The 56,283-nt window shown below is 41.3% G+C and carries 62 protein-coding genes, 3 tRNA genes, 1 pseudogene, 1 riboswitch and 1 other annotated feature (1 of these 68 only partly in view); of the genes and pseudogenes, 24 read left to right on the top strand and 42 right to left on the bottom strand.

Annotation, left to right across the window (positions count from 1 at the left end; all coding sequences use genetic code 11):
* Positions 1-448: the 3' portion of an MFS transporter gene (locus tag QSJ46_RS12915; RefSeq protein ID WP_352230650.1), read on the top strand. Its footprint begins 731 nt before the window's first position; only the last 448 of its 1,179 coding nucleotides appear in the window; the start codon falls outside the window, past its left edge; it ends in the stop codon at positions 446-448.
* Between the two features lie 10 nt (positions 449-458).
* Positions 459-1,301 (top strand): aldo/keto reductase, encoded by an 843-nt coding sequence (locus QSJ46_RS12910; RefSeq protein ID WP_269773237.1) that lies wholly within the window; start codon positions 459-461, stop codon positions 1,299-1,301.
* 45 nt (positions 1,302-1,346) lie between these two features.
* On the opposite strand, the gene QSJ46_RS12905 is transcribed toward QSJ46_RS12910, so the two are convergent.
* The 6 genes from QSJ46_RS12905 to QSJ46_RS12880 form a co-directional block, all read right to left on the bottom strand.
* Entirely contained in the window at positions 1,347-2,846 is a 1,500-nt protein-coding gene (locus QSJ46_RS12905) for an extracellular solute-binding protein (protein WP_039180784.1), read from the bottom strand.
* Positions 2,847-2,871: 25 nt separating this feature from the next.
* Positions 2,872-3,732: a carbohydrate ABC transporter permease gene (locus QSJ46_RS12900; RefSeq protein ID WP_106025828.1), complete on the bottom strand. Its 861-nt coding sequence runs from the start codon at positions 3,730-3,732 to the stop codon at positions 2,872-2,874.
* A 219-nt stretch (positions 3,733-3,951) separates the two neighbouring features.
* Entirely contained in the window at positions 3,952-4,704 is a 753-nt protein-coding gene (locus QSJ46_RS12895; protein WP_285604809.1) for an NAD-dependent epimerase/dehydratase family protein, read from the bottom strand.
* A gap of 47 nt (positions 4,705-4,751) precedes the next feature.
* The gene (locus QSJ46_RS12890) at positions 4,752-5,654 is read right to left on the bottom strand and encodes a dienelactone hydrolase family protein (RefSeq protein ID WP_224929179.1); all 903 of its coding nucleotides are present in this window, start codon (positions 5,652-5,654) and stop codon (positions 4,752-4,754) included.
* A gap of 130 nt (positions 5,655-5,784) precedes the next feature.
* Complete coding sequence (gene leuS, locus QSJ46_RS12885; protein ID WP_224929182.1) at positions 5,785-8,199, bottom strand: leucine--tRNA ligase; 2,415 nt, start codon at positions 8,197-8,199, stop codon at positions 5,785-5,787.
* A gap of 97 nt (positions 8,200-8,296) precedes the next feature.
* Positions 8,297-8,518, bottom strand: a binding site (T-box leader).
* Positions 8,519-8,621: 103 nt separating this feature from the next.
* The gene (locus tag QSJ46_RS12880; RefSeq protein ID WP_224929310.1) at positions 8,622-8,951 is read right to left on the bottom strand and encodes a DUF4257 domain-containing protein; all 330 of its coding nucleotides are present in this window, start codon (positions 8,949-8,951) and stop codon (positions 8,622-8,624) included.
* Between the two features lie 422 nt (positions 8,952-9,373).
* Here QSJ46_RS12880 and ytvA point away from each other — a divergent pair, with 422 nt between their 5' ends.
* Together ytvA and QSJ46_RS12870 are read left to right on the top strand one after the other, a co-directional pair.
* Positions 9,374-10,177, top strand: coding sequence for a YtvA family blue-light photoreceptor (gene ytvA / locus QSJ46_RS12875; RefSeq protein WP_285604808.1), 804 nt, complete (start codon positions 9,374-9,376; stop codon positions 10,175-10,177).
* 84 nt (positions 10,178-10,261) lie between these two features.
* Positions 10,262-10,960, top strand: a complete 699-nt coding sequence (locus QSJ46_RS12870) for a sunset domain-containing protein (protein WP_047203517.1) — start codon at positions 10,262-10,264, stop codon at positions 10,958-10,960.
* 65 nt (positions 10,961-11,025) lie between these two features.
* Here the strand turns inward: QSJ46_RS12870 and QSJ46_RS12865 are convergent, their stop codons facing one another.
* The 6 genes from QSJ46_RS12865 to QSJ46_RS12840 are packed head-to-tail and all read right to left on the bottom strand — an operon-like array spanning position 11,026 to position 15,495.
* On the bottom strand, positions 11,026-12,336 hold the full coding sequence (locus QSJ46_RS12865; RefSeq protein ID WP_047203518.1) for an ABC transporter permease: 1,311 nt from the start codon (positions 12,334-12,336) through the stop codon (positions 11,026-11,028).
* A complete protein-coding gene (locus QSJ46_RS12860) occupies positions 12,326-13,024 on the bottom strand; it encodes an ABC transporter ATP-binding protein (RefSeq protein WP_047203519.1) in 699 nt (232 codons plus the stop codon). Before QSJ46_RS12860 ends, QSJ46_RS12865 begins: the two co-directional genes overlap by 11 nt.
* A gap of 21 nt (positions 13,025-13,045) precedes the next feature.
* Positions 13,046-14,041, bottom strand: a complete 996-nt coding sequence (locus QSJ46_RS12855) for an ABC-2 transporter permease (protein WP_047203520.1) — start codon at positions 14,039-14,041, stop codon at positions 13,046-13,048.
* Positions 14,035-14,913, bottom strand: a complete 879-nt coding sequence (locus tag QSJ46_RS12850; RefSeq protein WP_047203521.1) for an ATP-binding cassette domain-containing protein — start codon at positions 14,911-14,913, stop codon at positions 14,035-14,037. Before QSJ46_RS12850 ends, QSJ46_RS12855 begins: the two co-directional genes overlap by 7 nt.
* Positions 14,906-15,298 (bottom strand): GntR family transcriptional regulator, encoded by a 393-nt coding sequence (locus QSJ46_RS12845; RefSeq protein ID WP_019743690.1) that lies wholly within the window; start codon positions 15,296-15,298, stop codon positions 14,906-14,908. Before QSJ46_RS12845 ends, QSJ46_RS12850 begins: the two co-directional genes overlap by 8 nt.
* A 17-nt stretch (positions 15,299-15,315) precedes the next feature.
* Positions 15,316-15,495, bottom strand: coding sequence for a hypothetical protein (locus QSJ46_RS12840; protein WP_039180825.1), 180 nt, complete (start codon positions 15,493-15,495; stop codon positions 15,316-15,318).
* A gap of 193 nt (positions 15,496-15,688) precedes the next feature.
* Here QSJ46_RS12840 and QSJ46_RS12835 point away from each other — a divergent pair.
* Positions 15,689-16,516, top strand: a pseudogene (locus tag QSJ46_RS12835) (IS1595 family transposase).
* Positions 16,517-16,550: 34 nt separating this feature from the next.
* On the opposite strand, the gene QSJ46_RS12830 reads toward QSJ46_RS12835, so the two are convergent.
* Both QSJ46_RS12830 and QSJ46_RS12825 read right to left on the bottom strand, forming a co-directional pair.
* On the bottom strand, positions 16,551-16,883 hold the full coding sequence (locus tag QSJ46_RS12830) for a hypothetical protein (RefSeq protein ID WP_285604807.1): 333 nt from the start codon (positions 16,881-16,883) through the stop codon (positions 16,551-16,553).
* Positions 16,884-17,037: 154 nt separating this feature from the next.
* A complete protein-coding gene (locus tag QSJ46_RS12825; RefSeq protein WP_039180834.1) occupies positions 17,038-17,313 on the bottom strand; it encodes a YtzC family protein in 276 nt (91 codons plus the stop codon).
* Between the two features lie 152 nt (positions 17,314-17,465).
* Here QSJ46_RS12825 and mnmL point away from each other — a divergent pair, with 152 nt between their 5' ends.
* Positions 17,466-18,431, top strand: coding sequence for a tRNA modification radical SAM protein MnmL/YtqA (gene mnmL / locus QSJ46_RS12820; protein WP_285604806.1), 966 nt, complete (start codon positions 17,466-17,468; stop codon positions 18,429-18,431).
* Positions 18,428-19,000 carry a tRNA 5-(aminomethyl)-2-thiouridylate-methyltransferase MnmM gene (gene mnmM, locus QSJ46_RS12815; protein WP_099663566.1) on the top strand — a complete coding sequence of 191 codons (573 nt, stop codon included), beginning with the start codon at positions 18,428-18,430 and terminating at the stop codon, positions 18,998-19,000. Before mnmL ends, mnmM begins: the two co-directional genes overlap by 4 nt.
* A gap of 118 nt (positions 19,001-19,118) precedes the next feature.
* Here mnmM and QSJ46_RS12810 read toward each other — a convergent pair whose 3' ends face one another.
* Together QSJ46_RS12810 and QSJ46_RS12805 are read right to left on the bottom strand one after the other, a co-directional pair.
* Entirely contained in the window at positions 19,119-20,198 is a 1,080-nt protein-coding gene (locus QSJ46_RS12810) for a tetraprenyl-beta-curcumene synthase family protein (RefSeq protein ID WP_039180839.1), read from the bottom strand.
* A gap of 30 nt (positions 20,199-20,228) precedes the next feature.
* The gene (locus QSJ46_RS12805) at positions 20,229-21,008 is read right to left on the bottom strand and encodes an alpha/beta hydrolase (RefSeq protein ID WP_024424906.1); all 780 of its coding nucleotides are present in this window, start codon (positions 21,006-21,008) and stop codon (positions 20,229-20,231) included.
* Positions 21,009-21,053: 45 nt separating this feature from the next.
* Between QSJ46_RS12805 and QSJ46_RS12800 the strand changes: the two genes are divergently transcribed.
* Positions 21,054-21,569 (top strand): gamma carbonic anhydrase, encoded by a 516-nt coding sequence (locus tag QSJ46_RS12800; protein ID WP_047203523.1) that lies wholly within the window; start codon positions 21,054-21,056, stop codon positions 21,567-21,569.
* Positions 21,570-21,711: 142 nt separating this feature from the next.
* Here QSJ46_RS12800 and asnB read toward each other — a convergent pair whose 3' ends face one another.
* Positions 21,712-23,610, bottom strand: a complete 1,899-nt coding sequence (gene asnB, locus QSJ46_RS12795) for an asparagine synthase (glutamine-hydrolyzing) (RefSeq protein ID WP_024426217.1) — start codon at positions 23,608-23,610, stop codon at positions 21,712-21,714.
* Positions 23,611-23,758: 148 nt separating this feature from the next.
* The gene (gene metK, locus QSJ46_RS12790) at positions 23,759-24,961 is read right to left on the bottom strand and encodes a methionine adenosyltransferase (RefSeq protein WP_039180847.1); all 1,203 of its coding nucleotides are present in this window, start codon (positions 24,959-24,961) and stop codon (positions 23,759-23,761) included.
* Positions 24,962-25,156: 195 nt separating this feature from the next.
* Positions 25,157-25,291: riboswitch (SAM riboswitch) on the bottom strand.
* Positions 25,292-25,517: 226 nt separating this feature from the next.
* Here metK and pckA point away from each other — a divergent pair.
* On the top strand, positions 25,518-27,104 hold the full coding sequence (gene pckA, locus QSJ46_RS12785; protein ID WP_047203525.1) for a phosphoenolpyruvate carboxykinase (ATP): 1,587 nt from the start codon (positions 25,518-25,520) through the stop codon (positions 27,102-27,104).
* 42 nt (positions 27,105-27,146) lie between these two features.
* On the opposite strand, the gene QSJ46_RS12780 is transcribed toward pckA, so the two are convergent.
* From QSJ46_RS12780 to QSJ46_RS12755, 6 genes are read right to left on the bottom strand one after another with little or no spacing between them, the layout of a single operon-like run.
* Entirely contained in the window at positions 27,147-27,389 is a 243-nt protein-coding gene (locus QSJ46_RS12780) for a DUF2584 domain-containing protein (RefSeq protein ID WP_025092385.1), read from the bottom strand.
* 39 nt (positions 27,390-27,428) lie between these two features.
* Positions 27,429-28,223: an alpha/beta hydrolase family protein gene (locus tag QSJ46_RS12775; RefSeq protein WP_107163193.1), complete on the bottom strand. Its 795-nt coding sequence runs from the start codon at positions 28,221-28,223 to the stop codon at positions 27,429-27,431.
* Positions 28,224-28,249: 26 nt separating this feature from the next.
* Positions 28,250-29,731 (bottom strand): phytoene desaturase family protein, encoded by a 1,482-nt coding sequence (locus tag QSJ46_RS12770; protein WP_285604805.1) that lies wholly within the window; start codon positions 29,729-29,731, stop codon positions 28,250-28,252.
* Complete coding sequence (locus QSJ46_RS12765) at positions 29,728-30,855, bottom strand: glycosyltransferase family 2 protein (RefSeq protein WP_285604804.1); 1,128 nt, start codon at positions 30,853-30,855, stop codon at positions 29,728-29,730. The genes QSJ46_RS12770 and QSJ46_RS12765 overlap by 4 nt, the downstream gene beginning before the upstream one ends.
* Positions 30,840-31,586, bottom strand: coding sequence for a lysophospholipid acyltransferase family protein (locus tag QSJ46_RS12760; protein ID WP_285604803.1), 747 nt, complete (start codon positions 31,584-31,586; stop codon positions 30,840-30,842). The genes QSJ46_RS12765 and QSJ46_RS12760 overlap by 16 nt, the downstream gene beginning before the upstream one ends.
* Positions 31,555-32,283, bottom strand: coding sequence for a carotenoid biosynthesis protein (locus QSJ46_RS12755; protein ID WP_047203530.1), 729 nt, complete (start codon positions 32,281-32,283; stop codon positions 31,555-31,557). The genes QSJ46_RS12760 and QSJ46_RS12755 overlap by 32 nt, the downstream gene beginning before the upstream one ends.
* Positions 32,284-32,457: 174 nt before the next feature.
* On the opposite strand from QSJ46_RS12755, the gene QSJ46_RS12750 reads away from it, so the two are divergent.
* Genes QSJ46_RS12750 through QSJ46_RS12740 form a run of 3 tightly spaced genes read left to right on the top strand, consistent with a single transcriptional unit; the run spans position 32,458 to position 35,026 of the window.
* Positions 32,458-33,459: an ABC transporter substrate-binding protein gene (locus QSJ46_RS12750; RefSeq protein ID WP_285604802.1), complete on the top strand. Its 1,002-nt coding sequence runs from the start codon at positions 32,458-32,460 to the stop codon at positions 33,457-33,459.
* Between the two features lie 15 nt (positions 33,460-33,474).
* Positions 33,475-34,245 (top strand): ABC transporter ATP-binding protein, encoded by a 771-nt coding sequence (locus QSJ46_RS12745; protein ID WP_285604801.1) that lies wholly within the window; start codon positions 33,475-33,477, stop codon positions 34,243-34,245.
* 34 nt (positions 34,246-34,279) lie between these two features.
* Positions 34,280-35,026, top strand: coding sequence for an ABC transporter permease (locus tag QSJ46_RS12740; RefSeq protein ID WP_369810477.1), 747 nt, complete (start codon positions 34,280-34,282; stop codon positions 35,024-35,026).
* Between the two features lie 32 nt (positions 35,027-35,058).
* On the opposite strand, the gene ytkD is transcribed toward QSJ46_RS12740, so the two are convergent.
* Positions 35,059-35,535, bottom strand: coding sequence for an RNA deprotection pyrophosphohydrolase (gene ytkD / locus QSJ46_RS12735; protein ID WP_039180876.1), 477 nt, complete (start codon positions 35,533-35,535; stop codon positions 35,059-35,061).
* Positions 35,536-35,783: 248 nt separating this feature from the next.
* Between ytkD and QSJ46_RS12730 the strand changes: the two genes are divergently transcribed.
* Positions 35,784-36,395: a TerD family protein gene (locus QSJ46_RS12730; protein WP_224929199.1), complete on the top strand. Its 612-nt coding sequence runs from the start codon at positions 35,784-35,786 to the stop codon at positions 36,393-36,395.
* 22 nt (positions 36,396-36,417) lie between these two features.
* Positions 36,418-37,203, top strand: a complete 786-nt coding sequence (locus tag QSJ46_RS12725; protein WP_039180879.1) for an AIM24 family protein — start codon at positions 36,418-36,420, stop codon at positions 37,201-37,203.
* Positions 37,204-37,231: 28 nt separating this feature from the next.
* On the opposite strand, the gene QSJ46_RS12720 is transcribed toward QSJ46_RS12725, so the two are convergent.
* From QSJ46_RS12720 to QSJ46_RS12705, 4 genes are all read right to left on the bottom strand, one after another.
* Positions 37,232-37,540, bottom strand: a complete 309-nt coding sequence (locus QSJ46_RS12720) for a hypothetical protein (protein WP_024425787.1) — start codon at positions 37,538-37,540, stop codon at positions 37,232-37,234.
* 44 nt (positions 37,541-37,584) lie between these two features.
* Positions 37,585-37,989 carry a phage holin family protein gene (locus QSJ46_RS12715; protein ID WP_039180882.1) on the bottom strand — a complete coding sequence of 135 codons (405 nt, stop codon included), beginning with the start codon at positions 37,987-37,989 and terminating at the stop codon, positions 37,585-37,587.
* A gap of 151 nt (positions 37,990-38,140) precedes the next feature.
* Complete coding sequence (locus tag QSJ46_RS12710) at positions 38,141-38,332, bottom strand: hypothetical protein (RefSeq protein ID WP_024424925.1); 192 nt, start codon at positions 38,330-38,332, stop codon at positions 38,141-38,143.
* A gap of 127 nt (positions 38,333-38,459) precedes the next feature.
* Positions 38,460-38,897 (bottom strand): Dps family protein, encoded by a 438-nt coding sequence (locus QSJ46_RS12705; protein ID WP_039180885.1) that lies wholly within the window; start codon positions 38,895-38,897, stop codon positions 38,460-38,462.
* A 131-nt stretch (positions 38,898-39,028) separates the two neighbouring features.
* Between QSJ46_RS12705 and ytzI the strand changes: the two genes are divergently transcribed.
* The gene (ytzI, locus tag QSJ46_RS12700; RefSeq protein WP_003217544.1) at positions 39,029-39,175 is read left to right on the top strand and encodes a YtzI protein; all 147 of its coding nucleotides are present in this window, start codon (positions 39,029-39,031) and stop codon (positions 39,173-39,175) included.
* Between the two features lie 8 nt (positions 39,176-39,183).
* On the opposite strand, the gene QSJ46_RS12695 is transcribed toward ytzI, so the two are convergent.
* Together QSJ46_RS12695 and QSJ46_RS12690 are read right to left on the bottom strand one after the other, a co-directional pair.
* The gene (locus tag QSJ46_RS12695; RefSeq protein WP_039180888.1) at positions 39,184-39,621 is read right to left on the bottom strand and encodes a FixH family protein; all 438 of its coding nucleotides are present in this window, start codon (positions 39,619-39,621) and stop codon (positions 39,184-39,186) included.
* A 118-nt stretch (positions 39,622-39,739) separates the two neighbouring features.
* A complete protein-coding gene (locus QSJ46_RS12690; protein ID WP_003217624.1) occupies positions 39,740-40,213 on the bottom strand; it encodes an S-ribosylhomocysteine lyase in 474 nt (157 codons plus the stop codon).
* A 126-nt stretch (positions 40,214-40,339) separates the two neighbouring features.
* On the opposite strand from QSJ46_RS12690, the gene yidD reads away from it, so the two are divergent.
* Positions 40,340-40,564 (top strand): membrane protein insertion efficiency factor YidD, encoded by a 225-nt coding sequence (gene yidD / locus QSJ46_RS12685; protein WP_041107381.1) that lies wholly within the window; start codon positions 40,340-40,342, stop codon positions 40,562-40,564.
* 1 nt (position 40,565) lies between these two features.
* On the opposite strand, the gene QSJ46_RS12680 is transcribed toward yidD, so the two are convergent.
* Entirely contained in the window at positions 40,566-41,132 is a 567-nt protein-coding gene (locus tag QSJ46_RS12680) for a beta-class carbonic anhydrase (protein ID WP_024424929.1), read from the bottom strand.
* A 214-nt stretch (positions 41,133-41,346) separates the two neighbouring features.
* Between QSJ46_RS12680 and QSJ46_RS12675 the strand changes: the two genes are divergently transcribed.
* Positions 41,347-42,330: a metal ABC transporter solute-binding protein, Zn/Mn family gene (locus tag QSJ46_RS12675; RefSeq protein ID WP_285604800.1), complete on the top strand. Its 984-nt coding sequence runs from the start codon at positions 41,347-41,349 to the stop codon at positions 42,328-42,330.
* A 79-nt stretch (positions 42,331-42,409) separates the two neighbouring features.
* On the opposite strand, the gene QSJ46_RS12670 is transcribed toward QSJ46_RS12675, so the two are convergent.
* Positions 42,410-42,652, bottom strand: coding sequence for a type B 50S ribosomal protein L31 (locus QSJ46_RS12670; protein ID WP_034665302.1), 243 nt, complete (start codon positions 42,650-42,652; stop codon positions 42,410-42,412).
* A gap of 176 nt (positions 42,653-42,828) precedes the next feature.
* On the opposite strand from QSJ46_RS12670, the gene QSJ46_RS12665 reads away from it, so the two are divergent.
* From QSJ46_RS12665 to QSJ46_RS12650, 4 genes are all read left to right on the top strand, one after another.
* Complete coding sequence (locus QSJ46_RS12665; RefSeq protein WP_047203537.1) at positions 42,829-44,160, top strand: cytochrome ubiquinol oxidase subunit I; 1,332 nt, start codon at positions 42,829-42,831, stop codon at positions 44,158-44,160.
* 22 nt (positions 44,161-44,182) lie between these two features.
* Positions 44,183-45,229, top strand: coding sequence for a cytochrome d ubiquinol oxidase subunit II (locus tag QSJ46_RS12660; RefSeq protein WP_169510868.1), 1,047 nt, complete (start codon positions 44,183-44,185; stop codon positions 45,227-45,229).
* Positions 45,230-45,297: 68 nt separating this feature from the next.
* Positions 45,298-45,456: a DUF1540 domain-containing protein gene (locus QSJ46_RS12655; protein ID WP_008360682.1), complete on the top strand. Its 159-nt coding sequence runs from the start codon at positions 45,298-45,300 to the stop codon at positions 45,454-45,456.
* A gap of 25 nt (positions 45,457-45,481) precedes the next feature.
* Positions 45,482-45,673, top strand: a complete 192-nt coding sequence (locus QSJ46_RS12650; RefSeq protein WP_107163183.1) for a hypothetical protein — start codon at positions 45,482-45,484, stop codon at positions 45,671-45,673.
* Positions 45,674-45,778: 105 nt separating this feature from the next.
* On the opposite strand, the gene menC is transcribed toward QSJ46_RS12650, so the two are convergent.
* The 6 genes from menC to QSJ46_RS12620 all read right to left on the bottom strand — a co-directional run bounded on the left by menC (position 45,779) and on the right by QSJ46_RS12620 (position 53,222).
* Positions 45,779-46,903, bottom strand: a complete 1,125-nt coding sequence (gene menC / locus QSJ46_RS12645) for an o-succinylbenzoate synthase (protein WP_099663582.1) — start codon at positions 46,901-46,903, stop codon at positions 45,779-45,781.
* Positions 46,890-48,350, bottom strand: a complete 1,461-nt coding sequence (locus tag QSJ46_RS12640; protein WP_285604799.1) for an o-succinylbenzoate--CoA ligase — start codon at positions 48,348-48,350, stop codon at positions 46,890-46,892. The genes menC and QSJ46_RS12640 overlap by 14 nt, the downstream gene beginning before the upstream one ends.
* Positions 48,351-48,423: 73 nt before the next feature.
* Positions 48,424-49,242: a 1,4-dihydroxy-2-naphthoyl-CoA synthase gene (menB, locus tag QSJ46_RS12635; RefSeq protein ID WP_285604798.1), complete on the bottom strand. Its 819-nt coding sequence runs from the start codon at positions 49,240-49,242 to the stop codon at positions 48,424-48,426.
* A 14-nt stretch (positions 49,243-49,256) separates the two neighbouring features.
* Positions 49,257-50,084 carry a 2-succinyl-6-hydroxy-2,4-cyclohexadiene-1-carboxylate synthase gene (gene menH, locus QSJ46_RS12630; protein WP_285604797.1) on the bottom strand — a complete coding sequence of 276 codons (828 nt, stop codon included), beginning with the start codon at positions 50,082-50,084 and terminating at the stop codon, positions 49,257-49,259.
* Positions 50,066-51,811 carry a 2-succinyl-5-enolpyruvyl-6-hydroxy-3-cyclohexene-1-carboxylic-acid synthase gene (gene menD, locus QSJ46_RS12625; protein ID WP_047203541.1) on the bottom strand — a complete coding sequence of 582 codons (1,746 nt, stop codon included), beginning with the start codon at positions 51,809-51,811 and terminating at the stop codon, positions 50,066-50,068. Before menD ends, menH begins: the two co-directional genes overlap by 19 nt.
* Entirely contained in the window at positions 51,804-53,222 is a 1,419-nt protein-coding gene (locus QSJ46_RS12620; RefSeq protein ID WP_107163178.1) for an isochorismate synthase, read from the bottom strand. Before QSJ46_RS12620 ends, menD begins: the two co-directional genes overlap by 8 nt.
* Before the next feature lie 378 nt (positions 53,223-53,600).
* On the opposite strand from QSJ46_RS12620, the gene QSJ46_RS12615 reads away from it, so the two are divergent.
* The 3 genes from QSJ46_RS12615 (at position 53,601) to QSJ46_RS12605 (ending at position 55,955) form a co-directional block, all read left to right on the top strand.
* Positions 53,601-54,539: a 1,4-dihydroxy-2-naphthoate polyprenyltransferase gene (locus tag QSJ46_RS12615; protein WP_024424940.1), complete on the top strand. Its 939-nt coding sequence runs from the start codon at positions 53,601-53,603 to the stop codon at positions 54,537-54,539.
* A 117-nt stretch (positions 54,540-54,656) separates the two neighbouring features.
* On the top strand, positions 54,657-55,391 hold the full coding sequence (locus tag QSJ46_RS12610) for a TraR/DksA C4-type zinc finger protein (RefSeq protein WP_285604796.1): 735 nt from the start codon (positions 54,657-54,659) through the stop codon (positions 55,389-55,391).
* 87 nt (positions 55,392-55,478) lie between these two features.
* A complete protein-coding gene (locus QSJ46_RS12605; protein ID WP_285604795.1) occupies positions 55,479-55,955 on the top strand; it encodes a TspO/MBR family protein in 477 nt (158 codons plus the stop codon).
* Between the two features lie 77 nt (positions 55,956-56,032).
* Here QSJ46_RS12605 and QSJ46_RS12600 read toward each other — a convergent pair.
* The 3 genes from QSJ46_RS12600 to QSJ46_RS12590 all read right to left on the bottom strand — a co-directional run bounded on the left by QSJ46_RS12600 (position 56,033) and on the right by QSJ46_RS12590 (position 56,282).
* Positions 56,033-56,104: transfer RNA gene (locus QSJ46_RS12600), tRNA-Glu, on the bottom strand.
* A gap of 9 nt (positions 56,105-56,113) precedes the next feature.
* Positions 56,114-56,204, bottom strand: a tRNA-Ser gene (locus QSJ46_RS12595).
* Between the two features lie 3 nt (positions 56,205-56,207).
* A tRNA-Asn gene (locus tag QSJ46_RS12590) sits at positions 56,208-56,282 on the bottom strand.
* Position 56,283: the final 1 nt, after the last annotated feature.

Genomic DNA, 56,283 nt, shown 5'->3' with positions numbered 1-56,283 from the left:
GTTGATCCTGCTTTTATACGGCATCACGATCGCAGCTGGAAATGTCATTGGCGGAAAAGCTGCTAATGCACAGCCAATGAAAGCACTGATCTATATGTTTATTATCCAAAGCATCATCTTGTTTATCCTTAGCTTCACTGCAGGATTCACAGTATTAGGCATTGGAACCGTCATGCTGATGGGGCTGTTTGCTTTCATGAATGTACCTGGACTGCAAGTAGCCGTCGTTGATTTTGCCGAAAGATACACCCCTGGAGCAGTCGACGTCGCATCTGCTATGAATATCGCTGCCTTTAATGCCGGTATTGCCATTGGCTCATTTTTAGGCGGCATCGTGACAGATTCACTTGGTCTTGTGCATACAGGCTGGGTCGGCGGCATCATGGTCCTCATCGCAGCCATTCTTACGATGATTAGTTATCAAATGGAACAAAAAGAAACCATCTAAAGGAGTTTTTATTATGGAACATTTACAAAGTACAAAAACATTAAACAATGGAGTCCGCATGCCAGGCTTTGGCCTTGGTGTATTCAAAGTAGAAGATGGAGCAGAATTAGTTGATGCTGTCAAAACAGCCATTCAATTAGGCTATCGCAGTATTGATACAGCGGCTATTTATGGAAATGAAGAAGGTGTTGGACGAGGCATACAGCTTGGTTTAGCAGAAACAGGACTGCGCCGCGAGGACATTTTTGTCACATCAAAAGTGTGGAATGCCGATTTAGGATATGACTCTACCCTTCATGCATACGAAGAAAGCTTGAAAAAACTTCAGCTTGACTACCTTGATCTGTATTTAATCCATTGGCCGGTTGAAGGAAAATACAAAGAAGCTTGGCGTGCACTGGAAACCTTGTATCGTGAAGGAAAGGTCAGAGCCATCGGAGTGAGCAACTTCCAGCCGCATCACTTAGACGAGCTATTAAAAGATGCAGAGATCAAACCAGCTATCAATCAAGTAGAATTTCATCCAAAGCTAACGCAGGAAACACTCTATACGTATTTGAACTCTCATGGCATTCAAATGGAAGCTTGGTCACCGCTGATGCAGGGTGAACTACTGCATCACCCGCTGATCACAGAGCTGGCAGACACATACAGTAAAACACCTGCTCAAATTATTTTGCGCTGGGATGTACAAAAAGGCGTCATCACCATCCCAAAATCAACGAAAGCACATCGTTTAAAAGAGAACGCTGATATATTTGATTTTGTCTTAACTGATAAGGATATGAAACGTCTTTCTGACTTAAATGAAAACAAACGTATCGGTCCAGATCCAGACAACTTCGACTTTTAATCAAAACACCCCCGCTTTTTTGCTTTGCGGGGGTGTTCCTATTGGTCATTTTGATTTTTTAAAGGAAGCTTCATATTCTTCTATGATTTTATTCCCACCATTTGATTTCCACTTCTCTACATCCTTCTGAAATTGATCTTCACTGATGTCTCCAAGAATGAACTTATACGTCGCATCATCGATGATTTTCTTCAATTCGTTTCCACGCTCTGATGCTGTTTCTGAATACAGGCTTTCAGCAGGATTGGCAACGATGATGTTTTTATTGTCTTCTTCTAGCTCTTCATATTTAGAACGAACTGCATCCCCTTTATTTTTCAAGTAACGTTTATCAATTCCTACAAGACTGACAAGCGGCTGGACATCTGTCTGCCAGCCTTTTACTTGGCTTTCTTCCCTGACAAATGTATTCCCTTCTTCTTTCTTATAATGCTGGCCATCGATACCGTACGTCATGAGACCATATACATCTTCTTCGGCAATGCGGTCAAAGAAGGCCAAAATCCGCTTTAATTCTGCCTCTGATTTCACGCTTGTTTTAGGGAATGCGAAGATGCCATTATGACCACCTGATGCCCACACACGTTCTTTGCCATCTGGGCCTTTGATTCGGTTGATAATATCTACTTTCATGTTTTTATCTGTCGCATCATCTCGCAGGTTCACGGCATCTACCATATTTCCAACATAGATGCCTGCTTTTCCTTGTGAGAATAATTCCTGCTGCTGTGTTTTGCTTGTCACTGGGAAGTCTTTGTTGATATAGCCATTATCACGCAGCTTTTTCATGTATTTCATTGTATTCATATATTCATCTGTCATAAAGTCTGGCGTGAATTTCCCGTTTTCTTCTTTCCAGTCTGTTGGCATTCCTTCATATGAACCAAGTGTTTTAAATGCTCCATAAATTAAATCGTTCCGATCCGTAAAGCCAATTGTATCTGCTTTTCCGTTTTGATTCGGGTCTTTTTCAGTAAAGGCTTTGGCTACTTCATATAGATCATCCAATGTTTTTGGTGTATCCAAATTTAAATTTTCAAGCCAATCCTTTCGAATGACAATCCCTTGTCTAGAAAGTGGTCTTTCTCTATAGATGCCATAAAGCTTGCCGTCTATAGAGGCGTTTTTATTAATCAGTTCGTTCATCTTACTTAAATTTGGATAATCCTTCAAATACGGACCGACTTCCCAGAACATGCCTGATCTGAACGCATTAATCGCAGACGAATTTTTAATGTCTTGAATCGTCACAATTTGCGGCAAATTCCCTGCTGCAAGTGCGGAATTTAACCGATCTTCCTTCACAGCATCAGGCACCCATGTAATATCAAGCTCTGTATTTGTGAGCTTCTCAATCTCTTTTAAAACGGAATCCTTCGGCGGCTGCTGATGATATAAAATCGCCATCCATGTCAGCTTTACCTTTTTGTCTAAATCAACCTTCTCATCTGATGAGTTTGCCCCTTTACTTGAACATGCTGACAAAATACCGCTTGCTGCAAATAACAGGACAAACGCTATCAGCCATAATTTCTTTCTCCCCATAAGATCCCTCCGTTGTTCCATCATTTTAACCCTTTACAGAACCTAGTAATGCCCCTTTGTTGAAATGCTTTTGAATAAATGGATAGACAAGCAGAACCGGAATGGTCGCCACAACAATGACAGCCATTTTAATCGTTTGGTCTGGCGGTGGTGTGGATGAGCCCATATCCGACATATCTCCCTGCATTCCGCTTGAGACAATGACAATCTGTCTCAGCAGCACCTGAATCGGCCATTTCACTGAATCATTTAAATACAGAATGGCGGTCATATACGTATTCCAATACGTCACGGCATAAAAAAGTGAAATGGTTGCAATGGCTGGCAAAGAAAGTGGCAGCACAATTTTAAAGAAAATCCCTAAATCGTTACAGCCGTCCATCTTCGCTGATTCCTCAAGACTTGCCGGTATGTTTTGAAAAAAGTTTTTCAAAATGATTAAATTGAACGCATTGATTGCAACCGGTAGAATAAGTGACCAATACGTATCAAGCAGACCAAGTGTTTTCACCACAATAAACGTCGGAATCATACCTCCGCTAAACAGCATCGTGAAGACAACGAGAAACATCAGTGTTCTCCGGCCTTTTAGCTCCTGGCGAGACAGCCCGTATGCCATAAGCGAGGACAAAAACATGCTGACAGCTGTTCCAACAAGCGTCACAAAAATGGACACAATGAGACTGCGATACACAATATCTGTAGAAAAAATGTATCGATATGCCTCTAAAGAAAACGTCGTTGGGAACAAGATAAACTTCTTCGTGATGACCTCTTCTACTGTTGCAAAAGAGGCGGCAATGACATGGATGAACGGAAGCACACAAATTAATGCGAACATGAGTAGAAAAGAGTAATTAAATAAATTGAACAATCGGCCTTTAATAGAACGATCTATGTTCATCACGCCCTTTCTTTGAAAGCGTTATCATTTCAACTGAAAGTAAGCTGCAGCCTGTGACGATATCGTGATTAAAATGTAACAAACGAGGGAAGAAAGCGTCTATAATCATCTTGACAGACCAACTGAATAGATCATGTCAGCCGTGCTTTTATACTCATGAAACAAAAGAATAAGATCATTAGCTCATGACATGATTATGCCCTATGCCTGATCATTTTCTTCGAGTATTTCCGTCGTATTGACATCTGGTTTGTAGCCTAACTCCTGCTTCGTTTTCTCAGTAGACCATGGCTTTCCTTCATTCTCTGATACAGCATAATAGGTCCCAAAGGGAATATCCGATTCAATCGCTGCCTTTGTCATACCTGCAAGATCCTCATGTGACAGCAGTGTTCTTTTTGTTCTTTGCTTTTTGTATAATGCCTTCATCTCATCTGTCACAACTGTTCCAATCCGTAAGTTGATGACAGACATTCCCGTTTGATCGTGGAACAAACGCCCCAACTGTTCGGAAGCAAATTTTAAAATGCCATAGACATTTTTAGTCGCAGGCACATCGTCAGTTGTAATCTGCCGTCCAAGTAAGGAGCGTCCATCCTCTTCATAACGATCAGTCACATGGTTGCTGCTTGCAAAAATGACTTTTTGTATGCCAAGCCGCGCGGCTGACCGAAACATATAATAGGTACTCCTCCAAAAAATATCAGTCATTTTTGCAAATTCTTCATGATCCATCACATCATGCGTCATGTCAATGTTTGGAAGATGCAAGATGACATCTGTATCCCGCGGAATTGCCTCATATACATTCTGTTCATTCGCTGCATCGGCTAAAATGACTCCTTCTACACAGCTCGTCAGATCAATAATCGTGACACTGTACTCAGTAGAGAGCGCTTTTGTTAAAAGGCGTCCAATTACACCGCATCCGCCAATGATGGTGATTTTTTTCATCTGTCTCCTCCTTTCTTTTGACGTAGTATGTCCAAGCGTTTTCTTGATTACAGCCACTTTTTCAAAAATCGTGTCGCCTCGTGACGCATAGCGGCTGTTTCAAAATGACCTGCATGAAGATGGGCAAGCTGATATCGTTCTTTCAATGAAGCAGCTTGATAGGTTCCACTCAATACCTTTTGAATCCTTCCAACGCCTTCAGCAGGCGTGAGCTGATCAAGTTTTCCAACTAAGCTTAAATGCGGTCTTGGAAAAATCATTTCTTGAATGTCAGCTGCTGTAAAATGCCTTGCTAAGCTCGGTACATAGTAATAAAAGCCATGCCTGTCCAAATTGTTCGTTTCAATTAATGTATGATGATCCACCTGTGCGCAAAGATCAACACACACACTGACCCTCTCATCAAGTGCAGCCGTCCACCAGGAAAGGAGACCGCCCATTGACATCCCAAAGACAGCTAACCGGTCCGCCAGTACATCAGATCGAGACAGCAAATAATCAATCGCACACATGCTTTCATAGAGCATCATGCCCCACATCACTTTTCCTGTTAAAAGCATTTCCTTAAAAATTTCACTTTCTGTTCTTCCCCTTCTCTCACCAAACCCTGCATGATCAATGGCCAGTACACTATATCCTTTTGACGTAAACTCTTTTGCATATGAAGGCGTTTGCAAATAATGAGCACCCTCTAACAGCTCTTCCTTCCCGTTCACGTAATTACCGCCATGAGAGTGTTGGAACAGTACTACGGGTCTTTTTTTCACCGTATCCTTCGGTTTCACGAAATAAGCAGGGACTTCCTCTACACCATTCATAGAGAGAATAAGTGTTTCCACTACATATGATTCACGTTCCTCCATTTTTAACGTATAAGCCTCCACGCGATGACGTTCTGGCATTTCTCCTAACAGACTGAGCAGTTGTTCACGTTTGCTTTCCTTTTCCATTGACGTCACTCCTCATTTTTTTGATCACCTGTTAAAATACGAGATCCAAGAAAGAATCACCTTGTTTTCGACAAAATTATGTCCCGGGAAATAAAGAACACCCACCGGTTCATACCGATGGGTGTCATCATTAGTTCGCAACAATATTGACAAGCTTCCCAGGAACCGCAATCACTTTACGAATGGTTTTCCCTTCCAGCTGTTCTTTTACTCGTGCATCATTTTTCGCAAGCTCTTCTAACTGCTCCCTTGTTGCATCAGCAGGAACGGTTAATTTTGCTTTTACTTTACCGTTAAGCTGTACGACAATTTCTACTTCATCGTCGACAAGCTTTGACTCATCATATTGAGGCCATGCTTCATAAGAAATAGACCCTTCATGACCAAGTTTATTCCACAGCTCTTCTGCTAAATGCGGTGCAATTGGAGAAAGAAGCTTTACAAAGCCTTCTGCATATTCTTTCGGCAGTGTATCAGCCTTGTAGGCATCGTTGATAAACACCATTAATTGTGAAATGCCTGTATTAAAACGCAAGCCTTCATAATGATCTGTTACCTTCATTACGGTTTCATGATAGCTGCGTTCTAATGCGCCGCCAGATTGCTCTGTCACTTTATCACTAAGTGAGCCATCTTCATTTGTAAATAGACGCCATACACGATCAAGGAAACGACGAGCGCCATCAAGTCCTGTTTCAGACCAAGCAATTGAAGCATCTAAAGGTCCCATGAACATTTCATAAAGTCGTAATGTATCTGCACCATGAGATTCTACGATATCATCCGGGTTGACCACATTTCCTTTTGATTTACTCATTTTTTCATTGTTTTCCCCAAGAATCATGCCTTGGTTGAACAATTTCATGAAAGGTTCTTTTGTTGGAACAACACCGATATCATACAAGAATTTATGCCAGAAGCGTGCATATAGAAGATGTAGTACAGCGTGTTCTGCTCCGCCGATATACACATCAACTGGAAGCCATTTTTTCAGCTTCTCAGGAGATGCAAGCTCTTCTGAGTTATGAGGATCAATATAACGTAAGAAATACCAGCAGCTGCCTGCCCATTGCGGCATTGTATTCGTTTCACGGCGGCCTTTCTTACCTGTTACAGGATCTACAACCTCAACCCAGTCTTTAATATTGGCTAATGGTGATTCACCTGTACCACTTGGCTTAATCTCAGTCGTCTTAGGCAAGATCAGTGGAAGCTCTGCCTCTGAAACAGCTGAAGATGTTCCGTCCTCCCAATGAATAATTGGAATTGGTTCACCCCAGTAGCGCTGACGGCTGAATAGCCAGTCTCTTAAACGATATGTGACTTTCTTTTCACCTTTTTGATGTTCTTCAAGCCATGCAATCGCTTTTTCAATCGCCTCTTCTTTTCCTAAGCCATTTAGGAAATCAGAGTTAATGTGCTTCCCATCACCTGTGTAGGCTTCTTTTTCAATGTCTCCGCCTTCTACAACTTCTTTGATTGGAAGATCAAAAGTTTTAGCGAATTCATAATCACGTTCATCATGAGCAGGAACCGCCATAATAGCTCCAGTCCCATAAGTCGCCAGCACGTAATCTGCAATCCAGATCGGCATTTTTTCACCATTTAACGGATTGATGGCATACGCCCCTGTGAAAATACCCGTTTTCGTTTTGGCAAGATCTGTCCGCTCTAAATCACTCTTTGATTGAATTTCTTTGATATATGCTTCGACTGCTTCTTTTTGGGCAGCTGATGTAATTTTTTCAACTAGTGCATGTTCTGGAGCAAGCACCGCATAAGTTGCACCAAATAGTGTATCAGGACGCGTTGTAAAAACCGTAAACTGTTCGTTATGCCCTTCTACTTCAAAATGAACGTGCGCACCTTCAGAGCGTCCAATCCAGTTACGCTGCATATCTTTGATGCTTTCAGGCCAATCAATGTCCTCTAAATCTTCTAACAGCCTGTCCGCATATGCTGTAATCTTTAGCATCCACTGCTTCATAGGACGTCTTTCAACAGGATGGCCTCCGCGTTCACTTTTTCCATCAATGACTTCTTCGTTTGCAAGCACTGTGCCAAGCGCTGGGCACCAATTCACTGGTACTTCATCGATATAGGCCAATCCTTTTTCGTACAATTTTAAGAAAATCCATTGTGTCCATTTGTAGTAATTCGGATCTGTCGTGTTGATTTCTCGATCCCAATCATACGAGAACCCTAGTGATTGAATTTGGCGGCGGAAGTTATTGATGTTCTCTTCTGTAAAGGCCGCCGGGTCATTCCCTGTATCAAGTGCATACTGTTCTGCCGGGAGACCAAATGCGTCCCATCCCATTGGATGAAGAACATCATATCCCTGCATACGTTTCATGCGTGATAAAATATCCGTTGCTGTATAGCCCTCAGGGTGCCCGACATGAAGTCCTGCTCCTGATGGATATGGAAACATATCAAGCGCATAAAACTTCGGTTTATCTTCCGAGTCAGATGTGGCGAATGTTTTATGTGTCAGCCAATAATCCTGCCACTTCTTTTCAATTTCCCGATGCTGAAAACTCAATGTGAAAACCTCCTTTAATATGTACGGCTTTATCTGCTTAGATGACCACTGCAAGAATTCAGATTTTTCTAAAATCAACAAAAAACCCTCATCCCTGGAAAGGGACGAGAGATTTTTTGGTTCCCGCGGTACCACCCTTGTTAGCGTAACATGCTGTTCGTACGCTCACTTAATATCTTTAACGCAGACATGCGACAGAAGCTTTAACGCAACTGCAACTCTGAGGCGAGTTCAGAAGCAGATTTGATTGACTTTCACCAGCCGTCAATTCTCTAAAGACAAATACTGCTTTCCTACTACTCCTCTTCACTGTTCTTATCGTAACCGTCATCTAAGTAGTATTTTATAGAATTATGATCATAAGTGCAAGCAGGTTTGTATACAATGGGAATGTACCCTAGACTAGGGTAAAGTAGAGGATATTATTCGTGTGGAGATCGGTTATGACGGCTGGAGTCTGCATCCTGTGAACGCTGTTCTCTTACAAAATCAAAGCTTCGCAGAACTGCTTCTCCTCCGTAACCTGAAATAATTGATAAGATGATCAAGTGCAGACTAGAATCGGGATTTGAGGATAAGACAAGCAGTGTAGCAGCAATCATCCCAACGAGCCAATCTTCAATAAACCCTAAGTAAATAAACTTTTTTGTCATTCTGGGCTTCTCTAGCCTGCCTTTTTTCTTTACGTGACCGAGAATGCCCATGACCCCTCCAATGGCGCAAGCAATAATGACTTGTTGCAGCATTTTCATCACCTTCCTAAAGCCCTTAGAATAGTAAAGCGACTTCAGGCTGTCCAGCCCCCTGTAATGCCATTCTGCTGTTCCGTCATAATCCATGTAAAAGGTCTATTCTCTCTAACGAAGAAAAAAAGCTTGTTTCTTCCATTATATGTGAATGACCTAAAAACAATCTTGATGCATTGGAATCATTTTCACCTAATCCATATTAACTATTTTTGTCATTTTATGAATGTTGAGTAATTGATTCCTTCTTTTTCTAATGAAAAGTCTCCTTACTTACTCTATTCTAATGGAGGACAAACTATGATGACAAATTTAACAAAGCGTTTGCAATCGTTGAAACAGAACATATGTTATGTTACGTTTATAAGGATTCATTTGGTCGAAAAGACAACCATTTGATATGTCTTATAGCAGCAAAGGAGGGTAATATGGTCAGCTCGAACATTTTCGGCTTGCAAAAACAGCTTGAACTCATCAAAAAAGCGCTGGATCATGCGCGCATCGGTGTTGTCATTACAGACCCTTCCTTAAAGGATAACCCGATCGTTTATGTGAATCATGGCTTTACACAAATGACTGGATACAAACCAGATGAGATTCTTGGGCGTAATTGTCGATTCCTTCAAGGAAAAGACACGGATCAAAAGCAGCTTGCTTTAATTCGTCATGGAATTCAAAACAAAACACCTATTACCACACAGCTAAAAAATTATAAAAAAGACGGCACTTTTTTTTGGAATGAACTCAATATAGATCCTCTATACATTGAACAAGATGACAAAACATTTTTCATTGGTTTTCAAAAGGATATTACGAAACAGAAAGAATATGAACAGCTCCTAGAAGATTCCTTACAGGAAGTCACCTCTCTTTCGACGCCAATCGTCCCAATCAAAAATGGTGTATCTGCCCTTCCGCTTTTCGGGAAATTATCTGAAGAACGCTTTGATGCCATTGTCGCTAAGTTAACTTGTATATTAGATGATTCAAAGGATGATTATTTAATTGTCGACCTTTCTGGTTTAATCGAAGTCGATGATTCCGTCGCAGCACGTATTTTTAAACTGCATCATCTTCTCAATCTAACGGGAACCGAACTAATCATCACTGGAATCAAACCGCAGCTTGCGCTGAAAATGAAAGACCTCGATACAGATTTCCAAAATACGATCACTTATTTGACAGTAAAAGAAGCCATAAAAGGATTACCATTAGCTGAAAACCCTGTGTAAACAGGGTTTTTTTAATTGAACCGCTCCCCAAAATGGAAAAATGAGGTATGATAGGTGTAAATAGCATTAGGGGGGCTGTTAGATATGTTGTTACTCATATTGGGTCTTTTATGTGTTTGTTTTGCCATCGGATATGCCGTCAATTTCTTCTTATTCAAACACCAGAACGAGCTGATTTTTTCAAAGAAACTTTTTTATCCTTTTTTGATTATTGGTCTCTTCTTTTCCATTATGTCATTACCGTTTGCTGCTGCAAATGCGCCAAAAGCACAAACCGATCCATCTTCCGAACAGCTTTTAAAGGATCAAAAGGAGCTCTCAGCTGACATTTCGAGCTTAAAAGCTGATAAAGAGTCGCTTACCTCCTCTTTAGAAGACGCGGAGAAGGAAAAAGAAAAGCTGGAAAAAAAGCTAGAAACCATCACCTCAGAAAAAGAAACGGTCAAACAGCAAGAAAAGACCATTCAATCGCTTGAAAAGAAAATAGACAAGCTTACCTCCAGCAATGAAACACTCAAACAAGAAAACAAGAATAGCAGCAGCGATACGAAGTCTTCCACCGTCCAGCGCTCTGCTCCTAAAGATGAAGGAAAAAACACAGGCGGTCATGAATCACAAAAGGAAACAAAAAAAGAATCAGCTGCCTGTAACATTAAAGGGAGTGTCAACGGTATTTATCACACACCAAGCAGCAGATACTACTCTAGAACAAAAAATGTAACCAAAATGTTCTGCTCCGTAGAAGAAGCAGAGCGTGCCGGATACAGGGCACCTAAGCAATAGCGATGTTTAATTAAGATTAAAAAGAACCTCCTGAGCGCCCAATCGGGTTTCCAGGAGGTTCTTTTTTAAATTTCTCTTCTTAAAGCTGATAATACATTCGTTTTTGTTGCCTTACGTGCTGGGTTCAGCCCTGAGATGATCGCTACCCCTGCGCTGATCACTGTTGCTGTAATCACAAGGCTAAGCGGAATATAGGAAAAAGTAATCGAGAATTGATCGCTTGATCCTCCCTCAGACATGGACGACAAAATGGCTGGGATGATTAAATTAACGGCAAAACTAATCAAATATGAGATGATAATACCGATGATTGATCCGATGACTCCAATATAAGCACTTTCCATTAGGAACATTCGCTTGATAATGGATGGATTCGCGCCAATGGCTTTCATAATCCCAATCTCTTGTGTTCGCTCTGTTACCGCCATGGTCATCGTATTGAAAATACCGATGGCAGAAATAATGACTGCAATACATCCGACAAAAATAAGTCCAATTTTGAAGACTGTAAAGAACATAGCCATTCCTTCTAGCTGATTCGTCACAGAGATGACTTGGTAGCCCTCATCTGTTAGTTTATCCGTGAGTGCACCGACATTGTCGAATTTATCTGCATAAACAGAGGTCATTTTCTCGACATTTCCTGCTTCAGGAGACAGGTCGAGTATTTGGCCAAATTCTTTTTCATAAGCATTCGGAATCAGAATTTTATGATCCTCCTGCCACTCCAAATTCGGCTTTTTCAAAACACCTACTACACGGAAATCAAATGTTTTTTCTTTGACGACTTCATTTTCTTCATTTAGTTTTGGCACTTTGATTTGAACCACTTTATTTAAAATATCCTTCGTGTAGCCTTTAGGCTCCTTCGGTGTTTCTTCACCGTTTGACGTCTGATTTAATTCTTTTTCATAGGCTTCTCGCTCTTTTTTTGTCCACAGTTGTTCCGCCATATGATATCCGACCACAATTTCGTTCGCTGATGTTGGCACTTTTCCTCGGTCTAGTTCAAGCCCTGCTTCTTTTTCTTCTTTCATATCGGTCAAAGCAGCCTGTGTTTCACTTGAACGGTCATCGAGCTCGACGTTAACCGATGGAATGATCGATGTTCTTGAGACAACAGATTTCACATGATCATATTTCTTTAAATCATCAATCTTGACGTCTCCTTTTTCTTTTCCTAACACTTTAATTTCTGTGATGATTTGCTGCTTCATAATTTCATCTTGAGCTGATTTTTGCAAACCAAAACCGACAGACGCTAAAACGATTAAGAAAGAGCATGCCATTGTCGTCGCAAGAATGGTCATAAACACACGCAATCTATTTTTCTTCATATTTCTTCTAATGAATTTGACCTGATCTCTAAATTTCAATGGATTGTTCCCCTTTCTTTAATACACCATCGTGAAGCTGGAACGTTGTGTCTGCGATTGAAGCGACTTCATCGTCATGTGTAATGATGACAAATGTAATTCCTTTTTCACGATTGAGCTGCTGGATAAAGGCTAGAATTTCTCCTTCAGTTTCTGAATCGAGACTCCCTGTTGGTTCATCCGCTAAAATAATAGATGGATTTAAAATCAAGGCTCTTGCAATACTCACACGCTGCTGCTGTCCGCCTGACAGCTCATTTGGGTAATGTCCTGCGTGATGTTCAAGACCTACTCGTTTCAGCATTTCTTTTACTTTCTCTTTTCGTTCAGACGGCTTCACACCTTTTAAAGTGAGCGGAAGTTCAACGTTCTCATACGTTGTTAAGCTACCGATCAACTGAAAGCTTTGAAAGATAAAGCCAAAGTGATCTAAGCGAAAGTCTGCCCATTCTTTTTCATTAAAGCCAGTCACATTGGTGCCATCAATGGTAATTTGTCCACTCGTTGGCGTAATATAGCCAGATATTAAGTTCAACAAAGTCGATTTCCCTGAACCACTTCGTCCAACAATACAAGCAATTTCACCTCTTTTGATGGACAGGTCAATCCCTTTTAGTACAGGAATTTCATTTTCCCTGCCTTTTTTTCCAATTTTAAATACATGATCTAATGCTTGAATCTGAATCATCTCTACTCCCCTGCTCTCTGTTTATCTTTTTCGATAGATTAAGAAATAACTCGTTAGTGCGCCCACAGCCCCACCGATGAGCATGCCAGCAATATAACCAAATATGGAATTGTCTGAAGAAAATCCACCCCAGCCAAATCCTAGAACACCAAAGGCAATGACCAATATCTGAATGGGCCTATCCATTTTGGGGTAAACAAAGAATCGTCCATTTCGTTCAACTGGATGTTTAATAAAACTGAACAAACCAATGAGATAAAATACGATTAGCATCACAATTGGCACGATAAATTCTACACCTGTAAACCAAATTGGATTTTCAACTAAATTTCGAAATTGAAAACGGTCTGTTATATAAGTAATTGGAGCAATGGGCATAATAAAGTAGTCATAACTGATATCGACCCAACTTCTATCCGTTTTTAATAAATAGTCTAAATGAAACATCGGAAGCCAAATTAATAAATAAGGTAAAATTGATGTACTGAATGTAACAATGGCTTGACTAATTGCGCTTCCTGTTAAAGCACCTGCTGCAAGACACAAACTATAAAACATTAAGGTGGACACAAGTGCAATCAAATAACCACTGTTAAACGCAATCGTATATTGTGGTTGAATGCATAAAATGAGTATATAAGTAAAGACATATGACAATACATGAACGAGCGTGATAATTCCGGCACCTAGGAAAAACTTTGTGTGATAAATGGTCGTTCTGCTAAACGGCAAAGATAAAGTAAAATCAATTTGCCCTTTATTTCGTTCAAAACCCAACTGGGTAATTGCAAAAATTAAACTCATCGTCCATGAAAAGGTGATATACATATCAGAACCGAAATCATAATAAAAGTAATTATCGAGTGGTGTACAAGTCGGATCGTTTACACAAGTTTGAAAGGATGAGTATTCCATTAAAAAGGATAATGGCGTCGCAAAGACCGCAACAAGCATCACTAAAATGAAAGTCAGCTCAGACTGCTTCCATTCCTTATATAACAATTGCCGCTTTACCATCTGCGTTTCCCTCCAAACTTCGCAATGAATACTTCTTCTAAATTCACAGGCAGTTCATGCCAGACTTTTGGTTCAAGCGATTTCAAATACTCTTTTGCCTCTTCATCTGTTTTGAGTACAAGTGCTGTATAGAACACACCCGCTTGATCTAAAATGGCAACGCCTTTTTTTCTAATACTTAAGTTCATATCCTCTTCAAATGCCATCTGGATTTTAACGTAGTCATTTTTCAACTCATCTAAATCCATAACACTTGTGAGCTGATTTCCTTCCAAAAACCCGATTCGATTACACATACGCTCAATATCCTCTAAACGGTGGGATGTAATTAAAATCGTTGTTTGTCGTTCTGCCACCTCGTCAATCATCAGCTGAAGAACATCATTTCTTGTGACCGCATCAATCCCGTCTGTCGGCTCATCTAACAAAATGACTGCTGGTTTAATGGCAAAACTTAAAATAAGGGACAGCTGTTTCTTTAAACCTGTTGACAATTCACGATATTTCACTTTTTCCGGAATCTCATACCGGTTCACAAGCTCGTTGGCATATGTCACGTCAAACTTTGGATACAGTTGTTTTAACAGCTTCACAAGCTGCCCATAATTGTACCGGTCAAAGTAGGGATTTACGACTGGCATATACACAATATTTTGCTTCACTAACGGGTGGTCTTTTACGAGCACATCTTTAAAATAAATCTCTCCTTCATCTGGAAGAAGAATTTGCTGAATCAAACGAAGAAGTGTTGTTTTACCAGAGCCATTCCGGCCAAGCAGACCAAAGATCTCTCCTTCGCCTATCTTGAAGGAAACGTTGCTGAGTACTTCGCATCCATTTAATTTCTTTGATACATTTCTGACCTCAATCAACTTGTTTTCCTCCTTTAAGACTTGAGCCGATCTCTTCTAGCCATTCCTTCAGTTGATGAATATCAATACCGGCATAATGAGCTTCTATGATGAGTTGTCTTAACTGTTCTTTCATCTCGAGCACCTTCCCTTCATTCAGCTTTAACTGAGCACCTTCTGTTACATACGTACCACGGCCTCTTAGCGTTTCAATAATCCCTTCCCGTTCAAGTTCTTTATACGCTTTGCTCACGGTGTTTGGGTTGGCAATAATAATGGTGGCGAGCTCTCTGACAGAGGGCAGTTTGTCACCTGGCTTCATCACGCCTTTTAAACATAAAATTTTGAGCTGCTCAATGATTTGTTCATATATTGGCGCAGCGCTTCTTGGATCTATTTGGATCATGATGGCTCCCTCTTTCCTCATTCATGCTTTTGCAGTCCTATCGCTTGTTCATGTCCTTGCATTAAAGGGACCGAATTGGGTATCAAATCTTTTTGAACTTCAAAACCAATGAAAACGAGAACGAAAAAAAATGTACATGCTAACGCAACAGCCAGCACCATCCACTTCAAATTGATTGGCTTTTTTTCTTTTTTCATGGTTGAACACCTTTCTTCACTTTTTAAGTGTCTGTAGTGTATTAGTTGATGTAGTACACTTAATACAATATAGACACTTAATTGAAAAGTCAAGAGACTCTAGAAAAAAATAGGCTGTTTTCGTAAAGATTGTTACTTTCTTGATTATACTGTTAAAAGGTTGTTACAGTGGGCATTCGGGAGGCGTTTAAGTATGTGGGAAAATGTTTATGAAGAGTTCAGCAATTTAACCAAATCAGAGCAATTAGCCTTGTTTAACGTAATGAAACAAGACTTATTTCCAGACGAACCAGATAAAATGACGAAACTACTTAAAAGCATTCGTGAAGCCAGATTTGCTTCTGGTTTATGGTTGAGGGTTATACTCTACCCAAAATTGCTGAACGCCTTAAAATACAAATTTTCACCGCATTTTATTGGAGACATAAAATCTTGAACGCATCAGGCAGTTTCGGATTTAATCAACTATAAGGTATCGTTGAAAATGATGAAACTTTCTTTCGTGAGTCTATGAAGGGGCGAGAAATCACCCATAGAAAAGCCAAAAAGCGTGGAGAAAATGACGAAAAGAGAGGTAATTCTAACCTTAAAATTGCTGTTGTCGTAGCACAAGACCGTAATGGAAGTGTAATTGCTCGTAAGGCAGGAACAGGTCGTGTTAAATCAGAAGGGTGAGTATATTCACCCTTCTGATTTGCTATGCACTGATACAGCAACAAACTATAAAAAGTTCGCCAAGATAACAGGATTACAACATGAACAGTCAATGAGCGTCAAAAACAGCGTGTAAAGAAGGGGATTTACCACATTTAACACGTTAATAATTTTTCATAATCGCCTGTAAAAGTGGATGGAGCGTTCTCAAGGAGTTGCAACAAAATATTTGGACAACTACCTCTACTGGTTCCGATGGCTTGATAAGGAAAAGAATTTAGCATTTGAAAAACGAGTAGAGCAAAGGCTTATTTTAGCGTGTCAAAAATCTAATTATAGTACAGTTGAGATGTTGAGAAGTGCATAATAAAAGACCCCAATATTAAGGTCTCTACAAGGTTTTAATTAGATACTATGACTTGGTTTTTGGACTTGCTTTTGAACAGGATTAGCACCCACCATACTAATAAAAATATATAGCCTATAACTGTAAAGATAGACCAAACTGCCCCCTGTTGTAATTGACTAAATAAGTGTTCAAATTCATTCATTCCTTCTACTCTACCAATGCTATTTATCAGGCTAATAATTGGAATTGTAACAGTAAATACAATGGTTAGAATGGACAATCCCCTATGTTTCTTTTTCACAACACTGAATATTGCAGTTCCTAATGTTGCTAAGAAAAATAAGTAATATAATGCCCAAAACCAATTAGGAAGAGTCTCCAACATTTTTTCTACCCCCTTGATTAAAGAAATTTTCAATTTCTTTATATATAACATATTTTAACAGAATGAAAACCAATTACAAATATATATCCAAAAACAACAATCTTTGCGAAAACATCCAAAAAATAAAACAGACCCTTTAAGAAGGATCTGTTCATCAAACATTATCGTAAGAAATTCCCAATATCATTTGGTTTTGCAAGCTTTGAATTTGAACACGCGCCCTGTCTAACCGTTCTCTTTGCTGGTCATTGGCGACATCTTTTAATTTTTCTAATTCATTGACCGTATTCTCAAGCATGAGCTGTGCTTTAGAAAACTCTTCCTCATTATAATGTTCCTGTCGTGAGCTCAAATCAAATTGCTCACTTGCAAACTCAAGAGTTTCAGTACTTTTTTGGATAAATTCATCGATCGACTGCCTTGTTGCCATCTTACATTCCCTCCATTTCATCATCGCTCCCGCCTATTTTGCCCATATAAAGCTTTTTCACTAAAGAAAATGTTGGACAGATTCAATTGTCCTCCTTCGTGATTTTTGTTAAACTTTAAGGATGCCTATTATTATGCAAGGAGGTTACTGACTTGGATCAGCATAACCCTTTTTTATATTCAAACAGCGAAAAACGTTACCACACATGGAACTACCATTTGCGTGAACACTTTGGTCATAAAGTATTTAAAGTAGCCTTAGACGGTGGCTTTGACTGCCCAAACCGTGATGGTACCGTAGCCCACGGCGGCTGTACATTTTGCAGTGCCGCTGGTTCTGGTGATTTTGCAGGAAACCGGGCTGATGATCTCATCACTCAATTTAATGAGATCAAAGACCGGATGCATACAAAATGGAAAGACGGAAAATACATGGCGTATTTTCAGGCGTATACAAACACACACGCGCCGCTTCCTGTCCTAAAAGAAAAATATGAAACCGTCATGAACCTGGATGGTGTCGTAGGTCTATCCATTGCAACAAGACCTGACTGTCTGCCGGATGACGTAGTGGAGTATTTAGCCGAATTAAACGAACGCACTTACATATGGGTAGAGCTTGGTCTTCAAACGGTACACGAACGGACAGCTATGCTCATTAACCGTGCTCATGATTATGAATGCTACGTTGAAGGTGTAGAAAAACTGCGAAAACACGGAATTCGTGTCTGCTCGCATATTATCAACGGATTGCCTCTTGAAAACCGGGACATGATGATGGAAACAGCAAAAGCTGTTGCGGATTTAGATGTGCAAGGAATTAAAATTCATTTGCTTCACCTTTTAAAAGGGACCCCAATGGTTAAGCAATACGAAAAAGGAAAGCTTGAGTTTTTAAGTCAGGAGGAATATGTTCAGCTTGTTTGTGATCAGCTGGAGATTCTGCCGCCAGAAATGATTATTCATCGTATTACAGGAGACGGCCCAATTGAATTAATGGTTGGTCCAATGTGGAGTGTAAACAAGTGGGAAGTACTAAATGCCATTAATGCTGAGCTTGAAAGACGTAACAGCTACCAAGGGAAACGTTTCGTCAGATTGGAAGAAGCAGCAAAATGATTTTGAAACGCATGCTTCCTTTTAGTAAAGAGCTGTTAGAACGCGCGTGTCAAAAAGGCGACATCGTCATAGATGCAACAATGGGGAACGGCCACGATACACTCTATTTAGCTGACCTTGTAGGAACTGATGGACAAGTGTTTGCATTCGACGTGCAAGAGGAAGCCTTGCAGCAGACAAGCAAAAGGCTTGGCGATCAATATCCTTACGTTCATCTGATCCATGATGGACATGAAAAACTGGCGGATCATCTGCCGAAGGACATTTATGGACATATATCTGGTGCAGTGTTTAACCTTGGGTATCTACCTGGAGGCGATAAAGCCGTTACCACTCAGGCGCATACAACCATTGAAGCGATTAAACAACTCCTCGAATGGCTCAAACCCGGAGGACTGATCGTCCTTGTGATCTACCACGGACATCCCGAAGGTAAAAGAGAAAAAGAAGTGCTTCTCGACTATTGCAGATCACTGTCTCATGAAGAGGTACAAGTTTTATCATATCAATACATGAATATTCAAAACGACCCGCCTTTTGTGGTCGCAATTGAAAAAAAGCTAAAATGATGTGCATTTTAGCTTTTTTTCTTCTTTTCAGCGTGATAGAAAACCTTTGCAGACCTGACACCGAATGCGAGGGTTTGTCTACACGCTAAAGCTCAAATCTTATTGGATTTGAGCTTTTTTATGATGATTTCATCCAAGGCATTTTCTGATAGGTCCGATAGGCTCTTCCGTTAATATAGAAAAAGAACGATGTTTTCCCGCTTGATTTGATCAGCCTTTTTGCCAGCTTGTTCATCTCTTTTTGGGCTGTCACTTTTTCATCGGACAAATAGACCGCGAGTAATCCTCTGTTAATCAATTTGTGAAAGTTCTCATGCGGAATGCCTTTCAGCTGCTCATCCGCTTTTTCGATAAAATGCTGTAGTCTATCCATCATCTCATGATGAGAATCGTAGTATGAGCAAAAGTTCAGATCTCCCCCAAGCCGGTCCTCTTCTTGGTCAATTAAATAATCGAGTAAAATGTGCAGACCTTGAATATAAGGGAAATAGCTTTCGTAAATTTGCTTCGCTTGCTTTTCTGTAAAATCAGGCTGCAGCGCATACGCCACAAGACAGAATATCCCTAACGTCGATCCCGCACAAGCTGAAAACTCATACCATTCCATCTTCGGCAAATCCTTTTCATATTGGCGGAACCACGACTCTAGCCTTGGCACACGCTCATGAGGAACAACGTGCTTATGTACTTGCAGATCACTATAGTAATCACACAGCGTGTGTAAATATGGCTGAATGATTGGATAATGCTCAACGCGCGTAAGCACGTCTTGACATGTGCGGACAAGCGCATGTAAGTATCCATGATCCTCTTGATCCTCACGGAATTGATAGTATGGCTTGAGCTCAGCATGAATATCAAGCGCATCTCTCATCGCTTGATGCAGCATATGAAAATCCTTTGGATCAAGCGACGTGCTGCGGTCACATAGGTTATCTAAGTAATCACTGATGGTTTGATATGCCACGATGAATTCAATACACGTTTCTTTCTCTTCACCTGCTAGAAGTGATAAAATACCTCCGCCTTCACAGTGAAACGTTTTACTAGATATGCTCGCTAGTGCCTGCGTTCTCAGTTCTTCATTTTCAATCATTTCTGCATGAGCCCGCCACTTTTTCAGCTCCTGATGAACAAGCGGAAAAATATCTTTATACACCTTTGTCATCAGTGCAAAAGGACGCTCTGGTACTGACAAATCACTCCACCCCCAACTTAAAGCTCACAATCAAATATATTGATCTGTAAAGGCTCTTGCCGCCTTAAACACATCTTCTCTTTCCGGTTCATTAAAAATTTCGTGATACAGCTCTTCCCATTCACGGTATGATTTATTGGTTGATTCTATGCCATTGAACCATTTGATTACCCTCGTTTTATCCACGATCTTATCATCGCCGGCCTGCATTAAAAGGAGCGGGATCGATTTAAAGACATTCGTCGGTTGCATCGCTGCATCGATATTTTTGATCAGCTCTCGATACCAGCGAACCGACACCTTTGTCACGTAAAGAGAATCATTTGAGTCTGCCTCAATGACCGCTTGATTTCGTGTCGCTAGTTCAATCGACAGCCCTGACTCTACTTTAAAAGACGGTGCCAGCACATTTAGACCTTTTGACGCAAAATCCATCAGCTTCTTCGGTTTAAATTGCAGACCTAAACAAGGTGATGATAAAATAAGGCCATTCAACTTCGTATGGGTATACTGCTTCATCCACTCAATTGAAATGAGTCCACCCATACTGTGTCCAAGTAAAAATGTAGGAAGCCTGAATGATTTCGCATGTTCGATCCATTCATCGACTGTATCAATGTATTCTTGAAATGAACGAATGTGGCCTCGCGCACGTGTCGATGTGCCTTGCCCAGGCAAGTCACCCATGACGACATGATAGCCTGCATTCCGCCACATTTCAATCAGCCATTTATATCGGCCGTGATATTCACTCGCACCATGTACAATCACAATTGTACCAACTGGTCTTTCAGCATGCCAAGTCCACAAAGTAAACACCTCACAAATGTTGTATTAAGAAAGGAAGTAGAAAAAGTGATTTATCCATATCATCAGTTTACACCTGAGATTCATGAATCGGTCTTTGTCGCAGAAAACGCCACCATTACCGGTGATGTCACAATTGGAGAATATTCGAGCGTGTGGTTCCAAACTGTCATCAGAGGCGATGTCGCACCTGTGAGAATTGGAAAGAACGTCAACATTCAAGATTTATCGTGCCTGCATCAAAGTCCTGGAAAAACACTTCTTATTGAAGATGGTGCTACCATTGGACACCAAGTCACATTACATAGCTCAATCATTCGAAAAAATGCCCTCATTGGCATGGGGTCCATCATTCTCGATGGTGCGGAGATTGGCGAAGGCGCCTTTATCGGTGCAGGAAGTCTTGTCCCTCAAGGCAAGGTCATCCCAAAAGGATCACTCGCTTTTGGCCGTCCAGCCAAAGTCGTTCGGCTGTTAACAGATGAAGATATTCAAGACATGGACCGAATCCGCAGAGAATATGTAGAAAAAGGACAATACTATCGTTCCCTTTTATCTCGTTAACATCATACGTGTATCTTCACTTTATCATGTTTTTTTCAGGATATTAAGCAATAACTATGAACCGCTTGTTATTTTACCCTTTTCCTCCACTTTCTATCATGACAAAAAAGGTTTTCAGCACAAAGCTGAAAACCTTTTTTCATTAACTGAAGATGACTTCTTTTGGTTGATGATTCAATTGCTCTGGATCAATACTACGCTCCACATAAATGCTGTGCCAAATCATAAAGATCAGAACGGTCCAAATCTTACGGCTATGATCTGCCTTACCAGCACAATGTTCATTTAATAAATCAAGCACATACGCTTTGTTAATATATTCGTCCGTTTGACTGTTTTTAATGATGTCTTTCGCCCAAGCGTTCATCTCATTTTTCAGCCAATGACGAATTGGAACAGGGAAGCCCAGCTTCTTGCGGTTTAACACATGGTCAGGCACAATGCCTTCTGCTGCTTTACGCAATAAATATTTCGTTGTGCCATCTTTTGTTTTCAGCTCTTCTGGAATTTTAGAAGCCGCTTCAAATACGACCTTATCAAGGAATGGAACACGAAGCTCAAGGGAATTCGCCATTGTCATCTTATCTGCTTTCAGTAAGATGTCACCGCGCATCCACGTATGAATATCAACATATTGCATTTTGTTAATATCACTGTAGCCTGCACTTTCCTCGAAGTATGTCTTCGTCACATCACGATACGTAATGTTCGGATCATACTGCTTTAAGAGGTTTTTCTTTACTGGCTCTTCAAAGATTTTCGCATTACCGATATAACGCTCCTCTAATGGTGTACAGCCGCGGACGATAAAGCTTTTACCTTTCATTCCTTCTGGCATTAAGCGCGCCAGACGAAGAAGAAGCTTTTTCAGCATAGATGGAACAGATTCAAATGGTTTAAGAGAAAGCGGCTCACGGTAAATATTATATCCACCAAACAGCTCGTCTGCTCCCTCACCAGAAAGAACAACCGTCACTTGTTTCTTCGCTTCCTTTGCCACGAAGTACAATGGAATCGCCGCCGGATCAGCTAAAGGATCATCTAAATGCCAAACAATTTTCGGAAGCTCATTCATATACTCCTCAGGAGAAATCACGGCGCTGAAGTTTTGTAAGCCCAGCTTATCAGCCGTTTCCTTCGCCACATCAACTTCACTAAAGCCATCCTGCTGGAAACCAACAGAAAACGTCTTCAGCTCAGGATGAAATTCCTTTGCGACAGATACGATGAAAGAAGAATCGATACCACCTGATAGGAATGAACCAACAGGAACATCACTTCTCATGTGAATTTTCACAGAATCATAGATTGCATCGCGGACTTCTTCAATCAGCTTTTGTTCTTGTGTTTGTTCAGGCTTGAATTGAACTTTCCAGTAAGTCTTAAACTCAATCTCCTGTCCTGGGCGTAAAGTAAACTGATGACCAGGCTCTACTTTGTGCACCTTTTGATCAAGTGTATTTGGCTCAGGTACGAACTGGAATGACATGTATTGCTGTAAGGATGTCTCATCAAATAAAATGTTCTCGTTCACTGCCATCAAGCTTTTGCGTTCAGACGCAAAGTACACTTGCTCATCCATTTGTGTAAAATAAAGCGGTTTGATGCCAAAAGGATCTCTTGCGCCATATAATAATTGCGCTTCTTTATCCCAAATTAAAAATGCAAACATGCCGCGAAGCTTTGAAGCCGCTTCTTCTTTATAATGACGGTATGTGGCAAGAAGTACTTCCGTATCTGAATCTGTGCTGAATGTATAGCCTTTTTTCACAAGCTCTTCCTTCAGCTCCACATAGTTATAAATTTCTCCGTTGAAAATAATCCAGTACTTTTCATCTTCATAAGAAAGCGGCTGCTTTCCGTGCTCAACATCTATAATACTTAAACGTCTAAATCCAAATCCTACATGCTCATCATGAAAGTAACCCTCATCATCCGGACCGCGATGAACGATGAGACGATTCATTTGTTTAATTAGCTCTTCCTGTTCAGTAGTTTCGGACAATGGACGGTGATTAAATACACCAACAAACCCACACATATTATTGCCTCCACGTTATGTTATTTCTTAAAAGTAGACCTATAATTAGACAGTATTTTGTCCGATTTTGTTTCACATTTTTTCGCTTTTTGCTGATTTTTTTTTAATCAAAAGGAAAACCGCTTAAAATAAGCGGTTTTCTATGTTGTTATTGTCCCAATGCTTCTTTACGAAGTGTTTCGGCTTTATCCGTTTTTTCCCACGGAAGATCTAAGTCGTGACGACCGAAATGTCCGTATGCAGCTGTTTGTTTGTAGATCGGACGGCGCAGGTCAAGCATTTTAATAATGCCAGCTGGACGAAGATCAAAGTTTGCACGAACCACTTCAATTAATTTTTCTTCAGAAGCTTTTCCTGTTCCGAATGTATCAATTGAAATCGATACAGGCTGTGCAACACCAATTGCATAAGCAAGCTGTACTTCACAAGAATCTGCAAGGCCGGCAGCTACGATGTTTTTCGCTACGTAACGAGCAGCATATGCCGCAGAACGGTCAACCTTCGTTGCATCCTTACCTGAGAAAGCACCACCGCCATGACGAGCGTATCCGCCATACGTATCAACGATGATTTTACGTCCAGTTAAACCAGCATCCCCTTGAGGTCCACCGATCACGAAACGGCCAGTTGGGTTAATAAAGTATTTTGTCTGTTCATCAATCAGTTCACTTGGAACGACAGGGCTGATGACATGCTCTTTTAAGTCACTTTGGATTTGTTCAAGCGTCACTTCTGGTGCATGCTGCGTAGAAATAACCACTGTGTCAATACGAACTGGTTTGTTTTGCTCATCATATTCAACTGTGACTTGTGTTTTTCCGTCTGGACGAAGGTATGCAAGTGTCTCATTCTTACGTACTTCTGTTAAACGGCGAGATAATTTATGCGCTAGGGAAATCGGCAGCGGCATGAGCTCTTCGGTTTCGTTGTTGGCAAAACCAAACATCAATCCTTGGTCACCTGCACCAATCGCATCAATTTCTTCTTCAGTCATTGTTCCTTCACGTGCTTCAAGGGCTTTGTCTACACCTTGCGCAATATCAGCAGACTGTTCATCAATTGATGTAAGGACCGCACATGTTTCCGCATCAAAACCATATTTCGCACGTGTGTAGCCAATTTCCTTAATTGTGTCACGCACCGTCTTTGGAATATCGACATAAGTAGACGTTGTAATTTCACCGCTTACTAATACGAGACCGGTTGTAACAGAAGTTTCACAGGCAACACGTGCATTTGGATCTTTCTTTAAAATTTCATCCAAAATGCTGTCTGAAATTTGATCACAGATTTTATCCGGATGTCCTTCTGTCACTGATTCTGAAGTAAATAAACGACGATTTTGACTCATAATGGCTATTTCCTCCTGTACAAGACCACATCATCCCAAGATGAGGCCTCCAATATGATACGGAACTCGTTCCCTCTTATATTTAATAACGTTTATATTAGAGATGTTATTGGCAATTTGTTCATATGATATCCCAAAAATAAAAAAACCATTTCCTTCATTGCGAGGAAAGGGTCTGAGATCGCATGCCTTTCACTCTTATCGCTCAAGGTGTTCTTGTACCTTGCATCAGGTTAGCACCTTGGTTTCTCAGCATGTTCATGCCTTTTTCATAAGAAACCGGTTGCTGGGCTTCATCGGGCCTGTCCCTCCACCAACTCGGGATAAGAGTATCCGTTCAATAAGATATCTTATCTTAAACCCTTGCGTCATGTCAATGCTTCATAAGAATTATCTCCCTCTTTTTTCTCCTCATCATTAGCATCACCAAAAAGCATATTTTCATAGCAGAAATGAAAAAACACACACAAAAATTTTTAAATAGTATAGACTATTATTATTAATGTGTTATACTAATCGAAACAAACAAATTCAACGGTAAAGGAAGGGTTTTTTTATGAACTCAGTGGATTTAAAAGAAGATTTGCAGTCATTGCTCTCATTAGAAAATACGCACCAAAATTTATCTGTTCCGAAACTTGTTGAAAAGATTTTGGCACGTAATGAAGGCGTTTTAACATCAACAGGAGCTGTCCGCGCGACAACTGGAGCCTACACAGGACGTTCGCCTAAAGATAAATTTATCGTCAAAGAAGAAAGCTCTGAGCATAAAATCGATTGGGGTCAAGTAAACCAGCCGATCTCCAAAGAAGCATTTGACCGTTTATATACAAAGGTTGTGTCATACTTAAAAGAACGTGATGAACTATTCGTCTTTGAAGGGTTTGCAGGCGCTGATGAAAGATATCGTATGCCGATTACAGTTGTAAACGAATTCGCATGGCACAATCTTTTTGCCAAGCAGCTATTTATCAGACCTGACGGGTCAACACCTTCTTCAAACGAAAAACCTTTCACCATCTTATCTGCACCGCACTTCAAAGCAGATCCTGTAACAGATGGCACAAACTCTGAAACGTTTATCATCGTTTCTTTTGAAAAACGCACGATTCTTATCGGTGGAACAGAATATGCAGGAGAAATGAAAAAGTCCATTTTCTCTGTGATGAACTACCTGCTTCCTGAGCAAGATATTTTATCCATGCACTGCTCAGCAAACGTAGGTCAAGAAGGCGATGTAGCCTTATTCTTTGGACTTTCAGGTACTGGGAAAACGACGCTTTCTGCAAGCGCAAGCCGCAAGCTGATCGGAGACGATGAACACGGCTGGTCTGGCACAGGGGTCTTTAATATCGAGGGCGGATGCTATGCGAAATGTGTGAACTTAAGTGAAGAAAAAGAACCACAGATCTACAAAGCGATCAGCTTCGGATCAGTTCTTGAAAACGTTGTGCTTGATGAAGAAACACGTGAAGCGGATTACGATGATACATTCTTTACTGAAAATACACGCGCTGCTTACCCAATCGAAATGATTGATAACATCGTGAAACCAAGTATCGCAGGACATCCATCTGCCATTGTCTTCTTAACAGCTGATGCGTTTGGCGTATTACCTCCAATCAGCCGTTTAACAAAAGAACAGGCAATGTACCATTTCTTGAGCGGGTACACAAGTAAATTAGCTGGAACTGAGCGCGGTGTCACATCACCAGAAACGACATTCTCAACTTGCTTCGGTTCACCATTCCTCCCGCTTCCAGCTCACGTCTATGCTGAAATGCTCGGCAAAAAGATTGATGAGCATGGTGCTAAAGTATTCCTTGTGAATACAGGCTGGACTGGCGGAGGCTATGGTACAGGCAAACGAATGAATCTCGCTCATACAAGAGCAATGGTGCAGGCAGCAATCGAAGGTGACCTTGACAATGCTGAGATGATCACTGATGACATCTTCGGATTACACATCCCGCTTCATATTCCTGGTGTACCAGATGAAGTGCTTCAACCTGCTAAAACATGGGATGACCAAAAGGCTTATCAAGAAAAAGCACACTTCCTTGCCAATGAATTTAAAAAGAACTTCCAAAAATTCAGCCACGCGGCAAGTGACATTGAAGCCAAAGGCGGACCACTCGTATAACCAAATGAAAAAAGCTGAGGAGATTCAATCCCTCAGCTTTTTTTAGTTTGTTGAATGCAATGACACAAGGCGGTATGTCACCTTCGTGACATTGTCTGTCAGCTCTAGTTTTTCAACATGTGCTGTCCCTGTTTTTTCTCCGTCTTTCGTTTTGCGCACCTCAAGTGGAATATTTAATGGATAAATGCGGTATCCATCCTTCATGAGTTCAAATACATTTTCTTCAATTCTTGTCTCTTTTCCCTTTGTGACAATCATTGTATTAAATTCAACAGGCATTCCCATAATGAAAATCCCCCTACTTTCTATATTTCGTTATACTGCTTATTTTACCACATTTCCGCTTTTTCGGCTGTGCATCCATGTGGTCAGCCTTCTCACAATTTCTCGATTATGCTGCGGCGGAAAGTAGTGGTTGTATCCGTGGAAATACCATGTCTCCACGGACTTCCCGTGCTGGCGCAGCGCATCTTCTAACAAATACGCATGCTCAATCGATACATTTTGATCTTCTTCTCCGTGGATGATGAGGACAGGTGCTTCAATTTGATCCACATCATTTAAAGGGGTTCTGTTCTCATATGCCTCTGGCACCTTATGCGGCGGACCGCCAATCACACGCTTCATCATCCGTCTCATATCCACACGCTCTTCATAAGTAAGTTTCATGTCACTGACGCCTCCCCATGTGACAAAGGAAGCTGCCTCCTGTTTCATTTCAACAGCGGTCCAAATACCCATAATACCGCCTCGCGAAAAACCAAAGATATGAACGCGGTCCTTCTTCACTTTTTTGTGCTGCTTTAACAACTGAAAGGCAGCGAACGCATCTTTTCGATCTTCTCCGGCAAAATCTTCGTTCCCTTCGCCCCCCTGATTTCCTCGGTAAAAGGGAGCAAAGACGACAAAGCCCTGCGCGGCAAATTGCACAATCCGGCCAGGTCTGACCATCCCCACATTTTTAATGCCGCCTCGTAAGTACAAAAAGCCGTCGTAGAGACCTTCTCCGGCCGGCTCAGCGAGCAGCCCTTTCATCCGAAGCCCATCTGCCTCATAGGTCACTGTATATAAGTGAATATGCGGATGGGGCGACGGAAACCTTCTTTTTTCCACAATCACTCGATTTCTCTCCTTTTCATCTCTGTTTACGTCCATTGCTTCAGCATCGCTTCTGCGACAAGCTGGCCTGATTTTGTCACCATTGGCGTGCCGCCGCCTGGATGACTTGTTCCCCCAACAAACCAAAGCCCTTCAATGTCCTTTGACTGATTATTGATGCGAAAGAACGCCTGTTTGAACGAGTTTGAAGACATGCCATAAATGGCTCCACGATATGCCCCCGTTTTCTGCTGCAGATCGAGCGGGGTTTGAACCGCTTCATATTCGATCAGCTCATCCAAACCAAAAAGGCCTTTTTCCATTAATTTGTTTTTTACATGCTGACGATATGTCTCCTTTAGCATGTCCCAATCTTGCTCATTTGTCACATAAGGTGCATTGGCCAGTACAAACAGGTTGCTTCTTCCCGCTCCTCCGCTTAAAGCTGGTTCTGAATGACCTGAATAACATATGTAAAGCGTCGGATCTTGAGGCAGTTGTTTTTTCTGAAAAATATCCTTGAATTCTTGCTCATAATCCTCAGGGAAAAACACATTGTGATGAGCCAGCTGCTCATAGACTTTAGGTACACCTAATAAAAGAACAAAGCCAGACAACGACGGTTCAATACCAGCCAGTTTTTGATTTAAAAAACGAGGACGGTCTTTTTCATCTATAAGATGACGGTATACAGTCAGCGCATCTGCTCCTGTAATGACTTGATCTGCCTCATACATCTTCTGATCCGTCTCCACTCCTTTGATCCGCCGATCCTTCACATGAATCTTGTTCACTTGTTCATTGAGGTGAATCTGAACGCCTAATTCTTTTGCCAGTGTCTCAAATGCCTCAACTAAACGATACGTACCGCCTTGTATTCCATAAATCCCTTTCTCCCCTTCTAAATATGCCATCATGTTAAAAATAGCCGGCGCTTCGTAGGGAGAAGAGCCGATATAAGTGGCATACCGTCCAAACATCGCCAATGTATGGGGATGACGGAAATATTGACGCAGCAGGCGCTGAACGGATGTGAATGGTTTGACAGCAAGAAGTGCTTTCATCAGCTTAAAATCCGCCTTATCCTTCCAGCTCAATAACAAACGATTTAAAAACTGCTCCTCTGCCTTTTGAAAAAACGTCTTTGATTCCTGTAAAAATGCACGGTATTGCTTCGCATCTTCAGGACTGAATGCAGCAATTTGTGATTCCATTTGCTCAATATTCGGCGTAAACTCGACCGTATGGCCATCTGAAAAAATATTTTTGGTCAGTGGAGAAATCGGATAAAAGGTCACATAATCCTCCATCCGTCTATGACAGGCCGTAAACACTTCTTCAAAATATGCCTTCATTGTAATAGTACTCGGTCCTAAATCAAAAGAGTAGCCTGCCTCGTGATGGCGCTGCAATTTCCCGCCTAAAGCCGCTTCTTTTTCTAAAATGGTGACCTGAACCCCGCGTGACTGGAGACGGATCGCGGCTGATAATCCGCCAAGTCCGCCGCCGATGATGATCACTTTTTTCATTCGTACTTTCTCCCTTTCCATTCATACCCTTCTTTTTTCAGATCGATTTTCATAGAAGCAAAACCGATAGCAATCAGGCTTAAAATACTGACCGGCAATAAAAAAGCCATCGCAGATGTCCGCCCATTTTCAGTATCTATTGCCGCTTTAATCGACACACCCAGCCCATAGCAAAGGATCGCTAAGCATATGCTCAAAACATCCAGCTGAAACAATGCAATCATGAAACAAATGACAGGAACCAAATAAAGGAGGGTGTATAAACAAAAGACACTGCTTAACAAAGCAATGCTTCGATTCACACCTGGGAATAAATTTTTCCGGTAACCTTCCCAAACCTCTTGTCCACTCTCATACATTCTCATATACACAAATGGATGAATGCTTGCAAGTGTGAACGGAAAGCCTTTTTCCTTCACACGTCTAGCCAAGGCCATATCATCAACTAGTGAATCCTTGATCGCTTCATGCCCGCCAATGTCGTGATAACAATTCTTTTCAATGGCAATAAAACCGCCATGTGCTGCGGAAAAAGCGGGGTTCTTAGATTTTCTTACCCATTTCACTGGCAGATGACAGCCAATGGTAAACATCATCATAGGAACCACAAGATGCTCAAAAAATGTACCTGTTTTCTGTTCTGGAAAACCTGACAGCATGCCCGTTTTTTGCATGCATAACTGCTTGTACACTGATTCAACTGCCCCTTTTTTTAACCGGACATCCGCATCTAAAAATAGCAGCCAGTCAGAAGCAGCAGCTTCCGCGAGCTGAGAACAGGCATATGATTTACCAAGCCAGCCGCGCTTTAATGGTTGACCTGACTGGACACGGATCCACGGATATGTTTCTGCGAACCGCTCCACAATCGCTCTTGTCTGATCTGTCGAGTGATCATCAAGGACGATGAGCTCTTTCGGGTAAAGACGTTGATCAACGATCGACTGAAGACAGGCTTCGATCCGATTTTCCTCATTTCGCGCTGGAATCAGAATTGATAACGAAATAGGTTCACCCGACGGAAAGGATGCTGGCTTTAAAACAGGAAGCTGCCTCATATTCCATATGGTGAAAATAAACTGACAGAGCAAGAGTACACTGATCACAGTTAGGAAGACCGCCATGTTTTCACCCACTTTTTAAAGGAATCAAACGCATCACTTGTTGACTGACTTGTCCTTGTCATCTGTCTAAATTCTTGATTAGTTGAAAAATCAGGATCTGCGATGACCTGTTCTTGATGTGCGTTTAGCTGCGTTTCAAGCAGATCTCTGAGCAGGTGCGTCACGTCCTTGCTTCGAAGTGCCCCGCCAGATACTAAGGTATCTTCCCCAAACAAAGCAGATACTGTCGGCTTTTGAAATTGATTAAATGTATAATGCAAGGTCACAGGCTTCACCACGACTTGCTCAAATTGTCTCACTAAAAATGAAGCCCCGCCCTCTAATTCAAGCGGCCGCATGTCCTGATGCATGATTTTCCCCTGTGGAAAAAGCCATACAGCCCCGCCAGCCTGCATGTTTTCTTTAGCCGTCATTAATGCTTGCTTCACACTTTTCGGATTCTCTTTCTGAACCGGAAAGGCACCTAGCTTACGAAAAAAGGCATATTGCTTCAGCTGCTTCTCTTCCATCATCATATAGTGATCGAGTTCGGACGCTTTTTCTGTTAAAAGAAAGAGGATGAGTCCATCCCACCATGAGCTATGATTGGCGAGATAAAGAACAGGCAGCTTCTCGTTTGGGTCCACAGCGCCTTTCATCATCACGCAGCGAAAATGTTTATGAAGTAAATACCGCTCAAGATAAAGAGAAAATATACGTCTAAACGATCGGCTTTTGTCGCTTTCTTTCAAATTGAACCCTTCCTTCACACAAAATAACAATGATCAGTGCTAAATAAAAAATGACCTCGAGCCCGCCCTTTAATGCCAGCACACCAAAAAAGAACACCATTGCCTGATAAATATGGCTCGTCCAGCTCAAAGCCTTCTGATCAATCTGAACAAGCGGGAAGAGAAAGGAAAGTCCTGCTCCAATCATACCCCAGCTCACAAAATTCTCAAAAGGAATACCATAAAAACCACCGCCGTCATACCACACCCAAAATTTCCGTTCAGCCGCTACTGGATCTAATATGAGGTCAAGTAAGACAATCCATATCCCCGTTTCGACCGCTCGTTTCCATTTCGACTGCTGACTGGATAAAAAAAGACTGTTTAAAAACACACCAACCCATGCAAAAGCAATGGTTAAAGGTACCCCTGCCACTAGAAAACCTAATGCCGGATAATAGTCATAAACCCCAAAAGGAAACCCGGTTGTGATCCCAATCCATTCAACCGTAAATGTCAGTACGCCGACAATGGCTGCCCGTTTGATCACAATTCCCCATGATCCATAAATATTTCGCCCAATCTCTATCACACAGCAGGCATACAGCACAAGGAAAATGCCATTTGCAAACTGCAGCCATGCTGGCACCTCAAAAAAGACCATTAATATGAGCCCTACTAAATACCACCCAAGAAATACCCAACTCACTCTATACACGAAACCGCCCCTTTATTCCTTCCAAATTCAAGAAAGTATTCATGCTTCTAGTATAAAAAAAAAGACACGTTCTATAAATAAACAATGCGCTTCTTATTTTCATCTAGGCACTCACCAAAAATCCCTTTTGACATACTTTAATTAGTGATCTAGAACAAAGGAGGCGAATTACTCTTGAATCGTTCCATCAAAGTCAGACTGGCATTCATCGTCGTTGTCCTGCTCTTTATTCCATTTGTCGCCTGTAAAAAAGAACAAGAGCAGGCCGTACAAGTAGCCGAGGTGACCCATTCGGTTTTTTATGCTCCGCTATATGTTGCCTTATCTGAGGACTTTTTCAAAGAAGAAGGGCTAGAGGTTGAATTAAAAACGACTTGGGGCGGCGATAAAACGATGACCGCTCTCTTATCCGGCGGTGCAGATATTGCCCTGACCGGATCTGAATCCTCTATCTATGTAGAGGCTCAAGACACAAAAGACTCTGTCATCAACTTTGCACAGCTGACACAAACAGACGGTACATTTCTTGTTTCAAGGGAGAAAGTGAGCGAATTCTCTTGGAATCAATTAAAAGGAAAAGACTTTCTTGGACAGCGGAAAGGCGGCATGCCGCAAATGGTCGGTGAATATGTCCTGAAAAAGGAAGGCATTGATGTAAAAAAGGATCTCCGCATGATTCAAAATATTGATTTTGCCAATATTTCAGGTGCTTTCTCCTCTGGAACTGGCGATTTTGTGCAGTTATTCGAACCGACAGCATCCTTAATTGAAAAAGAAGGCAAAGGGTACATCACCGCCTCCTTTGGAGAGGCTTCCGGAAAGGTGCCGTATACCACCTTCATGGCAAAGAAAAGTTACTTAGAGGAAAACAAAGAGACAGCAGAAGCCTTCACTCGTGCCATTTACAAAGCGCAGAAATGGGTGGAAGCCAAGCAGCCGGAGGAGATTGCCAAAACCATTCAATCTCATTTTCCTGACACAGCACTTGATGTCTTATCAACAGCCATTAAACGCTACAAACAGCAGGACTCCTATGCAACAGACCCCCTTCTGAATGAAGAGGAATGGAACAAATTGCAGGAAATTATGAAGGAGAGCGATGAATTGCCGAAATTTATCCCGTATAAACAACTTGTCGATTCATCCATTGCAAAGAAGGTCACAGAACATAAATAGAATAGGAGGTAGCACATGTCTTTCCTTCAAATTGACCATGTGACCCACACGTACTTCTCTTTAAAAGAAAAAACAACGGCCATACAGCACATCAATATGGAGATAGACCAAGGAGAATTTATCTCATTTATTGGTCCCAGTGGGTGCGGAAAAACCACCCTGCTGTCTATCATTGCAGGAATAACGCCGCCTTCTGAAGGCCGAATTTTAATCGAAGGAAAAGAACCTAATCAAAAGGAGCATCAAATCGGCTACATGCTCCAGCAAGATTATTTGTTTCCTTGGAAAACCATCAAGGAAAATATCATTCTCGGGTTGAAAATTACCAAACAAGATTCACATGAAGCCACCTCCGCCGCTCTTGGCTTACTGCCTAAGCTTGGCCTTCATGATGTAGAGGAAAAATACCCGAAAGAGCTGTCAGGCGGTATGAGGCAGCGTGCGGCTCTCGCCCGAACGCTTGCAGTGAATCCCGGTCTGCTTTTACTAGATGAACCCTTTTCAGCTCTAGACTACCAAACCAAACTCACTTTAGAGGATCTCGTCTTTCATACACTCAAAAACTATCAAAAAACAGCGGTTCTTGTGACACATGACATTGGCGAAGCCATTGCGATGAGTGATCGCATTTTCTTATTCTCAAAGCATCCTGGCTCGATTCAGCGGATTTTTACCGTTCCAGAGGATCTGAGGACTCTTTCTCCTTTTAAAGCAAGACAGACCCAGAGTTTCCAAGAGCTCTTTCAAACGATTTGGAAGGAGCTGAAAACCGTTGAAACACAGTGACCTTTTACATGAAGCCTATCGAAAAAAATACCGAATGGAAAAGCGCATGACCCGAATCTATCAGTTCATTATTTTCGCCAGCTTCTTTTCGCTTTGGGAGCTTGCCAGTCATTTTCGTCTCATCGATCCACTGATATTTAGTTCACCATCAGCGGTCTGCCAATTGTTTGTACAAAAAATATCCGATGGGTCTTTAGTGAATCATATGAGTATTACATTATTTGAAACAGTACTCGGATTTCTACTTGGTACCTTTTGCGGCATTTTGCTTGCTGCCGCCTTATGGTGGTCCACCCGCCTGGCAAACGTTCTTGATCCTTATTTAGTCATTTTAAATGCCATGCCAAAAGTTGCCCTCGCCCCGATTTTAATTGTTGCCCTTGGGCCTGGCATGATCAGTATCGTTGCCATGGGCGCAATCATTAGTGTGATCATTACGACGATCGTCATTTATACAGCGTTTCAAGAGGTCGATGAGAATTATTTAAAGGTGATGAAAACCTTTGGTGCGAAAAAAAGCGTCGTCTTTCGCGAGGTCATTTTGCCAGCTAGTATTCCAACGATGATTTCTGCGATCAAAGTCAATGTCGGCCTTTCTTGGGTTGGGGTTATTGTAGGGGAATTTCTTGTTTCCTCAAAAGGGCTCGGCTACATGATCATTTACGGCTTTCAAGTCTTCAATTTTACACTCGTGTTCTTAAGTCTTTTCATTATTGCCGTATTTGCGACTATCATGTACCAGCTTGTGGAATGGCTCGAACGCCGCTTTCTTCAAAAATAAAAAAGCACAGGGAATGTCTCCCTGCGCTTTTTTTAACGAATCAAACCGTTTTTTTCTAAATAAGCAAGACTTTGTCTTAACACATCATCTTTCATAATAAAACTGAAATTCTTATTTTTTGCGATGGATCTTGGCAAGTCTGCGAAAAGAACGGGTCCTTTCGTTTCAAAATACGTGTCTTGCTTCACTAGCTTTTCAATATCAGCGAAATAAATATTCTTGACAATGACCTTTTCTCTGCCCAGTACCTGATATTGACCAATATACGTTAATTCACGAACAACAGCACCCGTCTCTTCTTGAATCTCCCGTATAGCGGCTTGGTCTGCTTCTTCATCCGGCTCAACTTTCCCTCCTGGAAACTCATAGCCCCGATCCTCATGTTCAGTGAGCAGCCACTTCCCTTGGTAGCGGCAGATGGCCCAAACATGCTTAGGATGACTTGAAAAAGGCTTCCCCTCAAAAGAGAGCTTGACCGTATTATGATAATAGTCTTTAAATACATGCATGTGAAATCCCTCATATCCTGTCCTTGCTTCTTGTAAAACATCATACCACAGATCACATTTATCTGAAGAATTTTTATCAAAAGTGAAACAAACGAGTGGTTCCAACTCGTCTGTATCTAAAATGAGGTATTGTTGCTAAAACCTTTTTATCATCTCCAACTTCACCCAATTTTAATCATGAAACCTTTTATCCCTATATGACGTAAATGAATCAGTGTTTGTCCTATGACAACGAGGAGGAAATCAGCATGAGTATAAAAAATGGGTCAAAACAAGACGCACCCCATGAGGTGATCAAGAAACACCTCGTGAAAGGGCAAAAGTTAGATTTAACAAAAGACAATCCAGCGGTCGACCAAATTCATATCGGGCTTGGCTGGGACCTGGCCGGTCAGCCAATTGATTTAGATACGCAAGTGTTTCTTTTAAATGAAGAGGACAAACTTTTGTCTCCTAAGCATCTGATCTATTATCACCAGCAGCAAAGCTTAGACGGAGCTGTTCGTCATCTTGGTGATCATCAAGTTGGCGGAGGGTATCGAGACAATGAAATGATTATTATGCAATTAAGCAGAGTCTCACCTGATATTCATAAAATTGTCGTCACAGCCACAATACATGATGCACACGAACGCCAGCATCATTTTGGACAAGTCACTAATGCCTATGTGCGCCTTACTGATCAAATCTCGCAGCAAGAGATTTGTACCTTTCAGTTAACAGAAGATTATTCGTATTGTACATCCATTATATGCGCAGAACTCACGAGAGATCAGGAGGAATGGAAAATCACTGCGACCGGGCAAGGGACTACTCTAGATTTACATGATTTATGCCGCATCTATGGATTCACATCTTGACGCAGGAAAGGAGCCGGCACCCATGGGATTTCATTTCATCACAATAGAAGAACTTACCTTACAAGCAGAAGGCAGCGGAATCTTTTTTGCCAAAAAGGGCGCAATGATTGCCGATCAAGGAAGTTTCCAATACCGCAAGCGATTACTTGGAACGAATAAAGGAAATATGGTCAGCCAAGTATTTAACCATATCAGCAGGAAATTCACAGGTGAAAACCTTGAGATGATGGAAGTGAGTGGACAAGGTACTTGCTATCTGGCTGATTCAAGCGAGCATGTAACAGTGATTAATCTTGAGCCAAGCGGTCCTTGGCAGCATGTAAGTGTAGAAAGTGAAGATTTACTTGCCTTTACTGAGGAATGCCATTACGGCGTCACACCAGTAGGCGTTGGTATTTTATCGCAGAAAGGACTGTTTACATCAAAACTCTCTTATCAAGGGCACGGAGCGCAGGTTGCCATCAAAACGAATGGAAATCCGCTCATTTTAAAAGCCCCCTGCCGCGTAGACCCTGACGCAATTGTCGCTTGGACGGGCAAAGCACCAAAGGTCAAATTAGATGTGAACTGGAAAACTTTCATTGGACAAACATCTGGTGAATCCTATTTATTTGAGTTCCAAGAACAAGACCAAATTGTTATTATTCAGCCATCTGAGCGCACATCTGGCTTACGGGTTGGCTTAGATGATAATCGCTATAAGCCTCAGAGCCAAAGCTCCTCTCATGAATTCACCAATTCACAGCAAGAAAATAGAGGCGGCGGGATCACTGATCTGATCGGAGGCATTTTACAACCGCGAAAATAAAGCATGTAGAGATTCTCTACATGCTTTTTCAATTCATCAAACCATTTGTCTCAATAAAGCTCCTTGTCTCTTCATTGCCGAGCTCATAAATCATTGTGTAAATCTCTTTTCTTTTTCTATCCATTTCATCATTTGGACTATCATAATGATATTCAAGAAAAGGAACATGTGCCCGAAAGAAGCCTTTCCAATCTGTCATATACTGTTCATCGAAATAGTCTCTCAGCTGCAAAATTTGATCATCGTCTGCTTCTATTTGAAATTGCCAAGCCGCTGCATCTCTATGCTGCGATATCGATCCATCTTGTACGGATACATAGTAGGTGTGTCTCGCCATCTGAATCATCCTTTTTTCCTTTAGTATGACCAGATATGAGGAAATTACGGCTTTTTGCGCAATTTATTTTTCAACATGTCCAACACATCAATAAACAACTGTGGAATGGGAATTCCAAGGGCTCTGGCTGTCGAGACGATTTGGTAAGATTCATAAATTATATAAAAGATGATCGCTAAATCCTTAATCGTCCCATTTGTCTTCAGCATGACATCAAAGAAATGCGCCATCGATATTAAGGAAACTGTCACGATCTTTCGGACAAACCTTGTAAAAAACCGCTTCATTGTGAGCTGTCCAGTCAAAGATTCTCTTAGGCTTGAACAAATTAATTCAATAGCCATCAACGTTACTAAAATCATCAGTAAATATCCTGCTCCACCAAACAGAAAGCCCATCGCCGACAAACTCACTGTAACCAACGAAAAGATGCCTAAATCCTTGCTCACTTGGCATCAACATCCTTTCATAGTGGAACTCCTTACCTCAATAGTATATGCCGGATTTTCGCAATAGCTTGGACGACAAAAAATAAAGGCGCTGTTATGCAGGGATACGAATGAGACCAAAAAAGCCGCCCCATGAGGCGGCTTCTCTTTTTTAGACTCTAACATCAATAAATGAAGCATCTGAATCCTTTGGCTGAACAGCTTGAGGCTGCTGCTGCACTTGATCCAGCATCACCATAGCTTGTGCTGTATTCGTAGCAAGCTGTGAATTCAACAAACTAATATTGAGTGTCTTTTGAATGCTCGCTACTTGCTGACTCATCATTCCTGCAATAGAAGACATCTTCTTCCCTCCCTTCTCTTTTCTCTTCGGCTGAAAGCCCTATGATTTCAATGGGCTGTCTGTCCCGATTCCAATAAAAAAAGAATGTCGATCGAATTATGACCGACATTCTTTTCCCATACGTGTATTATCCTAAATATGCTTTAAGCATCCAGTTGTGTTTTTCAATGGATTGATGAATCGCAAGCAGCATATCACCTGTTGTTTCATCGCCAACCTCTGCAGCCAGCTCCATTCCTTTCTTTAATTCCTCAGCGATATTGGAGAAATCATCATATAGATTTTTCACCATTTGCTCCGCTGATTCTTTGCCTTCTGCTTCTTGAATGCTTGAAATTTCTAAGCACTCTTTCATTGTCGCAACAGGCTGTCCATTTAAAGCAAGCATACGCTCAGCCAAATCATCAATATATGTAGCTGTTTCTGTATATAGTTCCTCAAATTTCTCATGGAGTGTAAAGAAATCTTTCCCTTTTACATACCAATGATAGTTATGTAATTTCACGTAAAGCACAGTCCAATCAGCTACTTGTTTATTGACAACGTTTAATAAATTTTCAGACATGTTTATTCCTCCTTATGTAATTGCGTTTAGTATGAGAATACCCTTTTCTTATTATACTGAAACCTGCCGTCAATTTCTTCTATTTTGACTGCATGAAATATATGTTAATATGGAAATAAGGAGGGAGTTAGATGCTGTTACTTGGGATTATCAGCTTTATCATTATCTCAATCGTTGTCTTTTTATCATTGTGGACGACATCGAAGGCTTATGAATATAAGCATAAAGTCGATTCACCACAAGATGCTGAACCAAACCAACGTCCTAATCCAAAATGAAACCGCTTTTAATGATGTGACGTTTCTTCATCTTCAGTAGATGAACTCTCTTTTTTCACCTCACCTACGTGGATGTTCGTTTTCGGCATATTATGCTGCTGTTTAGCTGTCACATGGACTTGTATGATATAAAGGCCATCTTTTTTGAAGGCTGTGTGCAATTCGTATACACCTTTGTTTTCTTTCTTTGGCTGAATCATCTTGCTGTTATCCTTGTCGCCATCTTTCCACACTTCAAATTGTACATCATCTGCATCATCAACAGGCGTATCACCGTATGTGACAGCTGCTTTTACTATAACGCTTTCATTTTTCTCCACTTGCTCAGGTCCTGTAAGCTTTACTTCTAATAGCTCAGGCACTTCCCCTTTGCCGCTATTTGCTGCAGAGTTTCCACATGCACTTAATAACGTGAGCATCAGAATCATTCCCAACATTTTTCGCATCGTGCGTTTCCCCCTTCTTTTACTGACATGTCCATTTTAACAAATATCCCCTATTTTGACATCACTGTTGGAATTCAAATAAAAAACCGGACATCTAAATGTCCGGTTTATCATTCTATTAACCAAATACTTTTAAAAGCTCTTCTTGATCCTGAGAAAGCCAGAAACGCATTAAACGTTTTGCTCCTTCAAGATCATGAAGCTTCGCTTGGCCGCATTGCTCTTCGTTTGCAGCAGGAATTTCAGTTACTTCAACTGCATCCTTGAATGTTGCATCAAGAAGTTCAACGATTTCTTTTGGAGTTGGTGCACCACTGACAACTAAATAGTAGCCTGTCTGGCAGCCCATTGGAGAAATATCGATAATATCAAAATGATCATATTTCTCTGAGTGTGTTCTAATATTAAACGCAAGCAAATGCTCTAATGTATGAATCGTATCAGGTTTCATCGCCTGCTTGTTAGGCTGACAAAAACGAATATCAAATTTATTTACTTCCCCATCTGATCCCACTTTATGAACGCCGCAATGACGAACGTATGGCGCTTTTACAGCATTATGATCAAGTTCAAAGCTTTCAACTGAAGGCATAATCACCACTCCTATAATTGCAATTTCCTATATTATAACATATTTCTCCGACCAGTTTAGTTTATAAAACTTTCCTTCCTTGTCCTTTTTTCTTATACTGTGGAAGACAGACAAGGAGGAACCTCTATGAAACAAATTTTTATCGGCATGATACGCTTTTATCAAAAATGTATTTCCCCTCTGACACCGCCAAGCTGCCGGTTTTATCCAACATGCTCAAACTATGGACTAGAGGCGATCAAAACGCATGGCGCGATCAAGGGCGGCTGGCTGACCATAAAGCGAATTTTGAAATGTCATCCGCTTCACCCCGGCGGCATCGATCCTGTTCCGCCTAAAAAGGAAAAGTAACTTACTTTTCTTCATATCCGTTGACAACTAAGTCAAGCTTCCCTGTTCCAGGGTCAATGACAAGCCCATGTACAGGTACATCTGATGGAAGAAGCGGGTGATTTTTTACAACAGACACACTGTCCTTCACACTCTCTTCAACTGAACTAAAGCTTTTGAGCCACTGTTTAAAATCAATTCCTGAGTATTCCAGTACTTCAATACGCTTTTCTGGAATACCACGCTCAACGGCTTTATTTAAAAGTGTTTGGCTGTCAATTTTGCTCATCCCGCAATCATGATGCCCAATGACATATACCTCGTCAGCATTTAATTCGTAAACAGCAACTAAAATGCTTCGCATAATACTTCCAAATGGATGAGAAACAAGCGCTCCAGCACTTTTGACAATCTTAATATCGCCATTTTTCATGTTCATTGCACGCGGAAGCAGTTCAACAAGTCTTGTATCCATACACGATAGAATGACAGCTTTTTTCTGTGGAAACTTTGTTGTTGTAAATTCTTCGTATTTCTTTTCTTCAATAAATTGTTGATTATATTCGATGATTTCATCTAAAAGTTTCATACGTTTGTCCATTCCTTTATCTTTTTTTAAAAATAAATATAGCACAATGTAAGAAATTTCGTCACGTTTTGCAGCTTATTTTTTTAGAGGAAACATCTGCTTACGAAAATTTTTTATTTTCCTCTTTTCAAATCGTAATTATTACGATACAATAACTCAGGACATTAAATCGTAATCATTTCTATCTATTAGTTTGAGAGGAGACATTTTCTACATGAAAAAAATCTTTTTTATTTTAACAGCTGCTTTTTTCGCAATCGGCCTTGCCGCGTGCTCAAGCAGTGCGGGCACTAATGCTTCAAAAGGAAAGGCAGACGGGAAACTAATCATTTACACCACGATCTTTCCAATCCAAGATTTCACTGAAAAAATTGGCGGCTCTCACGTTCATGCTCAGAGCGTGTATCCTGCCAATGCAGATGCACACAGTTTTGAACCAAGTTCGAAAACGATGGTTGAAATGGCTGAAGGTGATGCCTTTATCTACAGCGGCACAGGAGCTGAAGCATTCGCAGACAAAACTGCTGCCACATTAAAAGACCAAGGTGTGAAAACAGTCAAAGCAGCCGAAGGCATCAAATTGTTATCGACAAATGAAGAACATGCACATGAAGAAGGCGAAGATCACGATCATGAAGGTGAAGACCACGACCATGACGGGCACGATCACGGAGATAAAGACCCTCATGCATGGTTAGACCCAGTTTATGCGCAGCAAATGGCGAAAAACATTAAAGACACACTCGTCTCACTAGATCCAGATCATAAAGAAGAATACACAAAAAACTATGAAAATCTAAAAAAAGATTTACAATCCCTAGATCAAGAATTCAAAACAACGTTATCTAAAGCCAAACATAAAGAAATTCTTGTTTCTCACGCAGCTTATGGTTATTGGGAAAAGCGCTATGGCATTGAGCAAATCAGCGTTTTAGGATTATCTGCTTCCGAAGAGCCATCACAAAAGCAGCTCGAAAACATTGTACAAAAAGCAGAAAAGTATCACATTCAATACGTTATTTTTGAAAACAACGTCAGCAGCAAAGTATCAGATACGATCCGCAGTGAAATTGGGGCAAAAAGCTTAACCCTTAAAAATCTAGAATCCATTACTGAAGATGATGCCAAAAATGGCGAAAGCTACGTCAGCTTAATGAAACAAAACTTAAAGACCTTAAACACCGCATTAAATGATTAATACTTTTTTTAAACCCCGGGTTATCAGCCGGGGTTTTTTGCTGTAAAAAAGCACACCGTTATCAGGCGTGCTTTTTTGATTACATTTGATATTTTTTCTTAAACAGCTCGGCTCTTCCGCCTTTTTCTCCGAATTTTTGGCGTCCTGTATAAAAAGGATGCGTATCAGAGCTTGTTTCTACTTTAATGACAGGATACGTTTTCCCATCTTCCCACTCTACTGTCTCATTTGATGTCTTTGTTGATTTACTCAAGAAGCGGTAACCGCTGTTTACGTCCATAAATACAACTTCATGTGAGGTTGGATGAATATCTCTTTTCAATGTCAAAACTCCTTTCGTTATCAAAACGTAATGATTACGTTTTATAATTATATTCTACTCCCTCTTATACAACTTGTCAAAAAACAAGCTTTCTTAGTCAGGAAGAATAATCTAAAAATGGTTGAGAATAATAAGCATCATGAAAAAGAGAAGCGATAAGAAAGGCGGAGAAAAAATTGACTGATCTCGTTTTAGCTAGAAGCCTGTTCGGCACAACCATGGGCTTTCATATTATTTATGCCTCGCTTGGCGTTGGCATCCCGCTAATGATTTTGTTAGCTGAACTCATCTTTCAAAAAACAAAGGACCCGCATTATGCCATCATGGCCAAGCGATGGACAAAAGCACAAGCTGTTCTATTAGGGGTCGCCATCCCAACAGGTACTATTGCTGGTACGCAGCTTGCCCTTTTATGGCCAGGTTTTATGGAGGTTATCGGAAAAGTCATGTCACTGCCATTCCAGATTGAAATTTATGCGTTCTTTATAGAAGCATTATTTATGTCTATTTATGTGTACGCAGCGGATCGCCTATCAAATGCAATGCGCATCATTACGGTTATTTTTATCGTCATTGGTGCAGCTGCATCAGCGATTCTGATTACAAACGTACATGCTTTTGAAGGGACACCTGCTGGCTTTCAGATGGTGAATGGAGAAATCACAAACATCGAGCCTTGGAAGGCCTTTTTCAATCCAAGCTTTGCTGTGACTGCTACACATGTTGTGCTGTCTGCTTTTACAACAGGTGCTTTTGTCATTGCTTCCGTTGCAGCTTTTAAAATGCTCAAAACTAAAAAAAATGAGAAGCTCTATACATTTCATCGAAAAGCCCTTTTTCTTGGACTCATTGTAGGAGGACTTTTCTCTTTTCTCACAGCCTTAAATGGCCACGAATCTGCTCAGCTTCTGTATGAATATCAGCCTGAAAAGCTGGCTGGAGCTGAAGGTTTATTTGAAACGCAATCACATGCGCCTCTTGCAATAGGTGGTTTTACGGATGCTGATTCGCAGGAAATTAAAGGTGCGATCGAAATTCCTTGGGCGCTTAGTTTTCTCGCAGGAAATAGCTTCGATACGGTGGTCAAAGGTTTAAATGATTTTCCCCGTGACGAGTGGCCGCCTTTATTTATACACACATTATTTAACGGCATGGTCATTATTGGATCGGTGCTCATTCTATTTGCGGTATTAGCACTGCTTTATCGTAAAATTTTAAAACGGGAAAAATTCCCGAAGTGGCTTCTTTTTCTTTACTTATTCGGCGGGCCTCTTAGTCTTTTGGCTATTGAATTTGGCTGGATCTTTGCATGTACAGGCCGTCAGCCATGGGTCATTTATCGAATGCTCAAAACCTCAGAGGTTGTCACATCATCTGGCTCGATCGGGACACTTTTTATCCTTTTTGCCATTGTCTATCTCATCTTAGGCATAGCAACTGTTATTGTGCTGACGTACTACTTTAGAAAACATACGATTGAAGAAGACCTACGGTTAACAGAATCTTAAAAAGGGAGCGATCTTGATGCAAATGGATGTTACAACTGATGCGCTCATTGCAATCACCATCTTATGGGGATTCGTTTTTATCTATGCAGTGATGGCATCAATGGATTTCGGCGCAGGATTTTGGTCGATGATTTATATGAATAGAGAACAAACAAAGGCAGCTAATATCGCGAATAAGTATCTTTCTCCAACATGGGAAGTGACAAACGTCTTTATTGTGGCCATCGTTGTCGCATTGTTCAGCCTGTTTCCAGGTGCAACCTTTGTACTTGGTACCGTTTTATTAATACCCGGCAGCATCATCTTATTGCTTCTTGCACTACGAAGCGGGTTTCTCGTGTTTTCTCATTCACTGCCTAAGAAATACAGAAAAGCGGTGACTTATATTTCAGGGATCAGCGGCTTTATCATTCCGTCCATCCTGATCATGGTTCTCCCAATTACCCATGGTGGATTTATCTTTCAGGAGAACAACGTCTACTCATTAGATCTTGGACTGGTCTTTACAAGTGCAAATGTTTATTCTTTTGTCGGCTTTGCCATCTTCAGCACCCTTTTTCTTTCGTCTTTGCTTTTAGCTGATTTCTCTAATGTAGCTAATGAAGATGAAGCTTACAGCATTTATAGAAGAGGGGCGCTCATTACGGGTCCACTTTCACTCATGATGGCCTTTTTTATCATGCTGACATTACGAAGCGAGGCGAATTGGCTGTTCACAAAAATGATGCAGAACATCCCTATTCTTCTTGTATCTCTCCTAATGTTCCTGCTAGCAGGACTAGCTCTATTTTTACCAAACAGCCGTTTTAAGCATCGGAAAGGGAGACCACGTCTTGCCGTCATTGCGATTACCATTCAATATTTCTTAGCAAGCTATGTGTACGGGCGTGCTCACTTGCCTTACATGGCCTATCCAGATATTACAATCATGTCTGGATTTACAGACCCTGTCACATTTAGGGCATTATTTATCACCTATATTGTAGGTTTTATCATCTTATTTCCTGGGTTCTATTTCTTCTGGAAATTATTTATGAAGGATAAGCGCTATATTCGCCAGGAAGATTAACATGAATGGACGAGCTTCATTTCGGTTACATTATAGATGAAAGACATACTCAAAAGGAGGTCATCTGTATGAGTCAAAAAATCCTTTGTGAAGTCAATAACTGTTCCTATTGGAATGCTGGAAACCGCTGTGGTGCAGATGCAATCTATGTCGTCAGCCACACAGGAAATACGGCTGAGAAAAGTGAAGAAACGGATTGTAAAACGTTTAAACCACAAGATCTTTAAGTCTCATTAAAGGAGGCGCTTCAATTTGAAACATGATCGGCTGCTTCAAACGTTTTTTGACGAAATTCATGACGCGGATGAAGCCGCATTCCATCAAGCCGCTCACTCCTTTTTAAACCTTTGGGATTATGAATATGGACATGCAGCAAACATACCCAATGAAATGCATCAGTATATCGGACAGCTTGCTTATGACAGCGAGCTGGTAGAAGAGTAAGAAAGAGCGGGTCACCGCTCTTTCTTTTTGTTCAGACAGGAAGGAAAAACTTTCCCTTACTATACATACATTCTATTGGATAAGCAAAAGTTGGTTTCTTCGTTTTTATCTCACAAAATCATGTTTTGTAAACACGTCGATTTTATCTGAAAACGAACGGAGAGCTTGGTAATCAACTTCTACGCCCATTCCTGGCGAGCGAGGCACCTCAATAAATCCATTTTCAACCTTAATTTCAGGAAAAATGATATCCTGCTCCCAAAATTTTGACGAAGCTGAAATATCACCGGGAATTGTAAATTGAGGAAGTGAAGCAAGTGCCACGTTCTGCGCGCGGGAAATACCTGTTTCAATCATGCCCCCGCACCATAACGGAATTTGATGCTCCTTACTGAACGTATGAATTTTAAGAGCCTCTGTCAGTCCGCCAACTCGTGAAGGCTTCACATTAATAATTTGACAGCTGCCAAGCTCTACAGCTTTTCTGGCATCATCTAAAGAACAAATACTTTCATCTAAACAAATCGGCGTTTTTAAATGTTTTTGCAAATGGCGATGGTCCACAATATCATCTGCAGCTAGAGGCTGTTCAATCATTAATAAGCGAATATCATCGAGCTGCTTGAGCTTGCTAATATCTTTTAATTCATAAGCAGAGTTTGCATCTGCCATTAATGGCAGATCAGGAAAAGACTCTCTTATCTTTTGAAGAAGTCCAATATCTTGTCCCGGTTTAATTTTTACCTTCACCCGCTGATAGCCTTGATCAACAAATTGCTGAATTTGCTCAAGCATATCGTCAATAGGGCCTAACCCCGCCACAACACCAGATGGTATTCTATCTTTTGTGCCTCCTAATACATCGCGTAAAGACTTATTCTCACGCTTCGCATAAATATCCCAAACAGCCGCTTCAATGCCTGCTTTGGCCATCCTATTGCCTTTAAATTGATACAGACTGTCAGGTATTTCTGAAGGATGTGTAAAGGTGCGCGTCAGCACGTTCGGGATAAAGAAAGCCCTCAGCATATGATAGCAAGTCTCAATTGTTTCTTCTGTATACCAAGGAGAAGAAAAAGCAGATACCTCTCCCCATCCAGTCAATCCTGTTTGATCTTTTACTTCAACAATAATAAACTCACGCTCTGAAATGGTTCCAAGACTTGTTGTAAATGGTTGTTTAAGCTTCATCGTGACATGATATAAAATTACTCGTTCAATTTGAATCATTTGAAAACCCCTTTGATCTGAGTCTGTGCCTTTGCAATTTATTCGATGCATTTCTTGGCAGCTCGTTCACAAAGTGAAAAGCGGCGGGCCATTTATATTTGGCTAAATGCGACTCACATAAAGCATAGAGCTCATTCTCCGGTATCTTATCATCCGTTACAAGGAAAGCAGCCGGTACCTCTCCCCATCTATCATCATACATACCCGTTACTCCGGCTTCCTTTACATGCGGATGTGTTAGAAGAACCGCTTCAATTTCCGCAGGATAAATATTTTCTCCGCCAGAAATAATCAAATCTGAACGGCGGTCAAGCACAAATAAGAACCCTTCCTCATCCACATAGCCAATATCCCCCGTCTTCAGCCAGCCCTCATGAAAGGCAGCCGCGTTCGCTTCTTCACGGTAAAGGTATCCTTTCATCACATTTGCACCTTTCACCATAATTTCGCCATGCTCAAAAGGACGGCAAATGCGATCACCATCTTGAATTTTCAGTTCACACCCAAAAAGAGGTTTTCCCGCTGACCCAAGCTTCTCTACACTAAATTCAGGTGCAAGCGTCACAATTTGTGAACAGGTTTCCGTCATACCGTACGATTGAAAGACAGGAAAGCCCTTCTCTTTGCTTTCTTGGAGCATCGCATAAGGCGCAGGTCCTCCGCCTAATAAAAGACAACGCAAAGAAGACGGACATTCTTCTAGTCTGCTTAATAAACGAGATAACATCGTCTGCACAACAGAAATCATCGTCACACGATGCCGTTCAATAGAATCCTTTACTTCATCGACGTCAAACTTCTGATGAAGCACAACTGTCATTCCATATATCACAGACTTAAATAAAGCTGATAATCCGCTAATATGAAAAAGAGGCAGGGCAATGAGCCAGCGGTCATCCTCTCTGAGACCCAAATTCAATGCGGAGGTAACAGCACTATGAAAATGATTGCCAAACGTTTGCTCTACCCCTTTTGGACGTCCTGTTGTCCCAGATGTATACATGATGGTCGCTGTTTCATTCAAATCAAATTCGCTCTCGATCTTTTTTTCATGGCCTTTCCCTGGTTGAGGTAAAGTTTCCATTGTATAAACGGGTAAATCACCCTTATGATCGCTTGCATAAATAGATTCCGTTAATAACGCCGCTGCTTTTGCATCTTCTAGCTGATAGCGCCTTTCAGCTTTTGTCAGCTTATTATTCAATAGCACGATTTTTAATCCTAATAAAAAACACGCATGTACAAGCATCACCATGTGAGGATGATTGTTCATCAAAAGCGCAACCGTTTCCCCTTTTTTCAATGATGCCTGTGCAAGTCTATTTGAAAGTTCGTCCGCTTCTTGAGCTAATTCGTGAAATGTCCACTCTTTCTCTTGATAAATAAGCGCGACTCGATCTGGTGTTAAATAGGCACGGTGCAGCAGCCAATTGGGTTGCTTCATCATGAGACACCTCCTTTTCGTAAAAGAAAACAGCTTAGTCTGATGCACTAAGCTGTTGTTCATTAATATCATTGAATCAAGGGAAACGCGGGAACTGGCCGAAGTCCGGCTTGCGTTTTTCCTTAAAGGAATCGCGTCCTTCTTTTGCTTCATCTGTTGTGTAATAAAGAAGTGTCGCATCTCCTGCAAATTGCTGAATTCCAGCTAATCCATCCGTATCTGCGTTAAATGCAGCCTTCAAGAATCGTAAAGCAGTCGGGCTCTTTTCTAGCATCTCCTCACACCACTTTACTGTTTCCTCTTCAAGCTGATCTAATGGGACAACTGTGTTAACAAGTCCCATATCAAGCGCTTCTTGTGCATTGTATTGGCGGCATAAGTACCAGATTTCTCTTGCTCTCTTATGACCTACAATACGTGCAAGGTAGCCTGAACCGTAACCGGCATCAAAGCTGCCTACTTTTGGACCTGTTTGTCCAAAAATCGCATTATCTGCTGCAATTGTCAGATCACATACTATGTGGAGAACGTGCCCGCCTCCGATTGCATAACCTGCAACCATCGCAACAACCGGTTTTGGAATGACACGAATCAAACGCTGTAAGTCTAATACATTTAGACGTGGAATTTGATCGTCTCCTACATAACCGCCATGGCCGCGGACTTTTTGGTCTCCACCAGAACAGAATGCTTTTCCGCCAGCACCTGCAAGTACGATCACACCAACTTCTGAATTATCACGAGCTCGTGAAAATGCATCGATTAATTCACTAACAGTCTTTGGGGTAAACGCGTTATGTACGTGTGGACGATTAATCGTAATCTTTGCGATCCCATTATACGTTTCATATAAAATTTCGTCATACTGACGCTCAGTTTGCCATTCAATAGCCATCAATATTTCCTCCTCTAATCTTGCGCTAAAATAAACTCACTTACTATTTTACCAAAAAAATGTGGTTGTTCCACATGAACTGTATGCCCAGCATGCTCAGCCAATATGAATTGACTTTCCTTCAGCTCCTGCTGCATACATTTGCCGATATGGCAGAACTTTTCATCAAGCGTTCCGCAAATGAGCAAAACAGGTAAATGAATATGCTTTAATGCCTTCCAAATAGACGGCTGTGAACCTGTTCCGATGCCTTCTAAGCTGCGAGCCAGCCCAAGTGGATTGGCTTTCAGTCTTCCTTCTCTCAGTTCAGTCTGCCTTTCCGCTGATAAAGTTTTCTGCGAAGCAAACAAAGGAATGCTTTCCCAAAAATCCACAAACTTCACTAAGCCTTCATGCCTGATTTTTTGAGCAAGCTGATGATCCTGCTTCAGTCTTGCCATCCGCTCTTTAAATGTGCGAAGCCCTGGAGACGTACTCTCAAGGATCAGTTTGTTGACACGATCTGGATAACGAGCGGCAAATGATAAAGCAATACGCCCTCCCATAGAATATCCGAGAATATTCACTTTGTGAAGCTTTAATTGGTTTAAAATCTCTGCAAGATCTGCCAGCTGCTGAGACATCGCATATCTTCTCACACTTTCTGACGAGTCTGTACGCCCATGTCCGAGCAAGCTGACCTGAATCAGTCTTGCGTTCTCCAAATAAGCATTCAAGAACGTCCAAGACGCTGCACTTCCAGTGAAGCCGTGTAAGCATAGTGTGGGATTTGCTGCCGAAGGGTTCTGATCCACCACTTCGTACGCTACCCCATCACGCATTCTTATGATGAGAGAAGGCATTCTTTTTTCACTTCTTCCAATATGTCATCCATCATTTGACGATGCTTGTCTACACGGGAATGACGATCTGTTTCAATTTCAATTAAATGAAGCCCAGGTTCATCGATATGCGCCATATACACATCATGCAACTCTTGTTTCGTTGCGGGTTTTGAATAGGTTCCCCCATATAACTTCGATGCATACTCAAAATTCAGTCCTGTCGGCGTTCCAAAGAGCTTTTCATAATACGATTCATCAGACGCCTGCGGAAGGAAAGAAAAGATACCTCCCCCATCATTGTTTATTAAAACAACTGTCAGCGGAATGTCCATCAGCTTAGCTGCAAGCAGACCGTTCATATCATGGTAAAATGATAAATCTCCAATGACTAAAGTGACTGGCTGCTTCAAAGCTGCATACGTGCCGAGTGCTGTAGACACAACGCCGTCAATACCATTTGCTCCGCGATTCGCCATCATTCGAAAAGGCTTGGACTGAGTTTCAAAAAATGTATCTACATCACGAATCGGCATACTATTTCCGATAAAAAGGACACTCTCTTTTGGCAAGAGGTGCTGAAGCTGACGATATACATTCCCTTCAAAGGACAAATCCTCATCTGAATAGCTAGCTGCATGAGTTCTAAATGATGAATTAGCATTCTGCCATCGGTTTAAGAAACTTGTCTCTTTACGCTGTACTGCTTGCTTTAATAATGCTTCTACAAAAGCAGCCACATGACTTTCTATAACGTATGAAGCACTTAACCCAGGATCACGGAAACCTCCGGCAGCATCTACAACAATCTGCTTCACTTCCGCATGTTTTTCCAGCCACTTGAATAAAGGCTTAGATACTGGCATCGGTCCAAAACGAATGACCATATCCGGCAATAGATGCTGCTGTAATGCTTCATCTTTTAATAAAGAATCATACGCATCGATAATGAGATCTTCATTTTCATGGCCGTTGCGCAAAAGAGAAAGTGGGTCAGCTAAAATAGGTAAATGCAGGGCTTTCGAAAGGCGTAAAACTGCCTCTTTTTCTTCCTGTGTATGAAGTTCACCAGCCACAATCAATCCCTTTTTGGATTGGTTCATGACGGTCACGATTTCAGACATCACTCGATCATTAGGGAAAGCCTGACCTGATGCTAATACCTTTTTCGTATCCTCTTCTTTTCGCGCGAAAGGATCAATAGACAGATCAGGAAGCAATGGCTCTCTCAGAGGTACATTGACCTGAACAGGCCCCTTTGGCTCCTGCATCGACATGTGATTTGCTCTCGCAGCTGCCGTCTGAACATAACGCAGCATCGTTTGACTGTCCTCCGGCAAAGCTAAGTCTGTGAACCATTTAACAAACTTACCGAATAAGAATTGCTGATCAATCGCTTGAGGTGCTCCAACTTCCCTCAATTCGTGCGGCCGATCAGCAGTTAAAACAATAAGAGGTACACGAGAATAATGCGCCTCTACAACGGCTGGATAAAAATTAGCAGCTGCCGTACCTGATGTACAAATAAGCAGCACTGGTGATTGACTTGCTTTTGCAAGACCAAGCGCATAAAAAGCAGCAGACCGTTCGTCCACTAAAACATGAACATGGATGTCTTGATGGGCAAGGGCCAGCATCGCAAGCGGAGTTGAACGAGAACCAGGACAGACAACTGCCTCTTTCACACCACCTTGGACGAATTCATCCATCAATCTGCCTATATATGTTGTCATGATGTGATTATTCAATAGGATGACCTCCAAGAGCAGACAGCATTGGTCTTAACTTCACTTGTGTTTCTTCATACTCCTGCTTTGCAAGGGAATCCTCTACAATTCCGCAGCCAGCGAACAAACGAACACGGTCTTCCTCAATAAGACCTGACCGAATGGCTACAGCAAATTCTCCATTATCCTGAGAATCAATCCAGCCTACCGGCGCTGCATACCAGCCGCGCTTGAGCGGTTCGATTTCACGAATCACTTCAACCGCCTTTTCCTTTGGATATCCGCCTAGTGCCGGCGTCGGATGGAGCTGCTCAATTAATGAAAAAAGGGAACAGCTGCTTTTAATTTCTCCCACAATCGGTGTAAACAAATGCTGAATGTTTTTTGTTTTATAAAGACTTGGTTGATTTGGTTTATGCACGTGAAGGCAATTGGCTTCAAATGCTTGCTCAATCATATTGACGACAATTTGATGTTCAATCAAATTCTTCTCATCATGCAGCAGTTCCTCGCCTAATGCGTGATCCTCCGCTTCATCTTTTCCGCGAACAATGGAACCTGCTAAACAGGATGAAAAGACCTCTCCGCCGCTTTTTTTCACTAAGCGTTCCGGCGTGGCTCCGACAAATGCTTGTCTTCCCTGTTCAACCGCAAATACATAACTCGTTGTTTGATGCTTTAATAATTCCGCTAATAGTGGAGCGAGTTCAATTTGATTTTTATAGTGAAGCAAGACTTCTCTTGCTAAAACAACCTTTTCATATTCGTTTGCACGAATGTGGTCTGTCGCTTCTTGGATCGCCTTCATCCATTTCTTCACATCCAGCTCTTCCACATGAACAAGTTCAACTTGTCCACCAGTCCGAACTGGCAATGTCTCGAAACGAGAGGCTTTTTGTTCTAATTCCTGAATAAGCTGATGAACATTCCCGTCCACCTGCTTCCACTCATTGACCGTAAGAAAACTGCCTTCTTTTGAGACAGTCAGCATGATCGATGGCACAAAAAAATGAGCCTCGCCAAATGCTTCCCAATGACGCGCCTTCTCTTCATACGGATCAAACGAGAATCCTCCAAATAAAAGCGGACCAACAGCCACTTGCTTTAACTCCTTCTCATCATGAAAATGGAACATGTGCTGCTTGAGCTGTTCCCATTCTTGATGGACTATATCGAATCGTTCCTTGCCTTGCTCAAATGATTTAATGACGGCCGCTCTGCCAAGTCCAGAAAATATCATTTGGCTTTCTGGATCAGACCAAAAAAACCGCTCGCCTAAAAAATCCGCTTCGCCGCTTTGGAAAAAGGCAAGAGGATCCAGATCGTCAACTCTTCTGGAGTAGCTTATCAAAACAGCATGGTTGACGTTATTCGCTTCTTCTAATGTCGCAAGCGCTTCCTGCCGGAAAGTACTTTGCACTGTTGTCACCATGATACATTCCTCCAAAATCCATGAATTACATAAAAAATAAAAACATAATGAAAAAATACATGAACATTCGAATATGTCGAATGACCTGCTTTTCTATTATAAACCTTAACAGATGAACTTAGTAAAGAAAACAGCTTTCAAAACCTCGAATCCTTATTATATCACGCTTTCAAGATTTTTTCGCTCTTGCTTATTGAAACGAGAGCATCTAAAGCAAATTGGCAGGACCGTTCTAAAATCAAGCTTTCCTTCAATATGGCAACGATTAGCAAACATCTTTTTCCCGATTCATCGCATCAATATATTGACACCTTTTTGAACTTTGCTAAACTGGAATTTGGACGTGTACGTATTTTTTTATTTAAAGGAGTATATTTTATGCAGCATCAATCGATATCAGATCAGCTTTCACCAATAAAGCCTGATAAAAACTGGCGAATTTGGTGGAATTTACTACGACCGCATACACTAACTGCGGCATTTATTCCCGTTACTTTAGGAACTGTTTTAGCACTTCCAAGTGGTCAAATACATGTTGGGCTATTTTTAGCCATGCTGTTTGCATCTATGTTTATCCAAATCGCAACAAACATGTTTAATGAGTACTTTGATTATGTTCGCGGGCTGGACAACGAGAAATCTGTCGGCATCGGCGGAGCCATTGTAAGAAACGGTGTGAAGCCAAAGACAGTCCTCAGCCTCGCTTATGCACTATTTGCACTTTCTTTATTACTTGGGGTCTATATTTGCATGATGTCCAGCTGGTGGATTGCACTAATAGGACTTATTTGTATGGCAGCAGGCTATTTCTATACTGGCGGCCCTGTACCAATTGCATATACACCGTTTGGAGAACTTGTTTCAGGTGCTTTTATGGGATTAGGGATTATCCTGATAAGTTTTTATATCCAAACAGGCACTCTGACGTCTAAAGCGGTTCTCATCTCACTACCAATTTCTATTTTAGTTGGTGCCATCTTACTATCGAACAATATCCGTGATTTAGACGGAGATAAGGAAAATGGACGAAGAACACTTGCCATTCTTGCTGGACGTAAAGCTGCAGTGAACATTTTACTTTCCATGTTTTTGGTATCATATGTACTCATTTTTGTTTATATCTTTACAGATATCGTCGGTCTTTGGAGTCTTCTTGTTTTACTCAGTGTGCCAAAAGCCTATACAGCCATTAAAGAGTTTAAGCAAAAAGAAAAACCGATTGAATTAATGAATGCCATGAAATCTACAGCTCAAACCAATACATTTTTTGGTTTTCTGCTGACGATCGCTTTGATCTTACAATACTATATCGCGTAACAAAGAACGCCTGCAGCCGCAGGCGTTTTTTTATTAGGAATTGCTTCAAATTGGAACTAGTCTAACATACAAAATTGCTCATACTAACAATATGTTTGATATGAAAGGATGATCGCTTTGTTGTCAAAAGACGAATTACATCATTTGAAGCAGCGCCTTCTCGATGAAAAGAAAGAACTTGAAGCCAAAAGCCATGACGATGAACAGAAAGTATCCTTTCCTTACGATTCAGTCGGAGAACTGTCTGCCTATGATAACCACCCGGGCGATCAAGGGACAGAGCTGTTCGAGCGTGGGAAAGATATTGCTTTAAATAGCTTGGAACATGAACATATGTTAGACATCGATGAAGCACTTCAAGCCATTGCAGACGGCTCTTATGGACTATGCAAGGTCTGTAAAGCCCCTATTCCAAAGGAACGTTTAGAAGCCTTGCCTACTGCTGTCACATGCACAGAGCACTCAAAAGAACAGACCGTTTCACAAAACCGTCCGATTGAAGAGGATTTATTAAGTCCACCAGCAGGACAATTTGAAAATGAAGAAAGTGCTGCGTACGACGGAGAGGATGCCTACCAAGACGTAGAACGCTACGGAAACTCTGATACCCCGTCTGATATGGAATTCCCTCCTCTGACATACGATGATGTGTATACACAATCAGAAGATGAAGATTATGTGGAGGACTACGAAGGATTCGCAGCTGCTGATATTGAAGGAAAAGCAAGCAAGGTGTATCCGAACAAAGCACACGAGGCCTATGAAGAAGCATTAGACGAAGAAGGTGTCATGACGGTATTTGGTGACTTGAAACCGTACGAGGAAGAACCTTATACAAAAGAAAATCATTAGTCCCCCTCATATTGGGGGCTTTATGTTTATATCATGTAATGATTGGGAAATCACCTTAAGAGTGAATTTGATTGGAGGAGATTCTTGATGGCTAGAAAAAGTATCATTTGGGCGATTGTCGTCTTCTTTATTACATACGCACTATTCTCTATTGCCGGATTCTTGTTCCCCATCGACAGAGAATGGTATGACGCATTAAATAAACCAGAATGGACACCTGGTGGCGGTGTAATTGGTGCTGTGTGGGCTGTCTTATTTGCACTCATCTCATTGTCCGCAGCGATCATTTATGGAAAATATGGATTCCAAAAAATCACTTTACCATTTTGGATTCTTTTCCTTTTAAATTACGTATTCAATCAAGTCTTTAGCTTTTTTCAATTTACACAAAAGGATTTGTTTGTAGCTACGATCGACTGCCTGCTCGTTGCACTAACAGCACTTGCACTTGTCATCGTCTCACGTAAAGTAAGCAAAGTCGTTCCAATTTTACTGATCCCTTATGTCTTATGGGGCTTCTTTGCGACATACTTGTCTTATACGATCTATTCCATGAATATGTAAAAAAAGACCGCCATGATAGCGGTCTTTCGTTTTGAAGAAAACAAAAAAGAGATCTTTGACAAGATCTCTTTTAAAAATGACCCGTACGGGATTCGAACCCGTGTTACCGCCGTGAAAGGGCGGTGTCTTAACCGCTTGACCAACGGGCCATACAATAATGGCGGAGAAGGAGGGATTTGAACCCTCGCGCCGCTCGCGCGACCTACACCCTTAGCAGGGGCGCCTCTTCAGCCACTTGAGTACTTCTCCATTTGGCTCCGCAGGTAGGATTCGAACCTACGACCGATCGGTTAACAGCCGATAGCTCTACCACTGAGCTACTGCGGAA

It is taken from the genome of Bacillus sp. YKCMOAS1, assembly GCF_030268125.1.
Lineage (GTDB): Bacteria > Bacillota > Bacilli > Bacillales > Bacillaceae > Bacillus > Bacillus safensis.
The sequence above is the reverse complement of the archived record's forward strand: the minus strand, read 5'-3'. Positions and strand labels throughout refer to the sequence as shown.

What these genes read in the sequence shown, in the direction of transcription:
- QSJ46_RS12675 (WP_285604800.1), top strand. Translation starts at nt 41,347, where the DNA reads ATGAAAAAAATCTTTTTTATTTTAACAGCTGCTTTTTTCGCAATCGGC.
- QSJ46_RS12640 (WP_285604799.1), bottom strand. Translation starts at nt 48,350, where the DNA reads ATGATGAAGCAACCCAATTGGCTGCTGCACCGTGCCTATTTAACACCA.
- QSJ46_RS12660 (WP_169510868.1), top strand. Translation starts at nt 44,183, where the DNA reads ATGGATGTTACAACTGATGCGCTCATTGCAATCACCATCTTATGGGGA.
- QSJ46_RS12745 (WP_285604801.1), top strand. Translation starts at nt 33,475, where the DNA reads ATGTCTTTCCTTCAAATTGACCATGTGACCCACACGTACTTCTCTTTA.
- QSJ46_RS12840 (WP_039180825.1), bottom strand. Translation starts at nt 15,495, where the DNA reads ATGAAAAAAGAAAAAAAGCCAATCAATTTGAAGTGGATGGTGCTGGCT.
- QSJ46_RS12765 (WP_285604804.1), bottom strand. Translation starts at nt 30,855, where the DNA reads ATGGCGGTCTTCCTAACTGTGATCAGTGTACTCTTGCTCTGTCAGTTT.
- QSJ46_RS12695 (WP_039180888.1), bottom strand. Translation starts at nt 39,621, where the DNA reads ATGCGAAAAATGTTGGGAATGATTCTGATGCTCACGTTATTAAGTGCA.
- QSJ46_RS12725 (WP_039180879.1), top strand. Translation starts at nt 36,418, where the DNA reads ATGGGATTTCATTTCATCACAATAGAAGAACTTACCTTACAAGCAGAA.
- QSJ46_RS12780 (WP_025092385.1), bottom strand. Translation starts at nt 27,389, where the DNA reads ATGGGAATGCCTGTTGAATTTAATACAATGATTGTCACAAAGGGAAAA.
- QSJ46_RS12855 (WP_047203520.1), bottom strand. Translation starts at nt 14,041, where the DNA reads ATGGTAAAGCGGCAATTGTTATATAAGGAATGGAAGCAGTCTGAGCTG.
- QSJ46_RS12880 (WP_224929310.1), bottom strand. Translation starts at nt 8,951, where the DNA reads ATGAAAATGCTGCAACAAGTCATTATTGCTTGCGCCATTGGAGGGGTC.
- QSJ46_RS12890 (WP_224929179.1), bottom strand. Translation starts at nt 5,654, where the DNA reads ATGGAAAAGGAAAGCAAACGTGAACAACTGCTCAGTCTGTTAGGAGAA.
- QSJ46_RS12870 (WP_047203517.1), top strand. Translation starts at nt 10,262, where the DNA reads ATGTTGTTACTCATATTGGGTCTTTTATGTGTTTGTTTTGCCATCGGA.
- ytkD (WP_039180876.1), bottom strand. Translation starts at nt 35,535, where the DNA reads ATGCATGTATTTAAAGACTATTATCATAATACGGTCAAGCTCTCTTTT.
- mnmM (WP_099663566.1), top strand. Translation starts at nt 18,428, where the DNA reads ATGATTTTGAAACGCATGCTTCCTTTTAGTAAAGAGCTGTTAGAACGC.
- QSJ46_RS12895 (WP_285604809.1), bottom strand. Translation starts at nt 4,704, where the DNA reads ATGAAAAAAATCACCATCATTGGCGGATGCGGTGTAATTGGACGCCTT.
- QSJ46_RS12905 (WP_039180784.1), bottom strand. Translation starts at nt 2,846, where the DNA reads ATGGGGAGAAAGAAATTATGGCTGATAGCGTTTGTCCTGTTATTTGCA.
- QSJ46_RS12845 (WP_019743690.1), bottom strand. Translation starts at nt 15,298, where the DNA reads ATGATCCAAATAGATCCAAGAAGCGCTGCGCCAATATATGAACAAATC.
- QSJ46_RS12825 (WP_039180834.1), bottom strand. Translation starts at nt 17,313, where the DNA reads ATGGCAACAAGGCAGTCGATCGATGAATTTATCCAAAAAAGTACTGAA.
- menC (WP_099663582.1), bottom strand. Translation starts at nt 46,903, where the DNA reads ATGATTCAAATTGAACGAGTAATTTTATATCATGTCACGATGAAGCTT.
- menH (WP_285604797.1), bottom strand. Translation starts at nt 50,084, where the DNA reads ATGCCTTCTCTCATCATAAGAATGCGTGATGGGGTAGCGTACGAAGTG.
- QSJ46_RS12860 (WP_047203519.1), bottom strand. Translation starts at nt 13,024, where the DNA reads ATGATTCAGATTCAAGCATTAGATCATGTATTTAAAATTGGAAAAAAA.
- pckA (WP_047203525.1), top strand. Translation starts at nt 25,518, where the DNA reads ATGAACTCAGTGGATTTAAAAGAAGATTTGCAGTCATTGCTCTCATTA.
- QSJ46_RS12680 (WP_024424929.1), bottom strand. Translation starts at nt 41,132, where the DNA reads ATGAAACTTTTAGATGAAATCATCGAATATAATCAACAATTTATTGAA.
- yidD (WP_041107381.1), top strand. Translation starts at nt 40,340, where the DNA reads ATGAAACAAATTTTTATCGGCATGATACGCTTTTATCAAAAATGTATT.
- QSJ46_RS12605 (WP_285604795.1), top strand. Translation starts at nt 55,479, where the DNA reads ATGGCTAGAAAAAGTATCATTTGGGCGATTGTCGTCTTCTTTATTACA.
- QSJ46_RS12740 (WP_369810477.1), top strand. Translation starts at nt 34,280, where the DNA reads ATGGAAAAGCGCATGACCCGAATCTATCAGTTCATTATTTTCGCCAGC.
- QSJ46_RS12615 (WP_024424940.1), top strand. Translation starts at nt 53,601, where the DNA reads ATGCAGCATCAATCGATATCAGATCAGCTTTCACCAATAAAGCCTGAT.
- metK (WP_039180847.1), bottom strand. Translation starts at nt 24,961, where the DNA reads ATGAGTCAAAATCGTCGTTTATTTACTTCAGAATCAGTGACAGAAGGA.
- QSJ46_RS12655 (WP_008360682.1), top strand. Translation starts at nt 45,298, where the DNA reads ATGAGTCAAAAAATCCTTTGTGAAGTCAATAACTGTTCCTATTGGAAT.
- asnB (WP_024426217.1), bottom strand. Translation starts at nt 23,610, where the DNA reads ATGTGTGGGTTTGTTGGTGTATTTAATCACCGTCCATTGTCCGAAACT.
- ytvA (WP_285604808.1), top strand. Translation starts at nt 9,374, where the DNA reads ATGGTCAGCTCGAACATTTTCGGCTTGCAAAAACAGCTTGAACTCATC.
- QSJ46_RS12710 (WP_024424925.1), bottom strand. Translation starts at nt 38,332, where the DNA reads ATGTCTTCTATTGCAGGAATGATGAGTCAGCAAGTAGCGAGCATTCAA.
- QSJ46_RS12620 (WP_107163178.1), bottom strand. Translation starts at nt 53,222, where the DNA reads ATGGTGACAACAGTGCAAAGTACTTTCCGGCAGGAAGCGCTTGCGACA.
- QSJ46_RS12730 (WP_224929199.1), top strand. Translation starts at nt 35,784, where the DNA reads ATGAGTATAAAAAATGGGTCAAAACAAGACGCACCCCATGAGGTGATC.
- QSJ46_RS12830 (WP_285604807.1), bottom strand. Translation starts at nt 16,883, where the DNA reads ATGTTGGAGACTCTTCCTAATTGGTTTTGGGCATTATATTACTTATTT.
- ytzI (WP_003217544.1), top strand. Translation starts at nt 39,029, where the DNA reads ATGCTGTTACTTGGGATTATCAGCTTTATCATTATCTCAATCGTTGTC.
- QSJ46_RS12690 (WP_003217624.1), bottom strand. Translation starts at nt 40,213, where the DNA reads ATGCCTTCAGTTGAAAGCTTTGAACTTGATCATAATGCTGTAAAAGCG.
- QSJ46_RS12720 (WP_024425787.1), bottom strand. Translation starts at nt 37,540, where the DNA reads ATGGCGAGACACACCTACTATGTATCCGTACAAGATGGATCGATATCG.
- QSJ46_RS12770 (WP_285604805.1), bottom strand. Translation starts at nt 29,731, where the DNA reads ATGAAAAAAGTGATCATCATCGGCGGCGGACTTGGCGGATTATCAGCC.
- QSJ46_RS12705 (WP_039180885.1), bottom strand. Translation starts at nt 38,897, where the DNA reads ATGTCTGAAAATTTATTAAACGTTGTCAATAAACAAGTAGCTGATTGG.
- menB (WP_285604798.1), bottom strand. Translation starts at nt 49,242, where the DNA reads ATGGCTATTGAATGGCAAACTGAGCGTCAGTATGACGAAATTTTATAT.